This is a genomic window from Prosthecobacter gellanilyticus (assembly GCF_007992435.1).
GTDB classification, from domain to species: domain Bacteria; phylum Verrucomicrobiota; class Verrucomicrobiia; order Verrucomicrobiales; family Verrucomicrobiaceae; genus Prosthecobacter; species Prosthecobacter gellanilyticus.
Genome location: NZ_BKAG01000052.1, coordinates 1 through 48902, shown reverse-complemented (window position 1 = coordinate 48902; position 48902 = coordinate 1). Strand labels below are relative to the sequence as shown.

General features: G+C 60.6%; 27 protein-coding genes. 18 read left to right on the top strand and 9 right to left on the bottom strand.

The window, feature by feature from the left end; all coding sequences use genetic code 11:
• Positions 1-81: 81 nt before the first annotated feature.
• The 3 genes from glpK to BGE01nite_RS29625 all read left to right on the top strand — a co-directional run bounded on the left by glpK (position 82) and on the right by BGE01nite_RS29625 (position 7199).
• Entirely contained in the window at positions 82-1563 is a 1482-nt protein-coding gene (glpK, locus tag BGE01nite_RS24145) for a glycerol kinase GlpK (RefSeq protein WP_146854583.1), read from the top strand.
• 233 nt (positions 1564-1796) lie between these two features.
• Positions 1797-2555: an RluA family pseudouridine synthase gene (locus tag BGE01nite_RS24140; protein WP_146854581.1), complete on the top strand. Its 759-nt coding sequence runs from the start codon at positions 1797-1799 to the stop codon at positions 2553-2555.
• A gap of 483 nt (positions 2556-3038) precedes the next feature.
• The gene (locus BGE01nite_RS29625) at positions 3039-7199 is read left to right on the top strand and encodes a vitamin B12 dependent-methionine synthase activation domain-containing protein (RefSeq protein ID WP_246145790.1); all 4161 of its coding nucleotides are present in this window, start codon (positions 3039-3041) and stop codon (positions 7197-7199) included.
• A gap of 46 nt (positions 7200-7245) precedes the next feature.
• Here BGE01nite_RS29625 and BGE01nite_RS24130 read toward each other — a convergent pair whose 3' ends face one another.
• The gene (locus tag BGE01nite_RS24130) at positions 7246-11415 is read right to left on the bottom strand and encodes an InlB B-repeat-containing protein (RefSeq protein ID WP_218033086.1); all 4170 of its coding nucleotides are present in this window, start codon (positions 11413-11415) and stop codon (positions 7246-7248) included.
• 291 nt (positions 11416-11706) lie between these two features.
• On the opposite strand from BGE01nite_RS24130, the gene BGE01nite_RS24125 reads away from it, so the two are divergent.
• From BGE01nite_RS24125 to BGE01nite_RS24105, 5 genes are all read left to right on the top strand, one after another.
• Entirely contained in the window at positions 11707-13188 is a 1482-nt protein-coding gene (locus tag BGE01nite_RS24125) for an NYN domain-containing protein (RefSeq protein ID WP_246145789.1), read from the top strand.
• A 42-nt stretch (positions 13189-13230) separates the two neighbouring features.
• Entirely contained in the window at positions 13231-13734 is a 504-nt protein-coding gene (locus BGE01nite_RS24120; RefSeq protein ID WP_146854575.1) for a C40 family peptidase, read from the top strand.
• A 21-nt stretch (positions 13735-13755) separates the two neighbouring features.
• Complete coding sequence (locus BGE01nite_RS24115; RefSeq protein ID WP_174770060.1) at positions 13756-14520, top strand: ThuA domain-containing protein; 765 nt, start codon at positions 13756-13758, stop codon at positions 14518-14520.
• 152 nt (positions 14521-14672) lie between these two features.
• Positions 14673-26963: a putative Ig domain-containing protein gene (locus tag BGE01nite_RS24110; RefSeq protein WP_146854573.1), complete on the top strand. Its 12291-nt coding sequence runs from the start codon at positions 14673-14675 to the stop codon at positions 26961-26963.
• 53 nt (positions 26964-27016) lie between these two features.
• Positions 27017-27391, top strand: coding sequence for a type II toxin-antitoxin system RelE family toxin (locus tag BGE01nite_RS24105; RefSeq protein WP_146854571.1), 375 nt, complete (start codon positions 27017-27019; stop codon positions 27389-27391).
• Positions 27392-27615: 224 nt separating this feature from the next.
• On the opposite strand, the gene rapA is transcribed toward BGE01nite_RS24105, so the two are convergent.
• From rapA to BGE01nite_RS24085, 4 genes are all read right to left on the bottom strand, one after another.
• Entirely contained in the window at positions 27616-30348 is a 2733-nt protein-coding gene (gene rapA / locus BGE01nite_RS24100) for an RNA polymerase-associated protein RapA (protein ID WP_146854569.1), read from the bottom strand.
• Positions 30349-30657: 309 nt separating this feature from the next.
• Positions 30658-31212 (bottom strand): hypothetical protein, encoded by a 555-nt coding sequence (locus BGE01nite_RS24095; protein ID WP_146854567.1) that lies wholly within the window; start codon positions 31210-31212, stop codon positions 30658-30660.
• Positions 31213-31259: 47 nt separating this feature from the next.
• Positions 31260-32348, bottom strand: coding sequence for a M28 family metallopeptidase (locus BGE01nite_RS24090; protein WP_146854565.1), 1089 nt, complete (start codon positions 32346-32348; stop codon positions 31260-31262).
• Between the two features lie 11 nt (positions 32349-32359).
• Positions 32360-34000: a fumarate hydratase gene (locus BGE01nite_RS24085; RefSeq protein WP_146854563.1), complete on the bottom strand. Its 1641-nt coding sequence runs from the start codon at positions 33998-34000 to the stop codon at positions 32360-32362.
• A gap of 102 nt (positions 34001-34102) precedes the next feature.
• Between BGE01nite_RS24085 and BGE01nite_RS24080 the strand changes: the two genes are divergently transcribed.
• Together BGE01nite_RS24080 and BGE01nite_RS29940 are read left to right on the top strand one after the other, a co-directional pair.
• Complete coding sequence (locus tag BGE01nite_RS24080) at positions 34103-34330, top strand: addiction module protein (RefSeq protein WP_146854561.1); 228 nt, start codon at positions 34103-34105, stop codon at positions 34328-34330.
• A complete protein-coding gene (locus tag BGE01nite_RS29940; RefSeq protein WP_170267018.1) occupies positions 34320-34631 on the top strand; it encodes a type II toxin-antitoxin system RelE/ParE family toxin in 312 nt (103 codons plus the stop codon). The genes BGE01nite_RS24080 and BGE01nite_RS29940 overlap by 11 nt, the downstream gene beginning before the upstream one ends.
• Here the strand turns inward: BGE01nite_RS29940 and BGE01nite_RS24070 are convergent.
• Both BGE01nite_RS24070 and BGE01nite_RS24065 read right to left on the bottom strand, forming a co-directional pair.
• Positions 34596-35213: a hypothetical protein gene (locus BGE01nite_RS24070; protein ID WP_146854557.1), complete on the bottom strand. Its 618-nt coding sequence runs from the start codon at positions 35211-35213 to the stop codon at positions 34596-34598. The genes BGE01nite_RS29940 and BGE01nite_RS24070 overlap by 36 nt on opposite strands.
• A 15-nt stretch (positions 35214-35228) precedes the next feature.
• The gene (locus BGE01nite_RS24065) at positions 35229-36392 is read right to left on the bottom strand and encodes a trans-sulfuration enzyme family protein (protein ID WP_146854555.1); all 1164 of its coding nucleotides are present in this window, start codon (positions 36390-36392) and stop codon (positions 35229-35231) included.
• A gap of 108 nt (positions 36393-36500) precedes the next feature.
• On the opposite strand from BGE01nite_RS24065, the gene BGE01nite_RS24060 reads away from it, so the two are divergent.
• From BGE01nite_RS24060 to BGE01nite_RS24045, 4 genes are all read left to right on the top strand, one after another.
• Positions 36501-36911 carry a hypothetical protein gene (locus BGE01nite_RS24060; RefSeq protein WP_146854553.1) on the top strand — a complete coding sequence of 137 codons (411 nt, stop codon included), beginning with the start codon at positions 36501-36503 and terminating at the stop codon, positions 36909-36911.
• 23 nt (positions 36912-36934) lie between these two features.
• On the top strand, positions 36935-39175 hold the full coding sequence (locus tag BGE01nite_RS24055) for a tetratricopeptide repeat protein (RefSeq protein WP_146854551.1): 2241 nt from the start codon (positions 36935-36937) through the stop codon (positions 39173-39175).
• A gap of 87 nt (positions 39176-39262) precedes the next feature.
• Positions 39263-40150, top strand: a complete 888-nt coding sequence (locus BGE01nite_RS24050; RefSeq protein WP_146854549.1) for a diacylglycerol/lipid kinase family protein — start codon at positions 39263-39265, stop codon at positions 40148-40150.
• Positions 40151-40287: 137 nt separating this feature from the next.
• Positions 40288-42729, top strand: coding sequence for a M56 family metallopeptidase (locus BGE01nite_RS24045; protein WP_146854547.1), 2442 nt, complete (start codon positions 40288-40290; stop codon positions 42727-42729).
• Positions 42730-42735: 6 nt separating this feature from the next.
• On the opposite strand, the gene BGE01nite_RS24040 is transcribed toward BGE01nite_RS24045, so the two are convergent.
• Positions 42736-44013 carry a sensor histidine kinase gene (locus BGE01nite_RS24040; protein ID WP_146854545.1) on the bottom strand — a complete coding sequence of 426 codons (1278 nt, stop codon included), beginning with the start codon at positions 44011-44013 and terminating at the stop codon, positions 42736-42738.
• A 7-nt stretch (positions 44014-44020) separates the two neighbouring features.
• Complete coding sequence (locus BGE01nite_RS24035; RefSeq protein WP_146854543.1) at positions 44021-44722, bottom strand: winged helix-turn-helix domain-containing protein; 702 nt, start codon at positions 44720-44722, stop codon at positions 44021-44023.
• Positions 44723-44928: 206 nt separating this feature from the next.
• Here BGE01nite_RS24035 and BGE01nite_RS24030 point away from each other — a divergent pair, with 206 nt between their 5' ends.
• The 4 genes from BGE01nite_RS24030 to BGE01nite_RS24015 all read left to right on the top strand — a co-directional run bounded on the left by BGE01nite_RS24030 (position 44929) and on the right by BGE01nite_RS24015 (position 48879).
• Complete coding sequence (locus BGE01nite_RS24030) at positions 44929-46068, top strand: glycosyltransferase family 4 protein (RefSeq protein ID WP_146854541.1); 1140 nt, start codon at positions 44929-44931, stop codon at positions 46066-46068.
• Between the two features lie 167 nt (positions 46069-46235).
• Positions 46236-47132, top strand: coding sequence for a UDP-2,3-diacylglucosamine diphosphatase (locus BGE01nite_RS24025; RefSeq protein WP_146854539.1), 897 nt, complete (start codon positions 46236-46238; stop codon positions 47130-47132).
• A gap of 17 nt (positions 47133-47149) precedes the next feature.
• Positions 47150-47851, top strand: a complete 702-nt coding sequence (gene phoU / locus BGE01nite_RS24020) for a phosphate signaling complex protein PhoU (protein WP_146854537.1) — start codon at positions 47150-47152, stop codon at positions 47849-47851.
• Between the two features lie 62 nt (positions 47852-47913).
• Positions 47914-48879 carry a hypothetical protein gene (locus BGE01nite_RS24015; RefSeq protein WP_146854535.1) on the top strand — a complete coding sequence of 322 codons (966 nt, stop codon included), beginning with the start codon at positions 47914-47916 and terminating at the stop codon, positions 48877-48879.
• The last annotated feature ends 23 nt before the right edge of the window (positions 48880-48902 follow it).

Genomic DNA, 48902 nt, shown 5'->3' with positions numbered 1-48902 from the left:
CCGGGGGGCGTGAGCCAAAGTTCTGGGGGCGGGGTGAAGCGCGGTCTTGTCAGATGGGCGGGGATTTGAAGAATGGGGGGTATGAAATACCTTCTCGCACTCGACCAGGGCACGACCAGCAGCCGCAGCATCATCTTTGATCCGCAGGGGAAGGTGATCGCGGTGGCGCAGAAAGAGTTCACGCAGCATTACCCGCAGCCGGGCTGGGTGGAGCATGATGCGGAGGAGATCTGGGAGACGCAGCTCAAGACGGCGAAGGAGGTGCTGAAGAAGGCGAAGCTTTCAGCGAAGGACATCTCGGCGATCGGGATCACGAACCAGCGGGAGACGACGGTGGCGTGGAGCAAGAAGACGGGGAAGCCGGTGGCGAAGGCGATCGTGTGGCAGGACCGGCGGACGGCGAAGTTCTGTGACAAGCTGAAGGCGAAAGGCGAGGCAAAGAGGATCGGCGCGAAGACGGGGCTGGTGATCGATGCGTATTTCTCGGCGACGAAGATGCACTGGTTCTTGCAGAATGTGCCGGAGGCGAAGGCGCTGGCCAAGGCGGATGAACTGGCCTTTGGCACCATTGATTCCTGGCTGCTGTGGAAGCTGACGGAAGGCCAGGTGCATGCGACGGATGTGAGCAATGCGTCACGCACGATGCTTTATAACATCGGCACAGGGAAGTGGGACGCGGATCTTTTGAAGCTGTTTGGGGTGAGCGCCTCAGCACTGCCGGAGGTGAAGCCTTCGAGCGGGGTGTTTGGTGAGACGAGTTTGTTAGGCGGGAGCATCCCGATCGCGGGGATCGCGGGGGATCAGCAGTCGGCGCTGTTTGGGCAGGTGTGCACGCAGCCGGGCATGGTGAAGAACACGTATGGGACGGGCTGCTTCATGCTGATGCACACGGGGACGAAGCGGATTGTGTCGACGAATAATTTGTTAACCACGGTGGCGTGGCAGCTGGGTGACGGGCCGATGGAGTATGCGGTGGAGGGGAGCGTGTTCATCGCGGGGGCGGTGGTGCAGTGGCTGCGTGACGGGCTGGGCATCATCAAGAAGTCGTCCGATGTGGAGGAGCTGGCGGCGAGTGTGCCGGACACGGGTGGTGTGCATGTGGTGCCGGCGTTTGCGGGGCTGGGTGCGCCGCACTGGGACCAGCATGCGCGCGGGCTGATCTGCGGGATGACGCGCGGGACGACGAAGGCGCACATCGCGAGGGCGGCGCTGGAGGGGATTGCCTATCAGGTGGCGGACATTTTGAATGCGATGCAGGCGGACGCGGACATGAAGCTGCGCGAGCTGCGGGTGGATGGTGGAGCGAGCAATAACAACCTGATGATGCAGTTTCAGGCGGACATCCTGGGCGTGCCGGTGGTGCGGCCGGTGGTGACGGAGACGACGGCGCTGGGCGCGGCGTATCTGGCGGGGCTGGGGGTGGGCCTGTGGAAGAGTCCGAAGGAGATCGCCTCGCAATGGGAGGCGGAGAAGCGGTTCAAACCGGCGATGGCTCCGGCGAAGCGGAAGACGCTGATGGCGGGCTGGGCGGGGGCGCTGGAAAGGGCGAGGTCGGGGGAGTGATTGGGGGGTGGGCAGTGGGCAGTGGACGGGGCGGGGTTGGAAAAGCTTGGGCCTCGGGAAGATGGCGGGGGTGGGGTGAGTTTGAGTTTGGGACAAGCACAGCTCGTCCCTACCGGGGGTTTTGGGGGCGCTGCCGCGCCTGGGGGATCGACCTGAGCGGGCTAAAGCCCGTGCTCCGAGCGAGGTGAAAACGGTGGGTTGGCAGTGGGGGTGGGCGGAGCTATGGGTGAAGGGTGCTGCGCGCGGTTAACACGGCTTTTACGGTTCTGGATGAGACGGACGATTACATCGTCGTGGACAAGCCTGCGCCGCTGCAGATCCATCCGGGGGCGCCGAACGGGACGCCGACGCTTTGGCATGGGCTGAAGGATTTATTGGCCTATGAGATCGCGAACGGGGGGCAGGTGAGCATTGTGAACCGGCTGGATCGTGAGACGAGCGGGACGGTGCTAGTGGCGAAGCATGCGGCGAGTGCGCGGCTCTTTGGGATGGCGATGCAGGAGCGGAAGATCCACAAGACGTATCACGCGATCGTGCACGGGTGGCCGGAGTGGGAGTCGCTGGATCTGAATGCGCCGATATTGCGCAAGGGGGAGGTCACGGAGTCGCCGATCTGGGTGAAACAGATGGTGCATGATGACGGGGCGCCGTGTGAGACGCTGTTTCGCACGCTGAGGCGGGTGGAGCATGAGCGGGCGGGGAAGCTGGCGTTGGTGGAGGCGCGGCCGGTGACGGGGCGGATGCACCAGATCCGTGTGCATCTTTCGCACCTGGGGCTGCCCATTCTCGGGGACAAGATCTATGGGCTGGATGAGCGCTGCTACCTGGAGTTCATCGAGACGAGCTGGACGCCGGAGCTGGAGGCGAGGCATTTTTTTTCACGGCAGGCGCTGCATTCGCACCAGCTGGAGATTGAGGCGGAAGGGTTTCGGGGAAAGTGGGAGTGTGAGGTGCCGGGGGAGATGAGGGAATTTCTGAATCTTGATTCATGATTTATGATTCACGGGGAGGTTTTGCGGTGTCCAAAGGGTCCGCTTGGGTCACTTTTTGGGAGTGCGGATGAGGTGGATGTGAGGGGCTATGAATGGAGTTTTTTCACAGGAGATTTGGAGGTTTGGAGAGGATGGCGGAGGAGCCGTTTACGGTTGTTTACGGTGGTTGACCGTTGTTTACAGTTGCTTCGAAGAAGGGCGGGGCCGGGTCCAAGCTCGATAGATTGGGAGGGTGGACGGGGCTGGCCAAGCATGGGGCTCGCTTTCAGCGCTTGGCGCTATGGGGGGGCGAGGAACCTAGGGCTTGACGCCCTAGGCTGGTATGGGGCGCGAACGTTGGCGCTGGAGAGTGGGCGCAGGGCGATCCAGGTGAATCAAGGTAGATCCAGGTGGAAAAATGAGCTTTAGAAACCTCATATCTTCGAATCATGATGCGTTGATGGGAGGGGTTGACCAAATGAGGGGGTAGGGTAATCTGAGACTATGCCCAACCGCCCTAATTGCCGCCCTGAACTGGAAGCCGCCATGCGCCAGCGTATCCTGGTCATTGATGGTGCCATGGGGACGACGATCCGTGGGTATGGCCTGAAGGAGGCGGATGCGCGCGGGACGCGGTTTTTGAGCAATGAGAAGGACCTCTTGAACAATGGGGACATCCTTTCGATCACCCGTCCGGACATCATTGAGGACATCCATCGCCGCTTCCTGGAAGCCGGGGCGGACATCATCGAGACGAACACCTTCAGCGGCACCAGCATCGCGCAGGCGGAGTTCTTCAAAGAGGTGCCGGAGGGCATGAAGAAGGATCCGGCGTTTTTCCAGACGGTGCTGGAGGACAAGTTCCTGAATGATCTGGCCTGGGAGATCAATTTTGAGTCCGCGAAGCAGTGTCGCAAGTGGGCGGACATCGTGGGTGAGAAGACGGGAAGGCAGCGCTATGTGGCAGGGGCCATCGGGCCGCTGACGGTATCGCTCTCGCAGTTCCCGGACCTGACGGACCTGAGCTTCCGCTATGTGACCTTTGACCAGGTGAAGGAGGCCTACAAACTGCAGATCCGCGCGTTGATCGCGGGTGGTGTGGACACACTGCTCGTTGAGACGATCTTCGACTCGTTGAACGCGAAGACGGCGCTGGTGGCGATCCGCGAAGTGTTTGAAGAGGACCAGCTGGAGCTGCCGGTGCAGATCAGCGCGGCCGTGGGACCCGGTGGTGAGACGATGATCTCCGGCCAGGTGACGGAAGCCTATCTGAACGCGATGCGGCATGTGAAGCCGCTGTCGATCGGTCTGAACTGTTCGTTAGGCCCAGACAAGATGCGCCCCTTCCTGGAGGAGCTTGCCTCGAAGGCGGACTGCTTTGTCTCGGCCTATCCCAATGCCGGGATGCCAAACCCGCTGGCACCGACAGGCTTTGACCTGCTGCCGCCGGACATGGCCGCGTATGCGAAGGACTTCGGCGGAAGCGGTTTTGTGAACATCATGGGTGGTTGCTGTGGCAACACGCCGGAGCACATCGCCGCGATCGCGAAGGCAGTGGAAGGTCTCGCTCCGCGTGAAGTGCCGAAGGATCCGCACACGATGCGCCTGAGCGGATCGCAGCCGTTTGTGCTCGACACGACGGATGCGACTGCGCGTCCGCCTTATCTCATGATCGGCGAGCGCACGAACGTGGCGGGTTCGCCAAAGTTCGCGAAGCTGATCAAGGAGAACAAGCTCGAGGAAGCCGTGGCCATCGCGCGTCAGCAGGTGGAGAGCGGCGCGAACGTGATCGACGTCTGCATGGATGAAGGCTTGATCGACGGCGTGCCGATGATGACGAAGTTCCTCATCCTGCTGCAGACGGAGCCGGAAGTGAACAAGGTGCCGATCATGGTGGACTCCTCGAAGTGGGAGATCATCGAGGCCGGTCTGAAGTGCCTGCAGGGCAAGGGCATCGTGAACTCCATCTCGCTCAAAGAGGGCGAGGAGAAGTTCAAGGAGTACGCCACGAAGATCAAACAATACGGCGCTGCCACGGTGGTGATGGCCTTTGATGAACAAGGCCAGGCCGCGACCTATGAGGACAAGATCCGCATCTGTGAGCGCGCGTATCGCATCCTGGTGGATGAGATCGGCTTCCCGCCGGAGGATATCATCTTTGACCCGAACATCCTCACCGTGGCCACGGGCCTGGAGGAGCATAACAACTACGCGCTCGACTTCATCAATGCTACGCGCTGGATCAAGGAGAACCTGCCGCACGCGAAGGTGAGCGGCGGCGTGAGCAACATCAGTTTCAGCTTCCGCGGCAACAACAAGGTGCGCGAAGCGATGCACAGCGTGTTCCTGTACTATGCCATCAAGGCAGGCATGGACATGGGCATCGTGAACGCAGGCATGCTCGAGGTGTATGAGGAGATCCCGCAGGACATGCTGGTGAAGGTGGAGGACGTGATCCTCAACCGCCGTCCGGATGCCACGGAGATTCTCGTGGATTACGCCGAGCAGTTCAAAGGCCAGGCAGGCAGCACGAAGAAGGTGGAGATCGACATGAGCTGGCGTGAGGCGCCGGTCGCCAAACGACTGGAGCACTCACTGCTGCGTGGCATCACCGATTTCATCAATGAAGACACGGCCGAGGCACTGGCGAATCTCGGCAAGCCGCTCAGCGTGATCGAAGGTCCGCTGATGGATGGCATGAGCGTGGTCGGCGACTTGTTTGGCGCCGGCAAAATGTTCCTGCCGCAGGTGGTGAAGAGCGCGCGTGTGATGAAGCAGAGCGTGGCCTATCTTGCCCCTTTCATGGAGGCTGAGAAGGCCCGCAAGGCACGTGAGCGCGAACTGCTGATCGAGATCGCCTCGAAGACTCTCACGGCCCTGAACGAGGGCGGCGATGTGACGCCTGTCGATGGTTTTAGTTATACTCCTTTCCCCGGTCTCAGCGTGGCGGATCGCCGCATCGAGGTGAAGTATGCGGCTGAACTCGCCGCAGGCCGCGAGGCAGGAACGGAAACGGATCTGCAGACCAAGCTCGCGGAAGGCAGCGTGGAGAAGGTGATCTTTGATCGCCTGCTTTCCAGATTCCGTGGTGAGGCTGCGCCTGCTACGGATGCTTCCACGTCGGCTGCCGAAGCGAGCGTTGATGCCAGTGCTCTGACGGCTGCTGATCTCATTCCTGCGGAAGCCAAGCAAGGCGGCGGCAAGATCGTGCTTGCGACGGTGAAGGGTGACGTGCATGACATCGGCAAGAACATCGTGGGTATCGTGCTGGCTTGTAACGGCTTTGAAGTCACGGACATGGGTGTGATGGTGCCATGCCAGAAGATCCTCGACAAGGCGGTGGAAGTGGGCGCGGATGTCATCGGCCTCAGCGGTCTGATCACGCCATCACTCGATGAGATGGTGCATGTGGCGAATGAGATGGAGCGGCTGGGCTTCAAGCAGCCGCTGCTGATCGGTGGTGCCACCACGAGCGCGGCGCACACGGCCATCAAGATCGCGCCGAAGTACAGTGGCAGCATCGTGCATGTGCTGGATGCTTCCCGCAGCGTGCCGGTGACGACATCTCTGCTCTCGGATGACCAGCGCGCGGACTTCGTGAAGAAGAACGAGGAGCGTCATGCGAAGCTGCGTGAGGAGTATGGCAAGAAGAAGGACCGCCAGCTTCTGAGCATCGCCGAGGCCCGTGAGAAGGGGCAGGAATTTGACTGGAACACGCAGGACATCGCCACGCCGACCTTCCTGGGCACGAAGGTCTATGAAGGTCATGAACTCATCGCGACCTTGCGCCCGTTCATTGACTGGTCACCCTTCTTCCACTCGTGGGAGCTGCGTGGCCGCTGGATCCCGGCGGAGCAGCGCTTTTCCTCCTCGCATGAAGATCCTGAGATGAAGGTGAAGGCGGAAGCCGAGGCGCTGAAGCTGTATGCTGACGCGAACAAACTATTCGACCAAGTCGTGGCTGAGAAGCGCTTCCTGCCGCGCGGCATCATCGGCTTCTACCCCGCGAATGCCGTGGGTGATGATATCGAGGTCTACACGGATGAGTCGCGCAGCACGGTGAAGACTGTCTTCCACACGCTGCGCCAGCAGGTGATCAAGAAGGACACGGCGAACTACGCGCTGAGTGACTACATAGCGCCGAAGGACAGTGGTCGTGCGGACTATATCGGTGGCTTCACGGTGGGCATTCACGGTGCTGACGAGTTTGCGAAGGAGTTCGATGCCATCCCTGATCCGTACAACGCGATCATCGCGAAAGCGGTGGCGGACCGTCTGGCAGAAGCTTTTGCTGAGTACCTGCATCAGCAGGCGCGCTTTGAGTGGGGCTATGAGAAGCCCGGTGACTTCGCGAACGAGGAGCTCATCAAGGAGAAGTATCGCGGCATCCGTCCGGCACCGGGTTATCCCGCGCAGCCGGACCACACCGAGAAGCCGATCCTCTTTGATCTGCTGGACTCTGCTGCGAAGACCGGAGTCGAGCTCACTGAGAGCATGGCCATGCATCCGGGCAGCGCGGTGAGCGGCCTGTACTTCGCGCATCCTGAGTCACACTACTTCGGCATCAGCGTGCTGGGCAAGGACCAGGTCGAAGACTATGCGCAACGCAAAGGCATGACCCTCGCCGAGGCCGAGCGCTGGCTGGGACCGTGGCTGGGGTATTGATCTGTCTGCAGATGACTGGCCGTGAGTCTTGCTCACGGCCAGGAAATCAAGGGGCACCGAAGATGACCTGACCGCAGTGAGGATTGAGGTCATTGAAACGGTTGCTGATGAAGAACCCGTACCCTCCGCGATCCGGGCCTTTCTGCGTGATGATACCCTGGAAGGAAGGATTGGTGCTGGCGGCTTGATCCCAGTCTGGACTGAAGGTGCCGCTGAACAGGCCTGTGGCGCTTTTCACGCTGAGGGTGAAGGTGCCGTTGCTGGCAGGGATCTTGACAACCGTATTGCCGGTGATGTTGACCGGGCCGGCCGTCACGTCTGATGAAAGCCCGCCTGCACGAAAGGTAAGCGAGGCATTGCCCATGGTGGCATTGGGCGAGCCAAGACCCAGCCCGTTTTGAAGAGTGACTGATGGACGATACAACGCGCCTATGGCAGAAGAGTCGATTCCGTTGGGCCAGCCGTCTGTGTAGAGCTGGGTCATGCGCGCGGCGTCTGTGTTTCCTGGAAGTTCTGTCACAGCGGGGCGTGTCCAGACCAGATTGTTGCCGATGACGTCCAGTTCCGTGGAATCAGGCTGGAATGAAAGAGCTCCGCTAAAAGTGCCACCGAGGTTGGCGGCGGGCGCACCAGGTGTGCGGAGTTGGGCAAAGAAGGGGGCCTCACTTTCGGCAACGACACCACCGCTGCAGGTGAAGGTGGTGCGGTCTGCGAGGACACCCGTGAAGGTCATGGTTCCAACATTGGTTAGGTTGACCGTGCCGTAGCCATCTCCCAAAGGATAGGTGCCGGGAGCTTTTGCCGGGAACTGGTCTCGTGATGAAATGGAGAGCGTGTAGTAACCTTTGGTGCTTTGACTCAGATACTTGGGAGCCATCTTCCGGCTCGTGCTATAGATGTTTCTCCGCATCGTTGCAGTGCTTTCCACGGTGGTGTTGTTCACGATGGCGATGATGGCGCCGTCGGGAACAAAGGTGAGCGTGATAGTTTGGCCGGTGCTGAGGACCAAGGCTGGCACCAGAGTCGAGCCAACTTTGAAGACACTGGAGCCATCTGGAGCAAAGAGAGCGGTGAAGGACTGGCTGCGTCCGCTGATGAGGATTTTGCCAGTGAACGAACCACCGCTGGTGCTGATGGCCATGGTGCCGCTGATGAAACCGCGAGTATCCACGCTGTAGTCCGCCTCGGGGGCGGGATGGGCAACGCCGGAGAATGTCACGCCCTCGCCCAGGCCGGGAAGGAAAGGATTGGTGATGAAAATTGCGTTGAGCGCCAGATCGGCCGCAGGCATGGTGAAGGTCAGTGTGTTCCCGGTCACCACAGCTCCAGCGGGCTGGCCTTGCCAGCCGCTCAGCACATGACCAGCCTGAGGCGTTGCGGTGAGCTTGATCGTGGTGCCAGGCAGGACGGCACTCGTTTTCGCACCCAGATAAAGCGGTGACTGGGCCAATGCGGTGGCGTTTGCCCCAGGTGTGGCGGCCATCGTCACCTTGCCAGCCTTGTCAGGCACGGCTCCCGGCGGGACCTGACGGTCAAGGGTGAGGACGGCGCGCTCGTTGAAGGTGAAGCTGCGGGTCACGGGAACGGATGGATTTTGACTGAGGTCATACGCCGTGACGGTGACGGTGTTAGGCCCGCTTACTAGAGTGATGTTCAGGCTCCAGGGGACGCTGGTGCTGCTGGTGGCACTGCCGAGAGCGGCATCCACTGGATCTCCGCTGTTCAGCGCGACCGTCACCCGGCTGATGCCGTTGGCATCACCCGCCTTGCCGGTCACCAGATACGGATTAGCGGCGCTCACGGTCTTGGTGCTGGCCGCAGGCGTGGTCACGGTGAGAGTCGGTGCCTTGGTTTCGACTGCCAGGAGACGGACCTCGGCGCTGGCAATGCTGCCGAGCGCAGTGCCCGCGCCTGGATTGCTCAGCGTGATGTTGAATCGTCGGTTAGGCAGGGCTCCAGTGCGTGGCAGGAGGGGAATGGTGACCTCCTTGGAAGTCTCACCTTCGGCAAAATTCACCACCGTGTTCACGGCGGTGTAGTCGGTTCCGGCCAGGGCAGCCTTGAAGGGTGGCACGGTGCCGGCTGTGCCATTGCTGGTGCTCAGCGTGACGCTCATGGGAACCGAGCTGTCGTTCCGCACCACTGTCACTTCATTGGAAGTGTAGATGGAGGCGGAGAAGCTCATGGTTCGCGGGGTGGTGCGGAAAGTGCGGTAGCCGCTGGTGATGGTGCCGCCAGGTGTGATGGCACTGAGGCGGTAGTAGTAGAGTGTGCCTGGCTCGAGACCTGTGAGGTTTGCGCTCACGTCCTGGATCGCGGTGCCATCCGCAGGGGAAAGACTCACGCTGGCGATGCTGCCATAGCTGAGGGTGGTGCCGTACTCGAACTGCGCGCTGATCGCGGTGCCATGCGGATTCACCTGGCCATGGAGAGTGGCGCTTCTGAGGCCCAGGCTGTCTGCTGAAGTGACCACCAGGCTTGGTGGCAGGACGGCCAGCGCCACGGTGTAAGACTTGCCTGCGGTGATGGCAATGACCCCTCCCAGATCTTCAGGTGGTGTGCCTTGTCCGACGCTGGGCGGTGAGTTCCGGACACCAAATGCTCCGGCACCCCAGCAGACCACAGTCCCGTCACTCTTTAGTGCCACGGAGTGATCAGGTCCGGCTGCCACGGAGACGACTCCACCCAGCCCCGCAGGTGGGGTGCACATGGTCCAGTTGTTGACGCCCCAGCAGACCACAGTTCCATCCCCCTTGGAGACCACCGTGTGGCTGCTGCCTGCGGCGATGGAGGTCACGTTCGTGAGCCCTTGGGGCACGGTAGCCTGAGCCGAATTATTCCTTCCCCAAGCGACGACCGAGCCATTCGCCCTCAGGGCCACGGTGTGGTTTTCACCAGCGGCAATGGCGATCACACCGGTGAGATTGGCGGGGACATTGCATTGGCCGTAAATGTTCCATCCCCACGCGGTGACTGTGCCGTCCTGCTTCAAGGCCACGGTGTGCCATCCGCCTGCCGAGATGCGGGTGACGTTCGTCAGATCTGCTGGCACCGTGGATTGTCCGAGGCCGTTTGAGCCCCAAGCCACCACCGTGCCATCCTGCTTCAGGGCCACGGAGTGCCTTTCTCCTGCGGAAACGGCGGTCACTCCGGTCAGTGTTTCGGGTACACTTGTCCGCCCCTCTTCGTTCGGACCCCAGGCGACAACGGTGCCGTTTTGCCTCAAGGCGACGGTGTGCAAGGCGCCCGCATCGATGGCTGTGATGTCATGGAGGCCCATTGGCACGGTGGCACGCTCGTGTGTGCCATTGCTCCATGAAACAAGGTTGCCGTCTGCCTTCAGTGCGGTGCTGGACCACCATCCAGCTGCAATGCTGGTTACGTTGCCAAGTCCTGCTGGAACAGAACACTGGCCATGCTCATTCGAGCCCCATGCGACGACAGTGCCGTCCTTCTTCAAGGCCAGGGTGTGGAAGGCGGTCGCCGAGATGGCGGTCACCTCGCTAAGTCCCACGGGGACTGTTCTCTGTCCGCGGTCGTTGTCACCCCAGGCCACCACGGTACCATTGGCCCTCAGAGCGACCGTGTGATAAGCGCCCGCAGCAATGGCAGTCACATGGTTGAGCCCCGCTGGAATGGTCGTTTGCTTCATGAGGTTATAGCCCCATGAAACGACAGTCCCGTCAGCCTTGAGGGCGACTGTGTGATAGCTGCCCGCAGCGATGGCGATGACATTGCTGAGGCCTGCCGGTACTGTCGACTGGCCTTCCGTGTTTGCTCCCCAGGCAACGACGGTCCCATTGGACTTGAGTACCACGGTGTGCTCGCCTCCTGCGACGACATCGATCACTGTGCCAAGATTAGCTGGCACAGTGGTCTGGCCCTGATTGTTCTGGCCCCATGCAATGACGGTGCCGTCCGCTTTCAAGGCCACCGCATGCCCACTGGCGGAGACATCTGTGATCGTCCCCAAATCAGGAGGAAGAGGGAGTAATCCACCCCAGGCAGCAAGAGTGCCGTCCGTCCTGATAGCCAGCATGCCCAGACCTGAAGAGACGGCTTGATAGGGTCCAAACATCATTCGTGTGTCAAAGTCCTGTGAGCCCCAGCTGACGGGGCCGGTCGAGGCTGCCCGCAGGGGATAGGAAAGGCCGGAAAAGACGATGGCGAGAAGGGGAATCAAGAGGCGCCAGGAGGGCGCAAATGCGACAAGCATGTTGATCAATGCGGGGGAAAGAGACTGAGGGGAACTTCTGAGCCAGAATCCGGTGCTTCCTGAGCCGCAGGGGCAGGAGAGGAGAGTGCAAGGCAGGCCTTCTGGCATCACGGGGCCGCCAGGACTGCCAATGGATGATGGCGTAAGAGGCAAGATACTACGAATCCTGTGTCATTCCAAGCTCATTCAGGAGGTGATGAGTCTGTTCGGAATGAAAAGCTCTTCCGCTCGCCATCGGGTTCGTTTTGACCGGCGACAGAACTTCTTTCATACGTTTATTCTAGGATGTCCATGCCCCCTCCTTTCCTGCTGGTGGACGGCCACAACGTGATGCACGCGTGGCCGGAGCTGGCAAGTCATTTGCGCAGCGCGAGCAAGCGGCATCTGGCGCGGGTGGAGCTGCTGCAAAGGCTGCGGAACCTGCAGGACATGATCGGTGTGCAGGTGGTGGTGGTCTTTGATGGCACCACGGCGAAGATCACCGAGGAACGCGAGCCCAACGGACTGCAGATCATCTATGCGGACGCGGGGCACACGGCGGATGATTTGATTGAAAAGATCGCCGCGAAGTATGCGAAGGAGCGTCCGGTGCGGGTGGTCTCCGCAGACGGACTGGTGTGTGAGACGGTGGCGGCTTTTGGCGCGGACTGGCTGAGTCCGGAGATGCTGAAGGGCATGTGCGAGGACGCGGAACGCGATATGCGCGGGCAGATCGACAAGCTCAAGTCGAGACGTCAGATGCTTATTTGGCTAGGCCTCGGAGGCGCGGGGGCATTCGCTGAACCTTTGCGGGCTGCCGAGGCAGGTGCGCCTCCGCCCAGCGCGGCGGCTTTGCAGGCAGCGGGGAAGTATTGCGCGGCGCGCAAGAGCTTCACGCTGCTGGTGAAGCACCAGGGAAAGGTGATCCATGAGAGCTTTGCCAATGGCGGGAGGCGCGGGCAGCCTAACCGAATCTACAGCGGCACGAAGGGCTTCTGGGGGCTCGCGGCGATGGCAGCGGTGGAAGATGGACTGATCAAGCTGGATGAGCGTGTGGCGGACACGATCAAGGAATGGCAGGATGATGAGCGGCGCACGAAGGTGACGATGGAGCAGTTGCTGGACTTCACAGGCGGGCTTGAGCGCGGGCTGGCGATCCATGAGGATGGACTGAAGAACCGCAACACGATGGCGATCAAGCGACCCATGGTGGCGACACCTGGACGAAGTTTTATCTATGGGCCGAGCCAGCTTCAGGTCTTCCATGAGGTGCTGAAACGGAAGCTGGCGACAGGAGCGCGGAAGGAATCGCCCACACGCTATCTGGAGCGGCGAGTGTTGAGGCCGCTGGGGTTGGGATCACAACGCTACATTCCTGATGCGGCGGGGAATCCGCTGCTGGCAGCAGGCTTCATGATGAGCGCGAGCCAGTGGGCGAAGCTGGGTGAGTGTCTTTTGAATCAAGGAGCGCCAGTTTTGAAGCCTTCATCGTTCAAGGCACTGCTGGAGGGATCGAGCGCGAACGGGGCTTACAGCTTTGGCTTTTGGAACAATCGCGCGGCAGGCAGACTAGGGCGCGAGATCGATATCGAGAACATGCTGGATGTGGACTGGCAGCAGCAGAGCTGGAACCGTGTGTGTGTGTGCAAGAGCGCGCCGGAGGATCTCATCGCCTGCATCGGCAGCGCGTATCAGAGGCTGTATGCCATCCCCTCACGGCAGCTGGTGATTGTGAGGCAGGGCACGAATGTAAGATTCTCTGACGGAGAGCTTCTACGTCTACTGCTGGCTTGAAATGCAGGCTGATTTTTGGATAGCATGCGCGGAATTCCCCCCATGCTTCACCGCTTCCTTTTTCTTCTCGCCGCACTCACACTTCTGAGCAGTTGCGGCTCTGGTCCGAGCCGCTGGAACTACACTTACCAACACGGCAAAACGGCGGTCATCGTGGGAGGCCGGGCGGTGCCGCCGGCAGGGCTGCCGCGTGAGGTGATGATGATGATCAACGCCGGGAACCAGATCGTGGGCAGGCCCTACAAGTATGGCGGCGGGCATCGGAGCTTCCAGGATTGGGGTTACGACTGCTCAGGCACAGTTTCGTATGCGCTGCGTGGCGCGGGCTTGATTTCCTCACCCGGAACCTCTGATGGATTTCGCCGCTATGGCAGGAAAGGGGAGGGCAGGCACGTGACCGTGTATGCGAGGAACGGTCATACCTTTATCGTCATCGCCGGCCTGAGGCTGGACACGGGATATCATGGACAGAACGAGGGCCCCAAGTGGTCCACTAACTCACGCCCGATCAAGGGGTATGTGGCGCGTCATCCGGCAGGTTTGTGAGGCTCCCTCATTTTTTAGAGCATGTCTTCCTTAGCCCCCATCCGCATCACGATCTGGAATGAGTTCGTCCACGAACGGCAGAATGATGTCGTGGCGGGGATCTATCCGAAAGGCATTCACGGGGCCTTGGCAGATGCCTTGAGCATACATGCGGATTTCAGCATCCGCACGGCGACCTTGGATGAGCCAGAACAGGGACTGCCGCAATCGATCCTCGATGAAACGGATGTGCTGCTCTGGTGGGGGCACAAGGCGCATGAAGAGGTCCATGATGAAATCGTGACACGGGTGCAGCAGCGGGTGCTCGCGGGGATGGGGCTGATCGTTTTGCACTCCGGGCACTTTTCCAAGGTCTTCAAACGGCTCATGGGAACAAGCTGTGCGCTCTGCTGGCGAGAGGCCGGTGAGCGTGAGCGCGTCTGGGTGGTGAATCCGGGGCATCCCATCGCGACGGGCCTGGGTGACTGCATCGAAATCGAGCATTCAGAGATGTATGGGGAGCCTTTCGGCATCCCGACACCGGACGAACTGATCTTCGTTTCCTGGTTCCAGGGGGGAGAGGTCTTCCGCAGTGGCGCGACCTGGAAACGGGGCAGCGGGCGGATCTTTTACTTCAGTCCAGGGCATGAGGTCTACCCGATCTACCATCACCCGGACATTCAGCGGGTGATCGCCAACGGCATCCGGTGGGCCAGGCCTCAAGGGGTGGCCGCCAGGACGCCGCGTCATGTGCCGGTGGATCAGGCACGGGAGGTTATCGCCTCCCAGGGTGGAACGGTGCACTGATGGCGGCCCAGGCCGCTCACAGGGGTAGTTATAGCCGCCTAAGTGACACATTTTCAAGCCTTTGAGAGGCTTGGAAGGGTGATTGTTAGCATTATTCAACAAAACATTGCAATTATGATAATTATGATTTTAAGTAATGAATTATTCCCGGAATGTCTCTCTCCCGCCTGCAGGCTCAAGCGCCGCCGACCGCTTCTCTACGAGCGGGCGGACAGCTTTTTCCTCTGACAGCCGGTCTTCAGGTTCCCCGGTCGGACAGGCTGGCGCGCGGGCTCACTGCGGTCCTCCTTTCGTCACTGGCTCTCCTGCTTTCCAGTGGCTCCGCCACCGCCCAAACGACCGGGACACGCTACCAGATCTGGCGTGTCGGCCAGAATGTGCTGGGCTCGCAGACTTATGCGAACTCACAGGCACTGCAGTCCATGTCTCCCAGCGGCGACTACGCCTCGGGCGTGCGCTTTGGCAGCATCAGCCAGGGCTTTCTGTTGAGCACCTCAGGCACGCCATCCCTGACCAATATCCCTCCGCTCTTCGGTGGGAACCAGTACGGTACAGGCATGGCGGTCAACGATTCAGGAAACGTCGTGGGCTATCAGCGCTGGACCACAAGCGGCGCCGTGACCACGGTCGGCTGGCTTTACAACCGCCTCGCAAATACCACGACGAGGCTGAACACGCCCTTTGATGCGAATGCCAGCATCACTGCCATCCCCACGGCCATCACGGCGGGCACTACCTATGCGTTCGGCAGTGTCGACAGCGATGGCCCGGCCGGCGCGACGACTCCTGTGGGCGGTTATTGGAATCTCAGCACGAACACTTGGACACCGATCTCAGGCATCCGCGAGGTGCTGGATGCGTCTGCGGACGGTCTCACCCTCCTGGTGGTGACCACCAGCAATGCCGGCAGGATCATCCGCGGCACCACCGTCGGCACCTATCCCAGCACCATCACCACTTTCACAGGCAGGCTGCGCGGAGGCCGGGTGAGTGCCAGCGGGCGCTACATCGCTTCCGCAGAGACGATCTCTGGTGTGCCGACTCCCTTCGTCTACGACACACAGACGAGCACCCGGACCAATCTGCCCCTTCTCTCTGCTGACAACCAGGGCGCGATCCCCGGCGCTGTCAGTGATACCGCGCGTGTGCTCGGCACGGCTTACAGTTCGACGGCTGGCAGCTATGCGGTGCACTGGCTGAACCCCACATCGGCCTACCAAACTTTAGCGAATATTCTCTCCACGGATGGTCACACGACCGCAGACCCGGCTTACTCGGGCTGGAATGTCTACAATGGCGGCGGAGCCATCTCTGCCTCCGGCTTTACCCTCGGCGTCTTCGGGAACAATCCCCTGGCTCTGCAGGACTCGCTGCTCCTGAAGCAGCAGTGTGCCGCCATCACTCTCGCGCCCACCACCCTCAGCGTCGGCATTGTGGGCTCGGGCTACTCGCAGACCATTGTGCCGACAGGCGGAGTGGCTCCCTACACTTACTCGGTCACCAGCGGCGCACTGCCGGCAGGCCTGACTTTAAATGCCTCGGGCTCCATCACGGGCACACCCACCTCGGCGAATGGCACGGGCGCATCCATCACCATTCAGGCTCGTGATTCTTTTGGCTGCACCGGCACTCGTGTCTACAATCTGCAGGTCTGTCCGGTCATCACGGTGAGCCCGAGTTCGCTGCCTGGCGGCACCGTGGCCATCAGCTATGCTCAGACTGTCTCCGCCAGTGGCGGTCTGGCTCCTTATACCTTTGCGGTGTCGAGCGGCGCGCTCCCGGCGGGCCTCACGCTGAATACGGCTGATGGTACCCTCAGCGGGTCTCCCACCACACCGCAGACGCAGGCCTTCACCCTCCGCGCCACGGATGCGAATGGCTGCATGGCCACGCGCGCCTACAGTGTCATCATCGCGCCTAACACCGATTTCGGTGACTACAACGCGCTGGCGTCTGCGTCGAGTGTCGCGAACTCCGCGCTACGCATTGGTGCCAGCGTCGACGTCGAAGCCAGCAACCCGGCAAACAGCACCGCGACGGGCGATGACTCCACAGGCATCGATGACGAAGACGGCGTGGTGGGTCCCTCATCCATCACCGCAGGATCCGTGGGCATTCCCTTCAGTGTCACGGTGACAAACACCACCGGTGCCCCGGGTTTCCTCAGCGTGTGGATTGACTTCAACCGCAACGGTGTGCTCACTGACGCAGGCGAGCAGGTGGTGAGTGGCGTCAGCATCGCCACAGGCCTCGCCAACAGCACCCAAAACTTCACTTTCAACGTCCCTGCGGCCGCCTCGCTGGGGACCGCAGGTGTGCGCGTGCGTCTGGCCAACAGCGGCGGCATCGCCTCCTCAGGTGCCTTTGGCGTGGGTGAGGTGGAGGACTACACACTCGGCATCATCGCACCGATCACTGACTATGGTGATGACATCGATTTCGCGGATGCCTTCTCCACCGTCAACTCCACCCTGCGCCTGGGAGCCACGGTGGATGCGGAAGGGGCCTCCACACGCAACAGCGCCGCCAATGGTGACGACCTGACCGGAAGTGATGACGAGGATGGCGTGACCTTCCCATCTCTGACCGCAGGCCAGCCGGTGGTGCTTCCTGTGACTGTTTTCAACAACCGGGGAAGCACCGGCTACCTCAATGCCTGGATCGACTTCAACAACAACGGCGTGCTCACCGACGCGGGCGAGCAGATCGCCACCGACCAGGCGGTGCTGACCGGCACCAATGGCACGGTGAACGTCAGCTTCAACGTGCCGACGAATGCTGTGACGGCGGCGTCCAGCGTGGGCACACGCTTCCGCCTAACCAATAGCAGCGGAACTCTTGCGACCGGTGGCGCGGGTTCCGGCGAGGTGGAGGACCACCAGGTCGTCATCCTGGCGCCGCTGACGGACTTTGGCGACCACAGCGGCTATGTGGACGTTTCCAACACCGCCAGTTCGAACCTGCGTCTGGGCGCGGCAGTGGACACCGAGTACGCCTCCACCCGCAATACCTCGGCCACGGGTGACAACATCACCGGCAATGATGACGAGGATGGTGTCAACGTGCCTGCCATGACCGCCGGAGCACCGGCCTCGATGGTGGTCAATGTGACCAACACCAGCGGCGGCCAGGGCTACCTCAATGCCTGGGTTGACTTCAACAATGACGGTGACTTCATCGACAGCGGCGAGCAGGTCATGACCAATGGCGGCGTTGCCAATGGCACCAATGGAAGCACGGTGAACATCGGTTTCACCGTACCGGCGAATGCCACGACGGGAGTGAGCACAGGCATCCGTGTGCGTCTGACCGCAGATGTCAGCCCCGGTGTGGGCGGAAGCGGCGGTGTGGGGGAGGTGGAGGACTACATTGTCACCATCGCCGCGCCCACCACGGACCTCGGTGACTTCTCTTCGTTTGCTGATGCCAGCAGCACCGTGACCAGCCAGATCCGTCTGGGTACACTCACGGATGTGGAATATGCCTCCACCAAAAACGCTACGGCCACGGGTGACGACGCCACCGGCAGTGATGACGAGGATGGCGTCACGCTTCCCGCCATGACGGCGGGAGGTCCCGTGACCATCCCGGTGATCGTGACGAACAGCAGCGGGAGCGCCGTGTATCTCAGTGTCTGGATCGACTTTAACAACAATGGTGTGCTCACGGACGCGGACGAGCAGGTGCAGGAGGACATGATCATCCCCAATGGGTCGAGCAACACTTCGCGGAACGTCAACATCTCCGTGCCTGCCACGGCCCTCACGGGTGTGAACGTGGGCGTGCGCGTGCGCCTGACGAGTGCCAACAATGCGGCTCCCATAGGTGCGGCAGGCAATGGCGAGGTCGAGGACTACATCGTCAACATTGCCGCGCCGACCACAGACTTTGGTGACTTCAGCGGCTTTGCGGATGCCTCGCAGGGAGCCAATCCGGCCCTGCGCATGGGTGCCACGCTCGATACGGAGTTTGCCTCCACCCGAAACAGCACCGCCACGGGTGATGACAATACCAAGAGCGATGACGAGGACGGAGTGATCATGCCGTCCATGATCGCCGGGCAGACCGTGGTGATCCCCGTGACCATCACGAACGGCACCGGGGCGAACGGCTACCTCAATGGCTGGATCGACTGGAACAACAACGGCATCCTCACAGATGCCGGTGAGCAGATCGCCACGAACACGTTGATCGCCAGCGGAGCCAGCAATGCGGTGACGAACATCAGCGTCATCGTGCCGCCCACGGCGACGACAGGCGTGGCACTTGGCGCGCGCTTCCGCCTCAGTGCGCCGAGCGGTCTGGGCCCCACTGGTTCAAACGCTCTCGCCGGTGAGATCGAGGATTACACGGTCACCATCGCCGCGCCGACCACAGACTTCGGTGACTATTCTGTTTTTGGTTCGGCCAGCAGCACCGTGGACAGCAATCTGAGGCTGGGCGCCACGGCTGATGTGGAGTATGCGCAGACCACCAACACCACGGCCACAGGTGACGACATCACAGGCACGGACGATGAAGACGGAGTCACCCTCCCGTCCATGACCTCTGGAGCCCCGGTAACCCTGCCTGTGGTGGTCACCAACAACACGGGAAGCGCCGCCTACCTCAATGTTTGGATCGACTACAACAACAACGGCAGCGTCACGGATGCGGGCGAGCAGGTGGCCGACGATGTCAGCATCGCCAGCGGCACCAGCAACATCACGCAGAACCTCGCCTTCACCGTCCCGGCCAATGCGGTGACCGGCATCGCCCTCGGCGTGCGAGTGCGGCTGGTCAGCGTGAGCGGCACCGCGCCCACCGGCTTTGCCGGCAATGGCGAGGTCGAGGATTACCGCGTCACCATCGCCGCGCCCAACACCGACTTCGGTGACTACTCCGTCTTTGGTTCAGTCAGCAATGCGCGCAATGGCAACCTGCGTCTGGGCGCGCTGGTGGATGCCGAGTTCAGCGCCACGACGGATGCCACCGCCACCGGTGACGACAACACCGGCAGTGATGACGAGGACGGCGTGAGTGTTCCAGCCATGATCGCAGGCCAGACCCTGCCGCTGCCCATGACCGTGACCAATCTCACCGGCGTCGGTGCTTTCCTGAACGTGTGGGTGGACTTCAATGGCAACGGCGCGCTCACGGACTCAGGTGAGCAGGTCGTGTCGAACCTGGCTGTGGCCAATGGCAGCAACAATATCGCCATCAGCCCGAACATCGTCGTCCCGGCCGGAGCCTCCACCGGCACCACCCTGGGCCTGCGCGCGCGCCTCGTCACGGTCAATGGCGCGGGAGCCACCGGTGCCCTCGGCACCGCCGGTGAGATTGAGGACTACACTCTCACCATCACCGCGCCGACCACGGACTTCGGGGACGTGCAGGGCATCGCCAGCGCCAGCAGCACCGTGAACAACAGCCTCAGGATCGGCGCCCTGACTGATGCCGAGTTTGCCCCAAACAATAATGCCGCAGCCACTGGGGACGACATCAGCGGCAGTGATGACGAGGATGGTGTGAGCGTGCCGGCCATGATGGCTGGAGCTCCGGCGACTCTGCCGGTCACGGTCACCAACACCAGCGGCAGCCTAGCCTACCTCAATGTCTGGATCGATTTCAACAACAACGGATCGCTGGCAGACAGCGGGGAGAACATTCTTGTCAACCAGGGCATCTTCACCGGCACCAGTGCGGCAGTCCAGAACATCAGCTTTACCGTGCCGGCCAATGCGGTCACGACCACCAATCTTGGCTTGCGCGTGCGCCTGACCTCCACCTCGTCCCCCGGCCCCACGGGCCTGTCCGGGAATGGTGAGGTCGAGGACTACCTCGTCAACATCGCCACCCCACCCCTGGACTATGGTGACACCAACGTTCTCGCCAGCGCCAGCAGCACGGCCAACTCGGCTCTGCGTCTCGGCGCTTTGGTGGACACGGAGTTCAGCCCCATTTACAACAGCACTGCCACGGGTGATGACAACACCGGCAGCGATGACGAGGACGGCGTCAGCATTCCCATGATGACCGCTGGGGCTCCGGCCACCATCACGGCTACTGCCACGAACACCAGTGGTGCCGTCGCCTACCTGAATGCGTGGATCGACTTCAATGGCAACGGCAGCGTGGCTGACGTGGGCGAACAGATCGCCACCGATGTCAACGTGGCCAATGGCACCAGCGCGGGCAGCATCCCCATCAACTTCACCGTTCCGGCGCCAGCTGTGACAGGTGCCACCATCGTCGTTCGCGCGCGCCTGACCTCCACCAGCAGCCCGGGCATCTCCGGACTCTCCGGCTCGGGTGAGGTCGAGGACTATGTGACGACGATCGCTGTTCCCGTGACTGACTTTGGTGACTGGAACGGCCTGGCGAATGCCAGCAGCATCCAGAGCAGCAACCTGCGCATGGGTCCGCTGGCAGACACGGAGTATGTCTCCACTCTCAATGCCGCTGCCAGTGGGGACGACAACACCGCCAGTGATGACGAGGACGGTGTGACCCTCGCGGCAGGTTACAATCTGGGCGCTGCCAGCAGCCTCACGGTGACCGTGACGAATCTCAGTGGTGCGGCGGCCTACCTGAATGTGTGGGTGGACTTCAACAATAACAACAGCGTCGCCGATGCTGGAGAGCAGATCGCCACCAACACCACCATCAACAACGGAACCAACGGCGCGGTCCAGACGGTGAGCTTCACGGTCCCCGCCACCGCCATCCCGGGCTTTAGAGGCGCGCGTTTCAGGCTCAGCAGCACAAGCAATCCAGGTGCCAGCAGCGCGAGCGGCATGGGCGAGGTGGAGGACCATCTGGTCAACATCTACTGCCCCACCATCACGCTGTCTCCTACCACGCTCAACGCCGCCACGGTCGGCTCCGCCTTCAGCCAGACACTTAGCGCCTCGGGCGGCACAAGCCCTTACACCTGGAGCGTGAGCAGCGGCACACTGCCTGCCGGCCTGACGCTGAATGCCAGCACGGGTGTGATCAGCGGCACGCCGACCACGGCCAATGGTGCCGGCACCAGCGTCACCATCACCGCCACCGACGTCAATGGATGTGATGGCGACCGCGTGCACACCATGAAGGTCTGCCCCATCATCACCGTGGGCCCGAGCACACTGGCCACCCCCACGGTGGGCACCGCTTACTCGCAAACCATCGTCCCGGCGAACGGAGCCGCGCCGTACACCTTTGTCAGGAGCAGCGGCACCCTGCCCACATGGGCCACGCTGAATGCCACCACGGGTGTCATCAGCGGCACGCCGAACAGCACCACAAGCGCCTCCTTCACCATCCGCGCCACGGATGCGAACGGATGCACGGGCACGCGCAGCTACCTTCTGACACCGGTGTGCCCCACCATCTCCGCCTCTCCTGCCACGGTGCCGGAGGCGCGAGTGAACACGGCTTACTCCACCACGCTCAGTGGTGTCGGGGGCACGGCCCCTTACAGCGGCTGGACGATTGTTTCCGGCACTTTGCCCGCCGGCCTGAGCCTGAATTCCACCAGCGGTGTCATCAGCGGCACACCTACTGTGGTCACTTCTCCGGGCACGTCCGTGACGGTGCGCGTGACTGATACATATGGCTGCCAGGGCACGCAGGCCATCACTGTGCAGGTCTGCCCTGTGATCACGGTGAGTCCTACCTCGCTCGCCAACGGCATGGTGAACCTGGCATACTCCGCCACCGTGAGCGCCAGCGGTGGTGTCTCGCCTTACACCTTCAGCGTGACGAGCGGCACCTTCCCGGCCTGGGCGACTCTGAATCCTAGCACGGGTGCCATCACCGGCACACCGAGCACCACGACCAGCTCCACCTTCACGATCAGCGCCGATGATGCGAACGGATGCGCGGGCACACGGTCCTACACCATCACACCTGCCTGCCCCACCATCCTGATCTCGGCTTCGGTCTTGCCGCAGGCCACCGTGAGCACGGCTTACTCGCACACCCTGACTCCGAACGGCGGCGTGCCGCCGTATTCAAACTTCACCATCACCTCGGGGAGCCTGCCTCTGGGCCTCAGTCTCAGCAGTGCGGGGGTCATCAGCGGTACCGCAGTCCTGACCAACGGCACGGGCACGAGCATCACGTTCCGCACCACCGACTCGAACGGCTGTCAGGGCACGCAGACCCTGACCTTCAGAGTCTGTCCGTCCATCACCCTGAATCCCTCCTCACTGGCCAATGGCAGCGTGGGTGCCGCCTACTCGCAAACGCTGAGCACCAGCGGAGGCACCTCGCCCTACGTGTATGGAGTGGCTTCAGGTTCGCTGCCAGGCTGGGCCACGCTGAACACCAGCACCGGCTTGATCAGCGGCACGCCGAACAGCGCCAGCAGCAGCACCTTCACCCTTCGCTCCACAGATGCGAACGGCTGTATCGCCACACGCAGTTACACCATCACTCCCGTGTGTCCCGCCATCACCATCACACCCACAAGCCTGACGAACGGCCTTGCGGGCACGGCCTACTCAAGGACCATGGGCGCCAGTGGCGGCACGGCCCCCTACACCTGGAGTCTCACCAGCGGCACGCTGCCTTCCGGCTTGAGCCTGAGCACGGCCGGTGTGCTGAGTGGCACGCCCACCGCAGGCAATGGGGCTGGCACGAGCATCACCTTCCGCGCCACGGATGTCTATGGCTGCCAGCAGACGATCACGCTGGGTTTGCAGATATGCCCTGTCGTCCTCGTTTCCCCCGCATCACTCACGGCGGGTGTGGTGAGCGCGCCTTACAGCCAGACGGTCACCTCCACGGGTGGTGTGGCGCCTTATGTGTATGCGGTCAGCATCGGCAGCCTGCCGCCCGGCCTAACTTTGGATCCGTCAACAGGTGTGATCTCTGGCACACCGAGTTCTGCCATCAGCGCGAACTTCACCATCAGCACCACGGATGCGAACGGCTGCGCGGGCTCGCGTGCCTACACGCTCGCCGTGAGCTGCCCCGCCATCACCATTTCACCGGCGACTCTTCCCGCAGGCCTTGTGGGTGCCTCCTACTCGCAGACTGTCACCGCCAGCGGTGGCACAGCGCCGTATGTGTGGAATGTCTCCGCAGGCACGCTGCCCGCTGGCTTGAGCCTCAGCACGGGTGGCGTGCTCAGCGGTACTCCCACGGCGTCCAACGGCGCGGGTGTGAATGTCACCCTGCGTGCGGTGGACAACACGGGTTGCGCCGTGACGCGCGCCTTCATCATCCAGGTCTGTCCTGTCATCGACCTCTCACCCACGACTCTGGGCAATGGCACGGTCGGCGCCAGCTACTCGCAGACGGTGAGCGGCACCGGCGGCACGGGACCTTACACCTTCAGCCTCGCCAGTGGTTCGCTTTCCTGGGCCACGCTCAATGCCACCACAGGCGCTGTTTCCGGCACACCCACAAGCACCGCCACCGTCAGCTTCACTCTCCGTGCCACGGATGCCAATGGCTGCTCCGGCACGCGTGCCTACAGCATCACACCGGTTTGTCCGGTGGTGAGCATCACACCGGTTTCGGCAAACCGTGGCATCGTGGGCACGGGTTACTCGCAGACCTTGGCAGCCTCGGGCGGCACTGCTCCTTACAGTGGATGGACCGTCGTCTCAGGCTCGCTCCCTGCAGGTCTGAACCTGAACAGCGGCACAGGCTTGATCAATGGCGCGCCGACAACTCCGAACGGACTCGGCACGAGCTTCACCGTGCAGGTCACAGACACTTATGGGTGCCAGGGCACGCAGGTCATCTCCCTCCAGGTCTGCCCGGTCATTGCGATGTCTCCATCCTCCATGCCTGCATCCGTGGTGGGAACGCCATTCAGCACCACCATCTCCGCCAGCGGCGGCCTGGCACCTTACACCTACACCGTCTCCAGCGGCACTCTGCCCGCGTGGGCCACCTTCAATGCCAGCACAGGCGAGATCTCCGGCACACCGAGCAGCTCCACCGCCTCTACCTTCACTCTCCGCGCCACGGATGCGAATGGATGCACCGGCACACGCTTCTACAACCTCGCTCCCGTCTGCCCTGTCATCACCATCAGCCCCACGGTTCACACCGCGTATCTGGGCACATCATTCACCTCCACGCTCACTCCCAGCGGTGGCACGGCACCGTATGGAGGCTGGGCCATCGCTTCAGGCACGATGCCTGCCGGCCTTAGCTTCAACACCAGCACCGGTGTCATCAGCGGCACCGCCACCACGGCCGGGGTCAGCTCCATCACCATCCGTGTGAGTGATGCCTATGGCTGCCAGACCACGCAGAGCATCTCCATCACTGCCAAAGGACTCACGCTCGGCAATCTGGTCTGGCAGGACAGTGACAACGATGGCGTGCGTGATGCTGGCGAGCCTTCCCTGGCCGGTGCCCAGGTCGTGCTCATGAATCCCGGTGCTGACAATGAAGTGGGAGGCAGCAGTGCGGACGTGCAGGTGGGCGCGCTCTTTACCACGGGTGCGGACGGCCTCTACAGCTTCACCAACCTGCTTCCTGGGAACTACTATGTGCGCGTCATTCCACCTGCTGGTTACACCCAGACAGGCGGCACTCCCGCCACGACGGACAATGACACGGATGGCAACAATGACGGCTCCCTGCCTGATGGCGTTGGCATGCCTTTGGTTAGTCCGGTGATCACCCTCAGCATCGGCGGTGAGTCCATCACGGATGGTGACAACGATCCCGACACGAACCTTACGGTCGACTTCGGCGTGTGGTCGCCTGTCGGTGTGGGCAACCTGATCTTCATCGACATCAACGGCAACGGCCGCTTCGATCTCCAGGAAGGCATCGAAGGTGTGTACGTCTTCATCTTCCAGCAGGGTGCCAATGTGCAGACGGATGATGCTGTCGGTATCGCCCGCTCCGATCACAAAGGCCGTTACTTCATCGACGGGCTGCTTCCCGGAAGCTACTTCCTGTATATCCCGCCCAGCCAGTTCGACATCACGGGACCGCTTTACGGCATGATACCGATGACCAGCGTCGTGGCCGGGGATGACAACGTGGGCCAGAACCTCATCAGCACCTCCACACCCGCGACGACGGGGGCCAGCACCGCTGTCTTCACTCTGACACCAGGCGCCGAGCCGACCGGCACCGCAGAGGCCGGCTACGAAGGCACGGTGGATGACGCCTTCATCGATTCGAACAACGACTTCACCATCGACCTCGGTCTCCGAAGTGCCAGCGGCACGGGATATCCGCTGGCCCAGCGTGACCGCAACACCACCAGCAACGGCGGCGGCAGTTCTGCCTCCGGCAGCAGTGGCGGCGCGACCGCGCAGCCCGTGACTTATGCCACCTGGACTGCCCAGCACAGCGCCGCCGATGATGCCGACCTCTACCCAGCCCTGGTCGAATATGCCCTCGACACAGATCCTTCCGATGGCCGCAGTGGTGCAGGCGCGGTTCGCATGGAGGTCACGGCCGCAGGACATGCTGATGTGCTCTTCACCCGCCCGGCCAATGGCCGCAGCGATATCCGTCACGAGCTCGAGACAAGTCTCGATGGCACCACCTGGTCCACCGTCAACATCGCCCCTGCCTTGAGCATCGACAGTGATGGCAGACAGATCGTTCGTTATGCCAGTGTGGATGAAACCACGCTCTCCCCGCGCGCTCTCTTCCGCCTCAAGATCATGCTCGACAGCAATCTCGACGGCACAGCGGAAGCTTCTGCCACCACACCGGAGGTCATGTTCAGCCGCGAGACCTTCCCGGTGGGCCAGCGCACCTTCTCCATGCCGCTGGTGAAGTCTGAGCTGTATGCCGGCAGCATCACTCTCAGCGGCAGCACGGCCACGCTTCCACAGCCTGTCACCCTTCCGGTTCATGCCCAGCTTTACCTCGAGGACACCGCCAGCGGCCTAACCTATGAAGTGGATGAGTCCTCCAGCACTGCGACCAGCATCCATCTGGAGGGTGCCGCTCCCGCCAGCCTCCCACGGGCTGCTTTGCGCGTTCATCACACCCTCAGCGATCTCCTGCCCGCGGATCTCTTCACCACAGATGACCGCGTGCTGACCTTTGATGCGGCGACGAACACCTTCCTGCCATGCACTCTCACGGCGGCTGGTTGGGAAACCAATCTTGTGCTGGCCAGACAGTCCGGCCTGCTCGTGCATCTGCGTCAGACCGAGACCACGCTTCTCCTCACCGGCCAGGTCACCGTGAAGCCTTCTCTCACGCCAGCCACCGGCACGCGCTTCCTGGGCAGTGTGAGCGCTGTGGTCCAGTCGCCTGCCAGCCTCGGCCTTATCCCTGAGTATGGCTTCCGCGCCAGCACACGTCCCACCAGCGCCACCCGCCTGCGTCTGTGGAAGCCGGATGCCGACCTAAGCCAGACTGGCTATGACAGCCTCTTCCTCTCCCCAACCCAGTGGCAGCGCCAGGATGATGCCACGCTGCGCAACCTCACGAACGAGAAGCTCCTGGAGCCCTTCCGTGCCTTCTTCCTCCTGCCCTGAGGTGCCTGACCATGGCGCTTGCGTTCTCCGAGGGTCCCTCTACCCTCGGGACCATGCTTCAAATCGTCTTCAATGAAATCAGCGCCGCAGAGCTTTCCCGTCTGCCTACCCAGATTCAGTTCCAGCTTCTGGAAGCCCTGAACATCCAGCCTGCCGACATTGACGACACCATTTTGACGAAGCGCTTCGGCGTCATCGAGCGCTCCGGCGGCAGGAAACTGCACCGCTGCCGTGCCGGTGACCACCGCATCTACTTTGCAGTCAAAGATGGCAACATCGTGGTGCACCGTGTCGTGCATAAGAACACCTTCGCCGACTTCCTCTACCGCAGCAACCTCCCCGGTGGTGGCGAAGACGAGGCCCTCAGCCAGTCCAAGAACTTCTGGCAGCTCATCGACGAAGGCGCGAAGACGCTGAAGATGGCGTGAGGTCGTACCACCCCATTCCAATGGGGTGGGTGTTGGAGTCCAATGGATGTCAACCTGCCCAGAGGTCAGGCAGGCCCTGGAACTTCAATGCAGTGGACCCGTTCCAACTCGTTCGTCCATCGAGGCCGAACCCCATTGGAATGGGGTTCAACGCCAGCACCATCGTACCACCTCATTCCAATGGGGTGGACAACGGCTCGTGAATCACGAGTGCCCCAGTCGAATCACTTCGACTGCAGCACGAGCATCAGCGCATCCAGACGGATGCGCGCACCGCCGATGGCCTCTTCCAGCGACGTGATCTGCGCCTTCAAGGCCTCGATCTCTTCCGGACGAACGTGATCATTGAGCTGGCGCAAATCCTCCAGACGATCGATCTCCGCCTGAATCTGCGCCTTCATCGTCGCGGTGGCTTCCGTCACCAGCTTCTGCATCTCCGCCTCGGCAATCTTGCGTGAGGCGCTCATCATCGCGGGGAAGAGCTTCTTCCTCACCGGAGCCTTCTCCAGCAGTCGTGTCGGATTGCTCTTGTCCAGCTTCGCATGCAGATAGGATGAGTCTGCGCGCAGGTCCTTGTTCGCATGGTCCACGACAACGCGGATCGGTGCTGGCGCCAGAAAGCGATCCGCATGCAGCGCCGCAGGTGCCACAACCTCGACGACGTAGTGCGTCTCAAGGATCAACCCTTCCGAGCTGCAGCCACGCCACGCGGCAAAGCCTGAGTTGCCCGCCTCACCGCTCAGCAGCAGATCCAGCGCACCGCGCACGATCGGGTGGTCAATGGTGAGGAAGGCAATGTTCTCCCGCGTGATCGCACGCTGGCGGTCAAAGGTCACCGTCAAGCCTTCCTCGGGCAGCGACGGGAACGCATCTGTGATCAGATCGCCGCGCTTGAAGACATAGCTGCGGTTCTCCATCTCCTCGATCTCCAGGCCGAAGTGGTCCGCGAGCCGAACAAAGAATTCCTCAAACTCATCATCCGCGTCTTGTTTGCGGATGACATCGATCACCGTCTCTGCCTGCTCAGGCTTGCAGGAGTTCAGCTCCAGGAGGCGGTCATGACCGCGCTCCAGCTTCTTGGTGACCTGGCTGCGCAGCGTCTTCGTTTCCTTGAGGAAAGCCGTGAGCCCTTTCTCGCTGAAGTCTTCCATCAAAGGCTTCAAGGACTCGCGCAGTCCCTGGGCGATCTCGGTGGCCCCGTGCAAGTTCTTCTCAAAGGCATTCAGCCCGTCATCATACCAGCGGGCCAGCACTTCTTCACCCGTGCCCTTCAAATACGGCACGTGCACATGAATGGTGCTCGTCTGGCCGATGCGGTCCAGACGGCCGATGCGCTGCTCCAGCAGCTCCGGATCCTGCGGCAGGTCAAAGAGCACCAGATGATGCGCGAACTGGAAGTTACGCCCTTCACTGCCGATCTCCGAGCAGAGCAGGATGCGCGCGCCTTCCTCTTCCTCGGCAAAGAACGCGGCCTGACGGTCACGCTGCATGAGCGTGAGGCCTTCATGGAAAAGTGCCGCGGTGACATTGATCTCGCGCACCAGACGCTCGTGGATGTCCTCGGCCAGTTTCTTCGTGCGGCAGATCAGCAGCACTTTTTGTTCGCCATGCTTCTTCAGCAGAGCCGCGAGCCACTTCACCTTCGCCTCGATCGGGTCATCACCGGCCTCGATGGGTGCCAGATGCGCTTTTCGTTCGGGGAAGCCACTCAAGGCGGCGCGCGTGTTGCGGAACATCACACGGCCTGTGCCAAACTCATCCAGCAGTGCTGCCACCAGCTTCTCGCGTGCGCCTTCTGTGCCTGCCTTCGTGGCCACGGCCAGCTCCTGCACATGCGGAGACTTCTTCGCGAAGACCTTCTGGTCTGCCGCCGTGAGGTTCTTGCCACCGAGGAGCTTGTCCACCGCACTGGCGACCTCTTCGTAGTGCTTCGTCTCTTCCAGGAACTGCGCGAGATCCGCATAGCGGTTCGCATCGAGCAAACGCAGACGCGCAAAGTGACCTTCAGGCCCCAGCTGCTGTGGTGTCGCCGTCAGCAGAAGCAGGCCTTGGATCTTCGAGGCTAGTGCCTCCACCATGGTGTAGCTCGGGCTCGCCTCCTTCGTGCTCCACTCCAGGTGATGCGCTTCATCCACGATCAAGAGATCCCATCCTGCTGCCTCGACTTGAGCGGCGCGGTTTGGCGCTTTCGCGAGGAATGAGGTGCTGCAGATGACGAGCTGGCTTTCCAGGAAGGGATTCGCATCCTCCTCGCTCGTCTCGATCTCATCACAGCGTGCTTCATCAAAGATCGAGAAGCGCAGATTGAAGCGGCGATACAGCTCGACGAACCATTGATGCACCAACGCATCCGGCACCAGGATGAGCACGCGCTCCGCACGTCCCGTGAGATGCAGGCGATGCAGGATCAAACCTGCCTCAATCGTCTTGCCCAGGCCCACTTCATCTGCCAGCAGCACACGCGGCACCAGACGGCTTCCGACCTCGTTTGCGATGAACATCTGGTGCGGCAAAAGGTCCACACGACCACCGCAGAAACCACGCACTGCCGACTGACGGATCTGCGCACGGCGCTGCAGCGCCTCCACACGCAGGTCAAAGGTGGTCAGCTCATCGATCTGGCTCGCCATCAGACGGTCTTCGGGCTTGCTGAAGCTGATCGTGTCCGCGAGCTCGGCCTCACTGATCTCACCATCATTGCCGATGTAGAAGAGCATGCCCTGCCGCTCTTCCGTGGACTCGACTTCGATCTGCTTGCCTTCGTGCGTCTTGATCGTGTCTCCCGGCTGGAAGCGCACACGGCGCAGCGGCGCGCCCGTCAGAGAGTACTGCCGCATTTCACCTGCGGCGGGAAAGAAGAGTTCAATGCGGCCATACTGGGCTTTCATCACCACGCCGAGACCCAATTCGGGCTCATTGTTGCTGACCCAGCGTTGTCCTGGAAGTGGTTGGTCCATTATCTGTAAAAAAGGGGCGCGATGGTAGGAGCGCAAGTCCCTTCTGCAAGCGAGATTCCACGCCATTCTGGCCGCTTCAACCACCCTTCACAACATGCTTACAAACCTGCCGGATAGGGTGGCTTAGACGAGCTCTCAAAAACTCTGTCATTTGCTCAGCCGGAGGCGCAGTCTCAATCACTGCGTCAGGCACTTGCCTGTTATTTCCTAGTCGCAGGCTTCCGTGCCATTCAGGCCAGTGCGCTCACCGTAAAACGAGTTTTCCAACTCGTTCAACCGTAGACCGGGTTTTCCAACCCGGTGAAAGCTTTAACCAGCATCCTGAGACCGCCCTGTCACCAGGTCGAAGAAGTAAACGGTCCCTTCAAAGTCCACGACCCTCACTGTCTTCGGACCAAGGGTGAAATCACCGCTGAAAATATCCCCTCCGCTGCTCGACCACAAGATGCGGCCTGCATCATCCAGACGGGCGATCTCGAGTTCGCCATGTGACAAGATATCGGTGCTGCCGGGTAGGGAATAAACTCCAAAACAAGTGACTGTGTCGGCTTGCGTCACGAAAATCAAATCCAGGGCAGGCAGAGATAAACGAGTCACATACGACCCAACGGCCACAAAGATGGAGTGACCGGCAATGACTGCTGATCTCTCGTGAACTCCTGAGGCTCCGCCATCGGCCATCAAGATAGCGTTCGCCAGTTCGCGATCACCTTCATGCACTCGAATCCCATGGCAGGAAGAAGGCCGATGCTCGCCGAACTCGTAAAATCGTTCGTATCTCCGCGCGTTGTCGGCTGACTTCGGATTGTAGCCATAGTTTTCCGCGATGATTTCGACGGTCAGATCTCGTGCAATGAGCTTCATGGTGTCAGGCACCTATTCCACGCTTACGACACGCAGACAAGGCGGGTTCAAAGCATGCCCAGTCCTGTGCTCAACAGTTTCATCGCAAACTGATCCATGTCGGCACGGGATTTGACCTCCTTCAGTCCCGCCCAGCGCATAACGGGACCATGGAACAACCCAAGTGCCGAACGCAAAAAGGCAGCTTCGAGTTCAATGGTGTCATGCACCTTTTCTTCCTTGCGCTCACCTTTCAGTTCCCGTTCATCCAGGCTCCTTGCCATCTGGAGCAGGTAGTGGGTGATCGCTGCCATCTTGTCATAGTTCAGCCGGTCAGGTGTGTCCGTGGGCATGTGGTAATGCGCCCACTGGCCGCAGGAGAGAAACCAGTAGGGAACTCCATGCCGGCGAAACACGCCGTGGTCGCTCACATCGCCAATGTAGTCGTTCAAGGTGGCGATCACCTTGAGATGGTCTGGCTGGCCGATCCCTCGGAGGGCATCAGGCAGCTCTGCATGGCTCTCGCTGCCGGTCACAAACAAGCCTGAGCTCAGATGTGGTACGGAGAAGTCCTTGCCACCGAAACCAGGAAGCAGAAGCTCAAGCCACTTCACACCAGGAAGAATGCCCAGCATGTGTCCAGGAACGGAGATGTCATGCCCAACCAAATCCATGACCACGGCAGCATGGATGGAAGTCTTTCCCTCCACATGGTCCGAGTAGAAGCGCTGGCTGCCCATGGCATCACTGAGGAAGTAGGGCGGCTCTTCCGCATCGAAGATGGCGATGATCACATCTCTCTGGAGGCCGCCACCTTCATGGATGATCCGACCTGCCTGAAGGGCGATGGCTACCGCCGCCGCATTGTCGTCCGCGCAAGGATGAGAAATGACGCTGTCGTAGTGCGCTCCGATCAGCAGTGGTGAAAGGCCGGAGTCCTTTCCCGGAATGCGGCCAATCAAGTTGCAGAAGCTTTGCTTCTTGAACTCGTATGGAAGCTCGAACGAGTCGCCGGAGAAAGGTAAGCAACCAATCTCCGATAGACGCTGCTTCAGATGCACCTTCGCGCGCTCATGCCCTGCCGTGCCGACTTTGCGCCCGTCGGAATAGCAGATCGCTTCCGTGTCGGCACGCAGTTGGCTGGCGAGGGCATTCATCACACAAGTCCTCAATGCTTCACCGAGCAGCCTGGACCCACGCTTTGGAAGAAGTCATTGCCCTTGTCATCCACGAGGATGAACGCCGGGAAATCCTCGACCTCGATCTTCCAGATGGCTTCCATGCCGAGTTCGGCGAACTCCACGACTTCGACCTTCTTGATGTTCTCCTTCGCCAGGATGGCAGCAGGGCCGCCGATGCTGCCGAGGTAGAAGCCGCCATGATTTTTGCAGGCATCGGTGACCTGCTTGCCGCGGTTGCCTTTGGCGATCATGACCATGCTGCCGCCGTGGCTCTGGAAGAGGTCCACATAGCTGTCCATGCGGCCTGCCGTGGTGGGGCCGAAGCTGCCGCTCGGCATGCCCGCAGGGGTCTTCGCAGGACCGGCATAGTACACCGGATGATTCTTGAAGTAATCTGGCAGCGGCTTGCCTGCATCGAGGATCTCCTTCAGCTTCGCATGAGCGATGTCGCGAGCGACGATGATCGGGCCGTTGATGAGCAGGCGGGTGGTGGTGGGGTACTTGCTCAGCTCCGCACGGATCTCAGCCATCGGACGGTTCGTGTCGATGCGCACTGCGTTGGTGTCTTTGCGGTGGCGCAGCTCTTCCGGGATGTACTGAAGAGGCTGAGTCTCGAGCTTCTCGATGAACACACCATCACGCGTGATCTTGCCCTTCGCCTGACGATCCGCTGAACAAGAAACACCGATGCCGATCGGCAGCGAGGCGCCATGACGCGGCAGACGAATCACGCGCACATCCAGCGCGAAGTATTTGCCGCCAAACTGCGCGCCGATGCCGCACTCACGAGCGGCCTGGAGCATTTGCTCCTCAAGCTCCACATCGCGGAAGGCACGGCCGTGCTCATTGCCGGTGGTGGGCAGGTTGTCGTAATACTTCGTGGAGGCCAGCTTCACGTGTTTCATCGTTGATTCGGCCGAGGTGCCGCCGATGACGAAGGTCAGATGATACGGCGGGCATGCAGCTGTGCCGAGCGAGGTCATCTTGTCGCTCAGGAACTTCACGATGCTCTTCGGGTTCAGCACGGCACGAGTTTCCTGATACAGGAAAGCCTTGTTCGCCGAACCACCACCTTTGGCGATGAAGAGGAACTTATACGCGTCACCATCGGTCGCGTAGATGTCGAGCTGTGCGGGCAGGTTCGTGCCTGTGTTCTTCTCGTCATACATGTTCAGCGCCGCGTTCTGGGAGTAGCGCAGGTTGTTTTCCGTGTAGGCCAGATACACACCTTTGGACAGCGCTGCGGAGTCTCCACCGCCGGTCCAGACTTGCTGGCCTTTTTTGCCCATGATGATAGCCGTGCCGGTGTCCTGGCAGAAGGGCAGCAGACCTGCGGAAGCCACATCGGCGTTCTTCAGCATCGTCAGCGCCACCATGCGGTCGTTCTCGCTCGCCTCAGGATCATCCAGGATCGCAGCCACCTGCTTCAGGTGCTTCGGCCGCAGGAAGAAATTGATGTCATGAAACGCCTGGTTTGCCAGCAGGGTCAGCGCCTCAGGATCCACGACGAGCACTTCTTTCTCGCCGAACTTCTGCACGCTGACATGCTCCTTGGTCAGCAGACGGTATTCGGTGTCATCTTGGCCGAGTTCGAAGAGTTCCTGGTATTGAAAGGGGGGCGTTGGCATGGGTGGTGGAACCGAGACATTGAAAGGGATCTGCCTCCCGGCAACGGGGGAAACCCTGATTTTGCGCGTTGCGGCCTTAACTCCGGTGAATAAGTTCTGCCCATGATCCTGGAAACCATGCCCTCCCTGCGGCAACTGCCGCCGAATGAGAAGCGGCTGCTCGCTGAGGAACTGTGGGAAAAGGCTGATGCCGAGGAAGGTGAGGTGACTGTCGATGCCTCAGTGCTGTCTCTCCTGGAACAACGACTGGCAGACCATGCTGCCAACTCGCAATCCGGGTCCACCTGGGAAGAGGTGAAATCCCGAGTCTTTGGTCGCCGTGCCGTTTGAAATCGTCTGGACTCGTGGAGCGGAGGCAGACCTCCTGTTTCTCTATGAGCAGATCAATGACCATGATCTTGCTCTGCAAGCGCTAAGCGATCCTCTGGACCGAGTCCTGGAGCTAATGAAAGCATTCCCTGACTTGGGTCCTCGAGTCAAAGGGACTGAACGCGTACGCAAGCTGCTGGCCGGTCCCAGACGTCGCTATGGGCTCTTTTATGTGCAGGAGGGACCACGAATCTTTATCCATGCCCTGTTGGACATGCGTCAGGATTCAGAACTGATCGCCCGACGTTTGAAGGGATTGTGAATCGGCAGGCTCTTTCGCGTTGTTGCTAGCCTCGCGCTGACGATTTTTGTGGGCCAGTTTCTTCCTCCGGTTGAAGTTGGCCAGTTCATTACGATAGCGAGCCAGGGCGATTTTGTCGTCGGTGCCGTGATAGCCAAGGCGCTCCTTGTTCATCCGGGTAAAGTGGGGCAGTTCAAAAAGCTGCTGTATTTGCTCTGAAGGTGGCAACTTGGAACGCCACTCGTTCAGAAAGTCTCGGGAAGTTTCATCCCCGTAAATCCATAGCGAGATGGGATAGGCGCGGCTGGCTTCGACGATTGCCAGCAGCTCTTGAGCAACTTTCTCGAATGCTGCTTCGTCCCATTCTAACTTCTCCAGCACCTCGTCGTGATGCTTGTAGAACATGGCGACGAGGTTCAGAAGATGTCCTCTCAGGGATTCGGACTGTTCGCTGCAAATGCATTCCCTGCCAAAGAAGCAGTAGTGCAGCCAGTACCATGAATCTGGGAAGAGCAGCCGCACTTCGTCACTCTCGATCGCCTCATCCAGTTTCGTAAAATAACCGCCGTCGAAGACGTGGTCCATGAAGTAAAGCTGGGGCATGGCAGCGCGCTCCTTTTAGCTTCCCGCCAGCGCCTTCTCAATGTCCGCCCACAGATCCTCGACATGCTCAATGCCGACGGAGAAGCGGATGAGGCCGTCGGTGATGCCGGCGGCTTCGCGGACTTCCTTGGGCACGGAGGCGTGGGTCATGGTGGCGGGGTGGCAGATGAGGCTTTCGATGCCGCCGAGGCTCTCCGCCTGGGTGAAGAGATGCAGGCGGCGGATGAAGGCCAGCGCGCCCTCCTGCGTGTGGCCGAAATCAGCCAGCATCATGCCGCTGCCACCGGTCATCTGCTTCTTCGCCAGCTCATACTGTGGATGGCTGGGCAGGAAGGGATAGCGCACGGATTTCACGCGCGGATGGGCCTCCAGGCGTTTGGCGATTTCCAGCGTGTTCGCATTATGCCGCTCCATGCGGAGGGCCTCGGTCTTCACGCCGCGGGAGGTCAGCCAGGTGTCAAAGGGGCTGGGCTGCAGGCCGAGCGCCTTCTGGGCAAAGATCATCTTCTCCTGCCATTCGTCCGTGTTGCTGCATACCGCACCGCCGAGGGCATCGGAGTGGCCGTTCGTGTACTTCGTGGTGCTAAGCAGGGAGAGGTCCGCGCCGAGATCCAGCGGCTGCTGCAGCAGGCTGGAGGCAAAGGTGTTGTCCACCACCACGGAGGCACCCACACTGTGGCCCACATCCGACAGCGCCTGGATGTCCAGGACCTTCAGTAGCGGGTTCGTGGGGGATTCCAGCCAGAGCAGCGCCGGCTTCAGCGCGGCGACCTGGTCGTAGTTCGCCGGATCAGCCAGGTTCACATACTGGATGTTCACGCCGAACTTCCGCAGCACTCTTTCAAACAGGCGGTAGGTGCAGCCATAGATGTTCTGCTCGGAAACGATGGTGTCCCCGCTCTTCAGCCCGAAGGCGATGGCCGTGATGGCGGACACGCCGCTGGCGAAGATGGTGCAGTGCTTCGCATTTTCCAGGCTGGCCAGCGTGGTCTGCAGGTTACGGAAGTTGGGGCTGCCGCTGCGGGTGTAGTCAAAACTGCCGGGGTTCCCCGTCTCGAAGGTCGAGGTCATGTAGATGGGCGGGATGACCGCGCCGGTCTCGCTGCGGTAATCCTGGCCGACGTGGATGGCACGCGTCTCAAAACGCGCGTCGCTGGGCACTGTGGAGTCGTCTCTCATGATGGGGAGGGCAGGCATAGCGCGGATGCGCGTTTTGCGAAACGTGAAAGTGTCGTGAGAAGCCTTCGGGGATTGCATCTAGCTGGACGCCGTTCATTCTTAGGGACCATGGACCTACCCGCTTTGCTCCAAGACACCGTTGCTACGCTGGCTCCTGCTTTGCCGTATCTGTATGAAGGGGCTAAGGAAACTGGAAAAGGGTTCGCCAAGAAAACCGGAGAGGCGGCTTTTGACCAAGCCGTGAAACTTTGGAACTGGCTGAAACCGAAAGCCGAGGCCACACCAGCTCTTCAGAGTGCTGTAGCCGATCTTGCTGAACAGCCTGAAGATGCAGATCTACAGGCTTCTCTTCGGGTTCAGTTGAAGAAGCTGCTAACCGACCAGCCTGCCCTCGTCGGCGAGCTTCAGGCCTTGATCCAAGTAAGCACGACTCAGACAACAACGCAAAACGTGGTTGGCGACGGCAATGTCGTGAGCGGCCGCGATACGCATCTGCGTGACATGAACAACCAAGCTTAAGATCTTAGAACCGCTAATAGGTCATGCCAAAACCCGATCCTGCCCAACAAGGACTCAACACGCAGAACTCTGAAGGAGCGGGAAATGTTCTTTCCGGACGGGATACTCACATTCGCGAGTTTCATAACCACATTCCTGGCCAGAAACCTCTAGAGCCTCCGAAGCGTCTTACGTATGGCCTCAGCACATCCGCGCATGAGGGCTTCATAGGGCGTGCTGATTTGTTGAAGCAGTTGATGAAGGAACTGAAGCCAGGCAAGCGGGCTGTCATTCTTCCTGCGCGTGCGATTCATGCGGACGGCGGCGTGGGAAAGACCTCGCTGGCCGCGCATCTCGGCTGGTTACTCTTTGAAAAGGAAGTCTTCGACTATGTCCTCTTTCTCGGCGCCGCCACCAGGGAAAGCCTGGAGAGTGAGATCTCCAGGCTTTGCGAGCGCGACAATTTAAATCTCCCCTCGCAAGCAGCAAAAGAGCAGGAGCCACGCTACCGCGAAGTCTTGGCCTTCCTCAAGGCCCAGGAAACAGCCCGTCGTACGCTGCTCATTCTAGATGGTGCGGATGAAAAGCCATCGCGGGAGTTTGTCCATGAACTGCGGAAGGAATTGCCCAGCTGCGCTTTCCTCATCACCTCCCGCCATGCGGATTGGGGCAAAGGAATTGACGGCTTTCCACTCGATCTTTTTAGTGAGCCAGAGGCGTTGGCTTTCCTCCGCGACCGCCTGTCGAGCCTAACAGCAAGTGATAAAACGCTAAGTGGTGTCGCCCAGGCCTTAGATCACCTGCCGCTTGGCCTGGAGATAGCCGCAAGCTACATCCGTGACGCCCATCTCACTCCTGCGGCTTGGTTGGCAGAGTGGCAGCAAACTCCCTCTGCCACTCTGTCCCATCACAATCCTGACCACCTTGAATATCCGCTCTCTCTCGCCCGCGTCTGGGATCAATCCGTCGCACGTTTGCCAGGACGAGCGCGGGCACTGCTGCACATCCTTGCTTGGATCGCCCCACGTCCGGCCGCGCTCTCCCTGAAACCCTTCGAGGTCTTGGAAGGCTGGCCGCAGTTGCGGGGCGATCTCGATCTTCTTTCCAAAGCCTCCCTCATTCGTTGGGAAGCCGATCCGTCGCAGGTGCTTGTCCACCGCTTGCTCCAGACCTGTATGAGAGCCGCGTTTTCGACAGAAGAGCGGCAGGCCTCACTTACAGCCTGTTTAAACATCCTGAAGGCCACCCTGCCCGACCCCGACTGGAGCCAGGAGGGCTGGCAGACTTGGACATTGCTCAGTCCCCATCTGCAAACCATAATCGCAGCGACCGAACACCCAGAATTCCAGCCTATAGAGACTTCGTTGACTTATGTTCTGAATCAGTTCGCCCTGTGGCTCAGAAATCGTGCCCAACATGCCGAGGCCGAGCCTCTCCAGCGTCGTGCTTTGAAGATTGATGAAGCCAGCCAGGGCCCGGACCATCCCACAGTCGCCATCCGTCTCAACAACCTTGCCCAGGTGCTCCAAGCCACGAATCGTGCGAATGAGGCGGAGCAGTTGATGCGCCGCGCTTTGAAGATTGATGAGGCCCTGTACGGCCCGACTCATACCACAGTCGCCGTTGATCTAAACAACCTCGCTACGTTGCTCTATGCCACGAACCGGCTAGGGGAGGCTGAGAGGCTGATGCGTCGCTCGTTGAAGATCGTTGAAACCAGCTATGGCCCCGATCATTTTGACGTCGCTCGCGACCTCAACAACCTCGCGCAGTTGCTGCAAGACACAAATCGGCCAGCAGAAGCAGAGCCTCTTCATCATCGTGCGTTGAAAATTGTAGAAGCCACCTTCGGCCCCGATCATCCTCGTGTCGCCATTAGCCTCAATAATCTTGCCCAATTGCTTCAGGCCACGAACCGATTACGGGAGGCTGAGGAGCCGATGCGTCGTGCCTTGAAGATTGATGAGGCAAGCTATGGGCCCGATCATCCCGAAGTCGCTGTCACTCTCAATAACCTCGCTCAGTTACTCAAGGACATGAATCGGCCGGGGGAGGCTAAGGAACCCATGCGAAGGACTGTGGATATTTTTGTCCGGTTCACCGCTCAGACGGGGCATGAGCATCCCCATCTGCGTGCGGCCCTGGATAATTACTTCACTCTTCTCCTCGAGAGTGGCCAGACGGAGGGAAATGCGCTCCAAAGTCTTGTTTCCGCGCTCATGGAAGGTGGGATGTCACACGAACAAATCGAGAACGTACTGCCAGGGGAAGCCAGTTCGCCATAAGTGGTCATTACGGCTGGGGTGGCGATGCGTGACTCTTAGCATTGTCACTTGTATACGTCGCGAACCCGTCACATAACCGCGCCCGGCATGCCTGATCGTATCCCTGTCATTCTGAACCCCGCCGCACGCAGCACCCAGGCGGCGGCCCGTGAGGCCTCCCTCCGGGCGCTAACGCCCTCGCCGGAACTGGTCCTGACCACGGCTCCTGGCGAGGCCCGGGAGATCGCTGAAAAGCTGGCGCGGGAGGGTCACAGGCTGGTCGTGGCAGGTGGTGGTGACGGTACCATGAACGAGGTTTTGCAGGGCATCTGCGCCGTGAATGCCAGCCGTCCGCCTGAGCAGCACACTGCTCTGGGCGTGCTGCCACTGGGCACCATGAACGTGTTTTCCTATGAGCTTGGGCTGCCTTCGGCGGACATCAGCGTCTGCTGGCAGAAGATCAGCAGCGGCAGCCGCCGTGAGATCGATCTCTGGATGGCGAACGACCATTACTTCGTGCAGCTCGCTGGCGTGGGTTTTGATGCCGAGATCATCCAGGAGACCCCCTGGGAGCGGAAGAAGCGCCTGGGACCCCTGAGCTATGTCGTCTCCGCCGTGGAGGTGCTGGGCCGCACCCCGCCGGTGCTGACGGTGAAGATCGATGGCCGTCCGGACCTGCTCGGCAGCGTGGTCTTGGTCGGCGCCGGGAAGCACTATGGCGGTCCCGTGCAGATCTTCCCGAAGGCGGACAACCAGGACGGCCTGCTCGATGTGCTGGTCTTCCGCCAACTCGGCGGCTGGGAGTTCGCGCAGATGATCCGCGCCATCTTGGAACGCGGCTATGATTCCGCCCTCGATCTCGACTACCTCCAGGTGAGCGAGTTCACTGTTACCGCCGAACCTGCCGCCCCCTACGAGCTGGACGGCGAGTTGATCCACGACACCACACCCGTCGTTTTCAAAGCCGCGCCGTTTAAGTTGAACGTGGCGGTTTGAGATCATCAAAATACGACACTTGTCGTATTTTAGTCTTGTCATCTCCGACAAATGTCGTCAAAACATCGGGATATGGTTAAAAATCCATTTCCTGTGCTTCCGGTTGCCGTTCTGGCCGTGATGAAGGGAGGCCGTCCATGAGCGCGGCCAGCATCTCGTTTCTGAATTTTGGCATCCACAGCCTTGCGCTGGCTTTGTTAGGCTGGGTGATCGTGCGCTTTGTGATTCGTGATGCCCTGCGCCGGAGTCACGCGGCATTTCTCGCGGTGTTGTTTTCGCTCATTGGGGCGTTTGACATTGGCTTCTGGTCTTTCCCTTATGTTGCGGAGAAGGCACCGGTATGGACGGCGGTTCATCAGACGCTTGAGTCGAACTGGCGGGTGGTGGTGACACCTTCAACTCCAGAGTCAAAGACAGCATCGGAAGTGGCGAAGGCCAGCACCGCGCCCGCATGGAAGATGGACGATATCATCCAAGCAGCGCGCTGGTTGTATGGGGTTGTGGCCGGCGTGCTGCTGTTGCGTCTCCTCGCGCAGAGTTGCGGCATGCAGAGGTGGGCTTGGCGGCTGCGGTATCTGAAGCAGCAGGAGATTGACGCGCTGCCTGAAGTCGTGCCGCTCGGACGGTTGCGTGTCGTCGAGGGTGATGCCACGCCTTGTGTCGCGGGCTGGTTTCCTCCGGTGATTGCTCTTCCATCGTCCGCGTTTGGCACGCTGCCTCCGCAGCAGTGGCGTTGGATCCTGCGTCATGAGGCGGAGCACTTGCGCCGTGCGGACACTGCCGCCGCCTTGATTCAGGGCATCATTCGGGCGCTACTCTGGTGGAACCCGGTTGTTCATGCGCTGGTCGAATGCCATGCGCGTGCCACGGAAGAGGTCTGTGATGCGGCAGCGCTCGATAGGCCACAGGAGTCGAATGACTATTCGAATTTTTTGTTAGGCTGGGCGGCGAAGCCTTCCTTCCAACCCGCTTGTGTCATGCCCATCGCCAGCTCGGTGCCTGCACGCCGGCTGAAAGCACGTCTCATCGCCTTGATGGAGGCACGCGGTGTCAGGAAGCGCATCGGCGCGTTCTTTGTGCTGGCCTGCCTGATCTGTGTGCTCGCGCTGCCCATGCTCGTGGCCTCGCTCGGCATCACGACCGCCGCTGCGCAGGAGCCTGCGGCCACGAATGAGAAACCGGACAACGGTGAGCTGATTACGCGTGTCTTCAGGGTGCCGCCTGAGATCGCGACGAAGGCCAGGGTGGCCAAGGAGTGGTTGAAGGAGCAGGGCATTGCATTTCCTGAAGGTGCCACAGCCGTGTCCAATCGCGTGACCGCTCAGATCATCGTCCGGAACACGCGAACACAGCTCGACAAAGTTGCCGCAGTGGTCGCAGAAGCATCCACGATCCTGCCGCAAGTTCATGTGACGGGCCGGGTCATTGTGGCGAACCAATTTTATGGTGAGCATGGAGGCACGCTGTCGAGTCTTCAGCTCAGGGATGTCCTGCATTCAGTGTCTTCCACCAAAGGAGTGGACCTTATGTCCACGCCTGCAGTGAGCATGAAGATTGGAACCCAGGCAGTGATGGAGATGCTCTACGAAGGACCGCCTGGAGAGCCACGCAAGTTTGCGGGCACAAGCATCGAGCTGGGCGTGCTGCCTAAGGCGGACGGTCGTGTCGAAGCCAGTATCAAACCCTCGTTTGGAACGCGCCATGGCGAGATCATGCTGAACCTGGAGGATGGCAAAAACGTTGACTGGCCTAGCGTCACCATCCTGAGCTCGGAGGCACGCGCACAGGTGCAGTCGGGTGAAACCGTTGTGACGCATCTCCCGGTCGGCAAGAGATGTGTGACGACCCTGATTACTCTGCGGGCCCTCAGACCTGACGGACAGTTCGCCACCGGTGGCTTTGGTGAGAAGATCAACCTCATGGCCAAGGCGCAGCCAGCCCCGGTCAAATCATCCGCTGATGATTTTGATGCCAAAGCCAAGGAGGCAGACAAGGCCAACGCTGCCATGGATGCGAAGCGTGTGCATCTATCTGTCAAAGTCCTGGATGCGAAACAATCCAAGGACGCTGGCATGCCTTTTGATCTGCTGATCGCAGGTGCTCTGGGCACTCCAGCCAGCGGGGCCGCACCGCCAGCCCCGCCGATGGGAGTCGTGAAACGGCCAGACTTGTACACCGTGCAGGGAGTCTTCACGGATTCTCAGTTTCAAGTCGTCCTCCGTGCGCTGAGCCAAAAGAAGGGTATGACCATGAGCACGCTGAAAAGCGCCTCCGTCAAAAGCGACGAGTTCCAGGATTTCACCATCCCGGATGCTCATGATGGCGGAAGGATGATCCTGGCCCCTCAGATCGGTGCGGATGGGTCAAGCATCGAGCTGACGATCAGGATCCTTTCAACCACTGCTACGCCTGCAAGCCATGCCTTGCGCACTTCCATCACGGTGTGGGACGGCCAGACCGTGGTGGTCGGTGGCATGGTCAAGGAGGATGGCGGGATCAATCAGTCACGCCTTTTCTTCATCACCCCCCAGATCATAGATCCAAGTGGCGAGGCTCAGGACAAGCCCGCATCCAAATGATGCATCCTAGAGCCGGGAGCTCTCTTCCTGTTCATCCATTGACACAACCTTTTCCATCTTTAGCGGCAGGCGCATGGTGAAGGTGGTCTCAATGCCCGGCGTGCTGCTGAGCTCGATGGTGCCGCCGTGGGCATCAATGGCGCGGCGGACGATGCTGAGGCCGAGGCCGGTGCCTTTGATCTGCGGGCTGTGATGCTTGTGACCGCGGTAAAAGCGCTTGAAGACAAAGGGCAGATCATGCGCGGCGATGCCGATGCCGTTATCACTCACGCGCAGCAGGCAGTGATCTGCATACCATTTGCCGCTGACGGTGATGACGAGACCTGGATTCGGGTTTTCCTTGATGGCGTTCTCGATGAGGTTCGTGAAGACTTGGTCCCAATAAAAACGGTCGCCTTGCATGTGACCACCGTCAGGCGGGAAATCGAGGTCGATGCGTGTGTCGCGGCCTTCGAGCATCGGCCCAAGATGATCCAGCGCATCCTGCACACAGGCGCGGAGCGTGAAAGGTTCCACATTCAGCGCGGACTGCCCGTTCTCGAGGCGCGAGATGGTGAGCATGTCCTCGATGATGCGGACGATGCGCTTGCCATGCTTGTCCATGACATCATAGCAGCGCTGCAGCGCCGCCTCGTCCTTTAGCACACCGCTTTTCAGCGTCTCGATATAACCATGAATCAGTGTCAGCGGCGTGCGCAGTTCGTGTGATGCATTGGCCACGAAGTCCTTTCTCACCTGGTCCGCCATGACCTGCTCCGTGATGTCATGCACCATGAGCCAGGCACCGCGCTCAGCCTTGGCAGGCAGAGGGGCGGCCTCAATAAGGAAGTTGCGTGTGCCTCGGCCATTGGAGTTGCCAGCACTGGACATCTCCACCTCGCGCACATGGCGGCGTTGATCCGTCAAAGCAGCATTGACGATGCTGGTGACCTGATGGTCCTGCAGTTCTTCAATGAGCGTGCGACCGCGATGAATGCTGGGCTTGTGAAAGAGATGCGCCAGCGTGCGGTTCACGAATTTGATGCGCATCTGGTCATCCACGATGGCCACGCCCTGGCGGATCTCATTGAGCAGTGATTCGAAGAGCCGGCGCAGATACTCTTCTTTAATCAGTGCCTGGCTGCTCTCGCGCAGGCCGGTGAAGCGCGCGGTGAGCTTGTCGACTTCAGAGGTCTTCAGCCCTGCGGCCTGGGTCACGCTCCCCACACTGCGCCGCCATTTTTTCTCACGACTCCACGCCCAGAGGGCGAGGAGGATGAAGGCAGCGGAGAGAATCAGCGTCATTTGAGCCTCATGCTGCCACGGCGACTGCCGGGGCTTCCATGCTGAATTGATAACCCGTGCCGCGGACGGTCACCACATGCTTGCCAGCATCACCCAGCTTCTCGCGCAAACGCTTGATGTGCGTGTCGAGAGTGCGGGTGGCCACATCATCGGAGTAGCCCCAGACTTCGCGCAGCAGCTCGGCGCGGGTGTGGACAGCGGCGGTGTTTTCCATGAGCACGGCCAGGAGCTTGAACTCCGTGGTCGTGAGGTCGATGGGCTGGCCTTTGTAGAAGAACTTCATGTTTTTCCGGTCCAGGAGGAACTCGCCCGTCTTCACCTCAGAAACGTGGGTCACCTTCTTCGTGCGGCGCAGGATGGCGGTGATGCGCAGGGCCAGCTCACGGGGGGAGAAAGGCTTCGTCAGGTAGTCATCGGCACCGAGTTCCAGGCCGTTGATGCGGTCGGTGGTCTGGGTCTTGGCCGTGAGCATGATCACCGGGATGCTGCGGGTGCGGCTGTCAGCACGGAGACGCTTGAAGCTGCTCAGTCCGTCCAGACCGGGGAGCATCAGGTCCAGGACGATCAGGTCCGGCTGCTCATTCAGGGCCGAGGGCATGACCTCCAGGCCATTGGTAATGCATAGGCATTCGTGTCCCTCCCTCATCATGTGAAGAGAGATCAGTTCGGAAATGTCCGGTTCATCATCGACCACCAGGATTTTGCTCATACAGGGTGCTGGATTACGCGGAGGGGGGGCTTCGTCACAAACTTTTCTTGGTGACGACTGTGACACAAAGGGGAACAAATGAAAGCTCTGCAAGCACCTTCCCATGTGACACATTCGTCACTGTGGGGGCGTTTTCGGGGGCCGATTTCTGCCTTTCTCTGCCACCATCCTATCCACAACTTAAGAACAGACCACGCTACGCTGACATGAGGCTGATGCTCATCACGGACACCTACCCGCCAGATATCAATGGCGTGTCACGGTCCCTGTCCACCTTCGCCACAGGGCTGGCGGATTGCGGCCATGTGGTGGAAATCATCACCACTCTGGCAGCTGGAGACGGCGAGCCGGAGCCGCTGAAACGGCACGTGGTCATGGCCATGCCGCTGCCGGGTTACCCGGGGCTGCGCATCGGCATCAGCACCACCTGGCAGATGCAGGCACGGTTTGAGGAGATGAAGCCGGACGTGCTGTATGTGGCCACGGAGACCCCGCTGGGCATCGCCAGCATCCGTGCCGCGGCCAAGATGGGCATCCCCGTGGTGTCTGGCTTTCACACGAACTTTCAGAGCTACCTGGAGGATTACCATCTGCCTGGACTGGAAACGGTGGCCCAGGGCATGCTGCGCAGCATTCACAATCAAACCGCCCGCACCCTGACTCCGAGTGCCGACACCGCTGCCATGCTGGAGCGCTGGGGCATCCAGAACGTCGGCGTGCTTGGTCGTGGTGTGGACACAGATCTCTTTTCGCCAGCCCGGCGTAGCGAAGCGCTCCGCCGCTCTTGGGGTGCTGACGAGAAGACCCCCGTGGCCATCTATGTGGGCCGTGTGGCGGCGGAAAAGAACCTGCCGCTGCTCATGCGCGCTTTTGCCGCCTTCCGCGAGGTTCATCCCCGGGCGCCCTGCGTGGTGGTGGGGGACGGCCCGCGCCTGAAGTCTCTTCAAGCTGAGCATCCAGAGTGCATCTACACCGGGGCCAAACGCGGCACGGAACTGGCTGAGTGCTATGCCAGTGGTGACGTCTTCCTTTTCCCAAGCTCCAGCGAGACCTTTGGGAATGTCGTCCTCGAGGCCATGTCCAGCGGACTCACCACGGTGGCTTATGACTATGCCGCGCCCCGGCTGGTCATCCAGCATGGCCAGAATGGCTGGCTGGCCCCCTTTGAGCAGGAGGAGCCTTTTCTGCAAACCACTCGCGAAGCGGCGAAAAGCTGGGACAACTCTGCCGTGCGCGCCGCCGCACGCCAGGCCGCCAGTGATTATGGCTGGAAGCGTGTCATCCAGCAGTTCGAGGGCGAGCTGCAGACGGCGATCGACTCAAAGAAAAACATGTCAGGCATGTGATCCCTCCCAATGACGAATGACGAAACCAGAATGACGAATGAAGCCCGAATTCCGAAGGCCGAAGGAGAGCTGTGCGCAGCGCCTTCAGGCAGAAATGTTCGTTATTCGAGCTCCGGCATTCCTTCGTCATTTCCCCGCTCGCCAGCACCCCTAGCCCCAGCTTTTTCATGAGTGACATCATCCTCGCCGACGAGCCCGCCGATGAGCCCGTGGATCCCACGCGGCAGAAGACGAAGCTGCGCGTGCGCACCCTCATCATCTCGGACGTGCATCTTGGCATGCCAGACTGCAAAGCTGCCCAGGCTTCCCACTTCATCCGTCACATCCTGTGTGACCAGCTCATCATGAATGGTGACATCATTGATGCATGGCATCTGCGCCGCCTGGGTGGCTGGAACAAAGGCCACACCGGCTTTCTCCGCACCGTGCTGAAGAAGATGGAGAAGGAGTCCACGGAGATCATCTACCTGCGTGGCAATCATGACGACATTCTGGACCGCTTTGTCCCCATCCAGCTCGATAACTTCCGGATCATCGGTGAGCACATTCACCGCACGGCGCGTGGGAATTACCTCATTATTCATGGCGATGGTTTCGATCATGTGACCACGAACCATCCCTGGATCGCCAAGCTGGGCGGCATCGGGTATAACATTCTTTTGCGCGTGAACAGGCTCTACAACTGGTGGCGCCATGTGCGCGGGAAGGACAGCTTTTCCCTCAGCCGCTGGGTGAAGCTGAAGGTCAAATCCGCCGTCAACTTCGTGGGCCGTTATGAGGAGCAGCTCCAGGAACTGGCGAAGTCCAAAAACTGCGTCGGCATCATCTGCGGGCACATCCACAGCCCGGCGAACAAAATCATCGGCGAGACCCACTACCTGAACTCCGGAGACTGGGTGGAGTCCATGACCGCCATCCTGGAGCATGAGGACGGACGTTTTGAAGTGGTGACCTACCACGACTTCTGCGAGCGCACGAACCGCCAGCCCAAGGGGCCTGCGAAAAGCACTCCGGTCGTGAATGAGGCAAACTTTGGTGTCGAAAATGTCACCTTGGCGATGTAATCTCGACAACGAAGTCCATGCACGATCATATCCTGACCTCCTTCAATCACGCGCTGACCAGCCTTCGCGAGCAGGTGCTCACCATGTCCAGCATCGCCAAGAAGAATCTGGCGGATGCAATGCGCGGCCTGCTCGAGCGCGACACCGACCTGTGCAATGCGGCCATCGCCGCAGACCAGGACGTGAATGAGCTGGAAAAGCGCATCGACCAGCTCGGCATGCAGATCCTGCTGAAGTTCCAGCCCACGGCGCATGATTTGCGCCAGGTCATGGGGACGATCCGCGTGGCAAACAACCTGGAGCGCATCGCCGACCAGGCCAGTTCCATCGCCAAGCGGGCGCGCCACATCAACAACCTCCCCGAGATCGCCGAGGTAAAGCTCATCGAGCCGGTGTACCAGCTCTGCCTGCGCAATCTGGCTGCCAGCCTTCAGTCCTTCGCGGACGCGAACGCGGATGATGCCGCCGCCGCCCGTCTGATGGACAAGGAGCTGGATGCTGCGGAGAAGGCGCTGGATGCCTCGCTGCTTCAGATCATGGAGACCCGGCATTCGCCGCTGGAAAGCTATCTCCACCTCATTTTCGTGGCCCGGTTCCTCGAACGCGTGGGTGACCACGCCAAGAACATCTGCGAGGACACCATTTTCATCGAAAAGGCGGAGGACGTGCGCTTCACGAAGCATAAAAAAACGGATCTCACGGCCCCTGCGGCCCCCTGATTTTCATTCCGGGCTGGATCAATTTGTGCGGATACGGTAGCTCCGTGGTCAGATAATCCCGCATGAAACCTCTGACCCTTGCTTTAGCCGCCTCCACCCTCGCCTGCGTCCTCGCCCTTGCCTGGGTGCTGGGCACCCCCGCGCCCTCCGATCCGCGTGTCGCGAAACTGGAGTCGGAACTGAAGGAAGCGCGTGATATGATTTCCCAACTGCGCCGTGATTTGGCGAACAAGCCGGTGGCCTCCCTGCCGTCCACCACGAGCCCGGACACCTCCAGCCTTTCCGCCAGCCGCCTGCAGCTCGGTGCCCCGGCCGCCCCAGCCGCTCCGCAAACCACCAGCGGTGCCTTGCGCGAGATGCTGAAGAACCCTGCGATGCGTGATCTCCTGGGCCAGCAGCAGGCGGTGCAGATCGAGACCAGCTACGCCCGCCTCATCGAGCAACTGCAGCTCAATGACGAGGAGAAGGCCCACTTCAAAAAACTGCTCACCGAGCGCGCCAAGCTCGAGGCCGATCTCGGCCTGAAACTGCTCGACTCCAACATGACCCCGCAGCAGCGCCAGCAGCTCCTGGCCGAGGCTGAGAAGAACAAGGTGGCTTATGACGAGACGATCCGGAAGTTCATGAACAACGACGCCGACTGGAACAGCTTCCAGTCCTATGAGGCCACCCGTCCGGAGCGCATGCAGTTTGAGACCATGGGCCGCAGCATGTTCAGCGCCACCGGCGATCCTCTGAATGCGCAGCAGGAAGACCAGCTCATCCAGCTCCTGGCCCAGACCCGACAGAATCCCACTCCAGAACAGGCGGCGCTGATGAAGAACATGACCAACCCCGCGCAGATGAGCGAGGCCAACCTGCAAACCTATCTGGAGTATCAGCGTGCCACCAATGCCCGTGCGCTGCAGCAGGCCGCCGGTTTCCTGTCCCAACCTCAGTTGAAGGCCCTGCAGAATTATCAGGAGCAGCAGATGAACCTGATCAAGAACGGGTATCAGATGGGCAGCATGCTGATGGGCGGGAAGTGAGGTTTGAGTGTTGAAGTCGCGAA

Coding starts and splice junctions, on each gene's coding strand:
- glpK (WP_146854583.1), top strand. CDS start 82: ATGAAATACCTTCTCGCACTCGACCAGGGCACGACCAGCAGCCGCAGC.
- BGE01nite_RS29625 (WP_246145790.1), top strand. CDS start 3,039: ATGCCCAACCGCCCTAATTGCCGCCCTGAACTGGAAGCCGCCATGCGC.
- BGE01nite_RS24130 (WP_218033086.1), bottom strand. CDS start 11,415: ATGCTTGTCGCATTTGCGCCCTCCTGGCGCCTCTTGATTCCCCTTCTC.
- BGE01nite_RS24125 (WP_246145789.1), top strand. CDS start 11,707: ATGCCCCCTCCTTTCCTGCTGGTGGACGGCCACAACGTGATGCACGCG.
- BGE01nite_RS24120 (WP_146854575.1), top strand. CDS start 13,231: ATGCTTCACCGCTTCCTTTTTCTTCTCGCCGCACTCACACTTCTGAGC.
- BGE01nite_RS24115 (WP_174770060.1), top strand. CDS start 13,756: ATGTCTTCCTTAGCCCCCATCCGCATCACGATCTGGAATGAGTTCGTC.
- BGE01nite_RS24110 (WP_146854573.1), top strand. CDS start 14,673: ATGTCTCTCTCCCGCCTGCAGGCTCAAGCGCCGCCGACCGCTTCTCTA.
- BGE01nite_RS24105 (WP_146854571.1), top strand. CDS start 27,017: ATGCTTCAAATCGTCTTCAATGAAATCAGCGCCGCAGAGCTTTCCCGT.
- rapA (WP_146854569.1), bottom strand. CDS start 30,348: ATGGACCAACCACTTCCAGGACAACGCTGGGTCAGCAACAATGAGCCC.
- BGE01nite_RS24095 (WP_146854567.1), bottom strand. CDS start 31,212: ATGAAGCTCATTGCACGAGATCTGACCGTCGAAATCATCGCGGAAAAC.
- BGE01nite_RS24090 (WP_146854565.1), bottom strand. CDS start 32,348: ATGAATGCCCTCGCCAGCCAACTGCGTGCCGACACGGAAGCGATCTGC.
- BGE01nite_RS24085 (WP_146854563.1), bottom strand. CDS start 34,000: ATGCCAACGCCCCCCTTTCAATACCAGGAACTCTTCGAACTCGGCCAA.
- BGE01nite_RS24080 (WP_146854561.1), top strand. CDS start 34,103: ATGATCCTGGAAACCATGCCCTCCCTGCGGCAACTGCCGCCGAATGAG.
- BGE01nite_RS24070 (WP_146854557.1), bottom strand. CDS start 35,213: ATGCCCCAGCTTTACTTCATGGACCACGTCTTCGACGGCGGTTATTTT.
- BGE01nite_RS24065 (WP_146854555.1), bottom strand. CDS start 36,392: ATGAGAGACGACTCCACAGTGCCCAGCGACGCGCGTTTTGAGACGCGT.
- BGE01nite_RS24060 (WP_146854553.1), top strand. CDS start 36,501: ATGGACCTACCCGCTTTGCTCCAAGACACCGTTGCTACGCTGGCTCCT.
- BGE01nite_RS24055 (WP_146854551.1), top strand. CDS start 36,935: ATGCCAAAACCCGATCCTGCCCAACAAGGACTCAACACGCAGAACTCT.
- BGE01nite_RS24050 (WP_146854549.1), top strand. CDS start 39,263: ATGCCTGATCGTATCCCTGTCATTCTGAACCCCGCCGCACGCAGCACC.
- BGE01nite_RS24045 (WP_146854547.1), top strand. CDS start 40,288: ATGAGCGCGGCCAGCATCTCGTTTCTGAATTTTGGCATCCACAGCCTT.
- BGE01nite_RS24040 (WP_146854545.1), bottom strand. CDS start 44,013: ATGACGCTGATTCTCTCCGCTGCCTTCATCCTCCTCGCCCTCTGGGCG.
- BGE01nite_RS24035 (WP_146854543.1), bottom strand. CDS start 44,722: ATGAGCAAAATCCTGGTGGTCGATGATGAACCGGACATTTCCGAACTG.
- BGE01nite_RS24030 (WP_146854541.1), top strand. CDS start 44,929: ATGAGGCTGATGCTCATCACGGACACCTACCCGCCAGATATCAATGGC.
- BGE01nite_RS24025 (WP_146854539.1), top strand. CDS start 46,236: ATGAGTGACATCATCCTCGCCGACGAGCCCGCCGATGAGCCCGTGGAT.
- phoU (WP_146854537.1), top strand. CDS start 47,150: ATGCACGATCATATCCTGACCTCCTTCAATCACGCGCTGACCAGCCTT.
- BGE01nite_RS24015 (WP_146854535.1), top strand. CDS start 47,914: ATGAAACCTCTGACCCTTGCTTTAGCCGCCTCCACCCTCGCCTGCGTC.